General features: G+C 68.2%; 55 protein-coding genes and 2 pseudogenes (1 of these 57 only partly in view). 28 read left to right on the top strand and 29 right to left on the bottom strand.

Annotated features, from left to right (window positions below; translation table 11 throughout):
- The first annotated feature begins 145 nt into the window (after positions 1-145).
- Both J2728_RS14820 and J2728_RS14815 read left to right on the top strand, forming a co-directional pair.
- A complete protein-coding gene (locus J2728_RS14820; protein ID WP_310000312.1) occupies positions 146-1,567 on the top strand; it encodes an OprO/OprP family phosphate-selective porin in 1,422 nt (473 codons plus the stop codon).
- A gap of 53 nt (positions 1,568-1,620) precedes the next feature.
- Complete coding sequence (locus J2728_RS14815) at positions 1,621-3,432, top strand: HAMP domain-containing methyl-accepting chemotaxis protein (protein WP_310000310.1); 1,812 nt, start codon at positions 1,621-1,623, stop codon at positions 3,430-3,432.
- Here the strand turns inward: J2728_RS14815 and J2728_RS14810 are convergent.
- Complete coding sequence (locus J2728_RS14810) at positions 3,429-4,271, bottom strand: helix-turn-helix transcriptional regulator (RefSeq protein ID WP_404979769.1); 843 nt, start codon at positions 4,269-4,271, stop codon at positions 3,429-3,431. The genes J2728_RS14815 and J2728_RS14810 overlap by 4 nt on opposite strands.
- 91 nt (positions 4,272-4,362) lie before the next feature.
- On the opposite strand from J2728_RS14810, the gene J2728_RS14805 reads away from it, so the two are divergent.
- Positions 4,363-5,238, top strand: coding sequence for an SDR family oxidoreductase (locus J2728_RS14805; protein ID WP_310000306.1), 876 nt, complete (start codon positions 4,363-4,365; stop codon positions 5,236-5,238).
- Here the strand turns inward: J2728_RS14805 and xth are convergent.
- The 5 genes from xth to J2728_RS14780 form a co-directional block, all read right to left on the bottom strand.
- The gene (gene xth, locus J2728_RS14800; RefSeq protein WP_310000305.1) at positions 5,235-6,041 is read right to left on the bottom strand and encodes an exodeoxyribonuclease III; all 807 of its coding nucleotides are present in this window, start codon (positions 6,039-6,041) and stop codon (positions 5,235-5,237) included. The genes J2728_RS14805 and xth overlap by 4 nt on opposite strands.
- A gap of 41 nt (positions 6,042-6,082) precedes the next feature.
- Positions 6,083-6,205, bottom strand: coding sequence for a hypothetical protein (locus J2728_RS14795; RefSeq protein ID WP_310000303.1), 123 nt, complete (start codon positions 6,203-6,205; stop codon positions 6,083-6,085).
- 295 nt (positions 6,206-6,500) lie between these two features.
- A complete protein-coding gene (locus J2728_RS14790; protein WP_310000301.1) occupies positions 6,501-7,157 on the bottom strand; it encodes an outer-membrane lipoprotein carrier protein LolA in 657 nt (218 codons plus the stop codon).
- A 134-nt stretch (positions 7,158-7,291) separates the two neighbouring features.
- Entirely contained in the window at positions 7,292-9,751 is a 2,460-nt protein-coding gene (locus J2728_RS14785; RefSeq protein WP_310000300.1) for a DNA translocase FtsK, read from the bottom strand.
- A 90-nt stretch (positions 9,752-9,841) separates the two neighbouring features.
- On the bottom strand, positions 9,842-10,690 hold the full coding sequence (locus J2728_RS14780) for a glutamate racemase (protein ID WP_310000299.1): 849 nt from the start codon (positions 10,688-10,690) through the stop codon (positions 9,842-9,844).
- Between the two features lie 134 nt (positions 10,691-10,824).
- Between J2728_RS14780 and J2728_RS14775 the strand changes: the two genes are divergently transcribed.
- The 4 genes from J2728_RS14775 (at position 10,825) to J2728_RS14760 (ending at position 15,132) form a co-directional block, all read left to right on the top strand.
- Positions 10,825-12,951 (top strand): M3 family metallopeptidase, encoded by a 2,127-nt coding sequence (locus J2728_RS14775; protein WP_310000297.1) that lies wholly within the window; start codon positions 10,825-10,827, stop codon positions 12,949-12,951.
- Positions 12,952-13,149: 198 nt separating this feature from the next.
- Entirely contained in the window at positions 13,150-14,145 is a 996-nt protein-coding gene (locus tag J2728_RS14770; protein ID WP_310000294.1) for a TraB/GumN family protein, read from the top strand.
- A 67-nt stretch (positions 14,146-14,212) separates the two neighbouring features.
- The gene (locus J2728_RS14765; RefSeq protein ID WP_310000293.1) at positions 14,213-14,734 is read left to right on the top strand and encodes an SRPBCC family protein; all 522 of its coding nucleotides are present in this window, start codon (positions 14,213-14,215) and stop codon (positions 14,732-14,734) included.
- 125 nt (positions 14,735-14,859) lie between these two features.
- Positions 14,860-15,132 (top strand): hypothetical protein, encoded by a 273-nt coding sequence (locus tag J2728_RS14760; RefSeq protein WP_310000291.1) that lies wholly within the window; start codon positions 14,860-14,862, stop codon positions 15,130-15,132.
- A gap of 183 nt (positions 15,133-15,315) precedes the next feature.
- On the opposite strand, the gene J2728_RS14755 is transcribed toward J2728_RS14760, so the two are convergent.
- The 3 genes from J2728_RS14755 to ftsY all read right to left on the bottom strand — a co-directional run bounded on the left by J2728_RS14755 (position 15,316) and on the right by ftsY (position 17,529).
- A complete protein-coding gene (locus J2728_RS14755) occupies positions 15,316-15,876 on the bottom strand; it encodes a MarR family winged helix-turn-helix transcriptional regulator (protein ID WP_310000289.1) in 561 nt (186 codons plus the stop codon).
- A 96-nt stretch (positions 15,877-15,972) separates the two neighbouring features.
- Entirely contained in the window at positions 15,973-16,584 is a 612-nt protein-coding gene (locus J2728_RS14750) for an inner membrane-spanning protein YciB (protein WP_310000287.1), read from the bottom strand.
- Between the two features lie 3 nt (positions 16,585-16,587).
- Positions 16,588-17,529 (bottom strand): signal recognition particle-docking protein FtsY, encoded by a 942-nt coding sequence (gene ftsY, locus J2728_RS14745; RefSeq protein WP_310000285.1) that lies wholly within the window; start codon positions 17,527-17,529, stop codon positions 16,588-16,590.
- Positions 17,530-17,620: 91 nt separating this feature from the next.
- Between ftsY and J2728_RS14740 the strand changes: the two genes are divergently transcribed.
- A complete protein-coding gene (locus tag J2728_RS14740; RefSeq protein WP_310000282.1) occupies positions 17,621-18,280 on the top strand; it encodes a trimeric intracellular cation channel family protein in 660 nt (219 codons plus the stop codon).
- Between the two features lie 109 nt (positions 18,281-18,389).
- Here J2728_RS14740 and J2728_RS14735 read toward each other — a convergent pair whose 3' ends face one another.
- From J2728_RS14735 to dapF, 4 genes are read right to left on the bottom strand one after another with little or no spacing between them, the layout of a single operon-like run.
- Entirely contained in the window at positions 18,390-18,821 is a 432-nt protein-coding gene (locus tag J2728_RS14735) for a GFA family protein (RefSeq protein ID WP_310000280.1), read from the bottom strand.
- Positions 18,822-18,826: 5 nt separating this feature from the next.
- Complete coding sequence (locus J2728_RS14730; protein ID WP_310000278.1) at positions 18,827-19,762, bottom strand: endonuclease/exonuclease/phosphatase family protein; 936 nt, start codon at positions 19,760-19,762, stop codon at positions 18,827-18,829.
- Between the two features lie 35 nt (positions 19,763-19,797).
- Complete coding sequence (gene mtaB, locus J2728_RS14725) at positions 19,798-21,141, bottom strand: tRNA (N(6)-L-threonylcarbamoyladenosine(37)-C(2))-methylthiotransferase MtaB (protein ID WP_310000276.1); 1,344 nt, start codon at positions 21,139-21,141, stop codon at positions 19,798-19,800.
- A 4-nt stretch (positions 21,142-21,145) separates the two neighbouring features.
- A complete protein-coding gene (gene dapF / locus J2728_RS14720; RefSeq protein WP_310000275.1) occupies positions 21,146-22,015 on the bottom strand; it encodes a diaminopimelate epimerase in 870 nt (289 codons plus the stop codon).
- Between the two features lie 64 nt (positions 22,016-22,079).
- On the opposite strand from dapF, the gene J2728_RS14715 reads away from it, so the two are divergent.
- The 3 genes from J2728_RS14715 to J2728_RS14705 are packed head-to-tail and all read left to right on the top strand — an operon-like array spanning position 22,080 to position 27,230.
- Positions 22,080-22,868 (top strand): potassium channel family protein, encoded by a 789-nt coding sequence (locus J2728_RS14715; protein WP_310000273.1) that lies wholly within the window; start codon positions 22,080-22,082, stop codon positions 22,866-22,868.
- A gap of 54 nt (positions 22,869-22,922) precedes the next feature.
- The gene (locus J2728_RS14710; RefSeq protein ID WP_310000272.1) at positions 22,923-25,088 is read left to right on the top strand and encodes a prolyl oligopeptidase family serine peptidase; all 2,166 of its coding nucleotides are present in this window, start codon (positions 22,923-22,925) and stop codon (positions 25,086-25,088) included.
- Positions 25,089-27,230 (top strand): prolyl oligopeptidase family serine peptidase, encoded by a 2,142-nt coding sequence (locus tag J2728_RS14705; RefSeq protein WP_310000271.1) that lies wholly within the window; start codon positions 25,089-25,091, stop codon positions 27,228-27,230.
- A 7-nt stretch (positions 27,231-27,237) separates the two neighbouring features.
- Here J2728_RS14705 and J2728_RS14700 read toward each other — a convergent pair whose 3' ends face one another.
- Both J2728_RS14700 and J2728_RS14695 read right to left on the bottom strand, forming a co-directional pair.
- Positions 27,238-27,573: a DUF2218 domain-containing protein gene (locus J2728_RS14700; RefSeq protein ID WP_310000269.1), complete on the bottom strand. Its 336-nt coding sequence runs from the start codon at positions 27,571-27,573 to the stop codon at positions 27,238-27,240.
- Between the two features lie 14 nt (positions 27,574-27,587).
- The gene (locus J2728_RS14695) at positions 27,588-28,166 is read right to left on the bottom strand and encodes a PadR family transcriptional regulator (RefSeq protein WP_310000267.1); all 579 of its coding nucleotides are present in this window, start codon (positions 28,164-28,166) and stop codon (positions 27,588-27,590) included.
- Between the two features lie 289 nt (positions 28,167-28,455).
- On the opposite strand from J2728_RS14695, the gene J2728_RS14690 reads away from it, so the two are divergent.
- Genes J2728_RS14690 through J2728_RS14670 form a run of 5 tightly spaced genes read left to right on the top strand, consistent with a single transcriptional unit; the run spans position 28,456 to position 32,054 of the window.
- Positions 28,456-29,277: an MlaA family lipoprotein gene (locus tag J2728_RS14690; protein ID WP_310000265.1), complete on the top strand. Its 822-nt coding sequence runs from the start codon at positions 28,456-28,458 to the stop codon at positions 29,275-29,277.
- Positions 29,278-29,287: 10 nt separating this feature from the next.
- Positions 29,288-29,929, top strand: a complete 642-nt coding sequence (locus J2728_RS14685; protein ID WP_310000264.1) for an MlaC/ttg2D family ABC transporter substrate-binding protein — start codon at positions 29,288-29,290, stop codon at positions 29,927-29,929.
- Positions 29,930-29,960: 31 nt separating this feature from the next.
- On the top strand, positions 29,961-30,479 hold the full coding sequence (mlaD, locus tag J2728_RS14680; RefSeq protein ID WP_310000263.1) for an outer membrane lipid asymmetry maintenance protein MlaD: 519 nt from the start codon (positions 29,961-29,963) through the stop codon (positions 30,477-30,479).
- Between the two features lies 1 nt (position 30,480).
- Positions 30,481-31,290 carry an MlaE family ABC transporter permease gene (locus tag J2728_RS14675; RefSeq protein WP_310000261.1) on the top strand — a complete coding sequence of 270 codons (810 nt, stop codon included), beginning with the start codon at positions 30,481-30,483 and terminating at the stop codon, positions 31,288-31,290.
- The gene (locus tag J2728_RS14670; RefSeq protein WP_310000258.1) at positions 31,287-32,054 is read left to right on the top strand and encodes an ABC transporter ATP-binding protein; all 768 of its coding nucleotides are present in this window, start codon (positions 31,287-31,289) and stop codon (positions 32,052-32,054) included. The genes J2728_RS14675 and J2728_RS14670 overlap by 4 nt, the downstream gene beginning before the upstream one ends.
- 12 nt (positions 32,055-32,066) lie before the next feature.
- Here the strand turns inward: J2728_RS14670 and J2728_RS14665 are convergent, their stop codons facing one another.
- Positions 32,067-32,990 (bottom strand): hydrogen peroxide-inducible genes activator, encoded by a 924-nt coding sequence (locus J2728_RS14665; protein ID WP_310000256.1) that lies wholly within the window; start codon positions 32,988-32,990, stop codon positions 32,067-32,069.
- A 216-nt stretch (positions 32,991-33,206) separates the two neighbouring features.
- On the opposite strand from J2728_RS14665, the pseudogene ahpD reads away from it, so the two are divergent.
- A pseudogene (gene ahpD / locus J2728_RS14660) lies at positions 33,207-33,765 on the top strand (alkylhydroperoxidase, AhpD family).
- Between the two features lie 143 nt (positions 33,766-33,908).
- Positions 33,909-35,282: a crescentin gene (creS, locus tag J2728_RS14655; protein ID WP_310000253.1), complete on the top strand. Its 1,374-nt coding sequence runs from the start codon at positions 33,909-33,911 to the stop codon at positions 35,280-35,282.
- Positions 35,283-35,513: 231 nt separating this feature from the next.
- Here the strand turns inward: creS and J2728_RS14650 are convergent, their stop codons facing one another.
- From J2728_RS14650 to J2728_RS14635, 4 genes are all read right to left on the bottom strand, one after another.
- Positions 35,514-36,026 carry a DsbE family thiol:disulfide interchange protein gene (locus J2728_RS14650; protein ID WP_310000251.1) on the bottom strand — a complete coding sequence of 171 codons (513 nt, stop codon included), beginning with the start codon at positions 36,024-36,026 and terminating at the stop codon, positions 35,514-35,516.
- Entirely contained in the window at positions 36,023-36,190 is a 168-nt protein-coding gene (gene ccmD, locus J2728_RS14645; protein ID WP_310000249.1) for a heme exporter protein CcmD, read from the bottom strand. Before ccmD ends, J2728_RS14650 begins: the two co-directional genes overlap by 4 nt.
- Positions 36,187-36,930: a heme ABC transporter permease CcmC gene (gene ccmC / locus J2728_RS14640; RefSeq protein WP_310000245.1), complete on the bottom strand. Its 744-nt coding sequence runs from the start codon at positions 36,928-36,930 to the stop codon at positions 36,187-36,189. Before ccmC ends, ccmD begins: the two co-directional genes overlap by 4 nt.
- Positions 36,931-37,049: 119 nt before the next feature.
- The gene (locus J2728_RS14635; protein ID WP_310000243.1) at positions 37,050-37,637 is read right to left on the bottom strand and encodes a Spy/CpxP family protein refolding chaperone; all 588 of its coding nucleotides are present in this window, start codon (positions 37,635-37,637) and stop codon (positions 37,050-37,052) included.
- Positions 37,638-37,866: 229 nt separating this feature from the next.
- Here J2728_RS14635 and J2728_RS14630 point away from each other — a divergent pair, with 229 nt between their 5' ends.
- Entirely contained in the window at positions 37,867-38,760 is an 894-nt protein-coding gene (locus J2728_RS14630) for a DMT family transporter (protein WP_310000242.1), read from the top strand.
- Positions 38,761-38,770: 10 nt separating this feature from the next.
- Here J2728_RS14630 and ccmB read toward each other — a convergent pair whose 3' ends face one another.
- Complete coding sequence (gene ccmB, locus J2728_RS14625) at positions 38,771-39,436, bottom strand: heme exporter protein CcmB (RefSeq protein ID WP_310000240.1); 666 nt, start codon at positions 39,434-39,436, stop codon at positions 38,771-38,773.
- On the bottom strand, positions 39,433-40,062 hold the full coding sequence (gene ccmA, locus J2728_RS14620; protein ID WP_310000239.1) for a heme ABC exporter ATP-binding protein CcmA: 630 nt from the start codon (positions 40,060-40,062) through the stop codon (positions 39,433-39,435). The genes ccmB and ccmA overlap by 4 nt, the downstream gene beginning before the upstream one ends.
- A gap of 183 nt (positions 40,063-40,245) precedes the next feature.
- On the opposite strand from ccmA, the gene acnA reads away from it, so the two are divergent.
- The 3 genes from acnA (at position 40,246) to J2728_RS14605 (ending at position 44,745) form a co-directional block, all read left to right on the top strand.
- The gene (gene acnA, locus J2728_RS14615; RefSeq protein WP_310000238.1) at positions 40,246-42,933 is read left to right on the top strand and encodes an aconitate hydratase AcnA; all 2,688 of its coding nucleotides are present in this window, start codon (positions 40,246-40,248) and stop codon (positions 42,931-42,933) included.
- A 188-nt stretch (positions 42,934-43,121) separates the two neighbouring features.
- Positions 43,122-43,853, top strand: a complete 732-nt coding sequence (locus J2728_RS14610) for a DUF1223 domain-containing protein (protein WP_310000237.1) — start codon at positions 43,122-43,124, stop codon at positions 43,851-43,853.
- A gap of 559 nt (positions 43,854-44,412) precedes the next feature.
- A complete protein-coding gene (locus tag J2728_RS14605) occupies positions 44,413-44,745 on the top strand; it encodes a DUF2794 domain-containing protein (RefSeq protein WP_310000234.1) in 333 nt (110 codons plus the stop codon).
- Here the strand turns inward: J2728_RS14605 and J2728_RS14600 are convergent.
- Together J2728_RS14600 and J2728_RS14595 are read right to left on the bottom strand one after the other, a co-directional pair.
- Complete coding sequence (locus tag J2728_RS14600) at positions 44,742-45,086, bottom strand: hypothetical protein (protein WP_310000232.1); 345 nt, start codon at positions 45,084-45,086, stop codon at positions 44,742-44,744. The two genes, J2728_RS14605 and J2728_RS14600, sit on opposite strands and share 4 nt — an antisense overlap.
- 100 nt (positions 45,087-45,186) lie before the next feature.
- The gene (locus J2728_RS14595; RefSeq protein WP_310000230.1) at positions 45,187-45,939 is read right to left on the bottom strand and encodes a Bax inhibitor-1/YccA family protein; all 753 of its coding nucleotides are present in this window, start codon (positions 45,937-45,939) and stop codon (positions 45,187-45,189) included.
- Positions 45,940-46,124: 185 nt separating this feature from the next.
- Here J2728_RS14595 and J2728_RS14590 point away from each other — a divergent pair, with 185 nt between their 5' ends.
- Both J2728_RS14590 and thpR read left to right on the top strand, forming a co-directional pair.
- Positions 46,125-47,177 carry an aldo/keto reductase gene (locus tag J2728_RS14590; protein WP_310000228.1) on the top strand — a complete coding sequence of 351 codons (1,053 nt, stop codon included), beginning with the start codon at positions 46,125-46,127 and terminating at the stop codon, positions 47,175-47,177.
- Positions 47,178-47,191: 14 nt separating this feature from the next.
- Complete coding sequence (gene thpR, locus J2728_RS14585; RefSeq protein ID WP_310000226.1) at positions 47,192-47,731, top strand: RNA 2',3'-cyclic phosphodiesterase; 540 nt, start codon at positions 47,192-47,194, stop codon at positions 47,729-47,731.
- A gap of 21 nt (positions 47,732-47,752) precedes the next feature.
- On the opposite strand, the pseudogene J2728_RS14580 reads toward thpR, so the two are convergent.
- A pseudogene (locus J2728_RS14580) lies at positions 47,753-47,873 on the bottom strand (hypothetical protein); the annotation flags it as partial.
- Between the two features lie 16 nt (positions 47,874-47,889).
- Complete coding sequence (locus J2728_RS14575) at positions 47,890-48,876, bottom strand: 2-hydroxyacid dehydrogenase (RefSeq protein ID WP_310000224.1); 987 nt, start codon at positions 48,874-48,876, stop codon at positions 47,890-47,892.
- A 72-nt stretch (positions 48,877-48,948) separates the two neighbouring features.
- On the opposite strand from J2728_RS14575, the gene J2728_RS14570 reads away from it, so the two are divergent.
- From J2728_RS14570 to J2728_RS14555, 4 genes are all read left to right on the top strand, one after another.
- Positions 48,949-49,485 (top strand): SH3 domain-containing protein, encoded by a 537-nt coding sequence (locus J2728_RS14570; protein ID WP_310000221.1) that lies wholly within the window; start codon positions 48,949-48,951, stop codon positions 49,483-49,485.
- 68 nt (positions 49,486-49,553) lie between these two features.
- Complete coding sequence (gene fabA, locus J2728_RS14565) at positions 49,554-50,066, top strand: 3-hydroxyacyl-[acyl-carrier-protein] dehydratase FabA (protein WP_099444336.1); 513 nt, start codon at positions 49,554-49,556, stop codon at positions 50,064-50,066.
- 77 nt (positions 50,067-50,143) lie between these two features.
- Positions 50,144-51,355 (top strand): beta-ketoacyl-ACP synthase I, encoded by a 1,212-nt coding sequence (fabB, locus tag J2728_RS14560; RefSeq protein ID WP_310000220.1) that lies wholly within the window; start codon positions 50,144-50,146, stop codon positions 51,353-51,355.
- Between the two features lie 77 nt (positions 51,356-51,432).
- On the top strand, positions 51,433-52,248 hold the full coding sequence (locus J2728_RS14555) for an enoyl-ACP reductase FabI (protein ID WP_310000218.1): 816 nt from the start codon (positions 51,433-51,435) through the stop codon (positions 52,246-52,248).
- A 117-nt stretch (positions 52,249-52,365) separates the two neighbouring features.
- Here the strand turns inward: J2728_RS14555 and J2728_RS14550 are convergent, their stop codons facing one another.
- The 3 genes in view from J2728_RS14550 to J2728_RS14540 are tightly spaced (at most 14 nt apart) and all read right to left on the bottom strand, a layout consistent with a single transcriptional unit that may run on beyond the window.
- A complete protein-coding gene (locus J2728_RS14550) occupies positions 52,366-52,974 on the bottom strand; it encodes a TetR/AcrR family transcriptional regulator (RefSeq protein ID WP_310000217.1) in 609 nt (202 codons plus the stop codon).
- The gene (locus J2728_RS14545; RefSeq protein WP_310000215.1) at positions 52,974-54,560 is read right to left on the bottom strand and encodes a DHA2 family efflux MFS transporter permease subunit; all 1,587 of its coding nucleotides are present in this window, start codon (positions 54,558-54,560) and stop codon (positions 52,974-52,976) included. Before J2728_RS14545 ends, J2728_RS14550 begins: the two co-directional genes overlap by 1 nt.
- A gap of 14 nt (positions 54,561-54,574) precedes the next feature.
- Positions 54,575-54,770: the 3' end of an HlyD family secretion protein gene (locus tag J2728_RS14540; protein WP_310000214.1), read on the bottom strand. Its footprint extends 908 nt past the window's final position; the window shows 196 of its 1,104 coding nt (coding positions 909-1,104); the start codon falls outside the window, past its right edge — the gene reads right to left on this strand; the stop codon is at positions 54,575-54,577.

The following is a 54,770-nucleotide window of genomic DNA, read 5'->3' as shown; positions in this document are numbered from 1 at the left end:
AGGCATAGGAAGCAGTGTGACGTGAACACGGCTCTAGATGGGGCATTTTGTCGCGCCTCATGATGTATTAATCACGAATTCACCGGCCGAGCCGATCAACTTCGCCCAACAATTCTCGTTTTCTCGGAAAACAGGGCGATCTCTCGTGCGCAAACTATTCTCTGTAACTCTGCTAGCCGCGTCGATGCTGGCCAGCGTGACCGCCGCCCAAGAGGCGCCAAAGGCCGATGCGGCCTCGCTCGAAGAGCTGAAGGCGCAGATCAAGGTCATGCAGGAGCAGCTCAAGTCGCTGGAAGCCAAGACGGCCGCGCCGGCCGCCAAGCCCGCGGCCGCCCCGGTTCCCGCCACCCAGATCAAGTGGGAAGGCTCGCCGCGCTTCACCGACGCCAGCGGCGCCACGTTCAAGCTGCGCGGCCGGGTGTTGATCGACGGCGTCAATGTCGACGTCAATCGTGACACCGGCCCGTCCTACAAGTCGCGCCAGTATCGCGCCCGCCAGGTGTTCCTCGGCGCCGAGGGCCAGTTCGGCGCCTTCGCCTATCGGATCGAAGGCGGCGCGGCCAACGGCGGCGCCTGGGGCTGGGATGACGCGGTCATCGAGTACAAGACCAAGAGCGGCTTGCTGCTCACCGTCGGCAACCAGAAGGTCGGCGGTCTCGAGAACCTCACCTCGATCAAGGCGATCACCTTCATGGAGCGTGGTCCGTTCGGCGATCTGACCGACAACGGCTTCGTCCTGGCCGCCCAGGCGACCAAGGTCGGCAAGAACTGGTCGCTGCGCGGCGCGCTGCAGGGCGACTCGATCAACAAGGCCGATGTCTCGTCGGGCGCCTACATCGCCAACAACGCCAAGGAGCGCTCGGGCTTCATGGTCCGCGGCACCTACGCGCCGATCATGACGGCGGACGACGCGGTTCACCTGGGTGTCTCGGCTCGCTACCGTGACACCGGTGGCGAAACCGGCTTCACCTATTCCGCCGCCGCCAACACGGCCTACAAGCCGCAGACCTCGACCGGCGGCGTGCTGCTGTCGACCGGCGCCGTCGGCAAGAGCGACACCTCCATCGCGGCCGAAGCGGCCTGGAAGCACAAGACGGTCTCGGTGCAGGGCGAGCTCGCCCAGATCAAGGTCAACCGCGTCGCCACGACCCAAAGCGCGGCCAATGGCGGCAAGGACTTCAACATCGTCACCGGCTACGCCTTGGCCAGCTGGTTCCCGACCGGCGAGAGCCGCCCGTACAACGCGGCCGGTCAGTTCGGTAAGGTCAAGATCCTGAACCCGATCGACAAGGGCGGCATGGGCGCCTTCGAACTGGCGGGTCGCTACGACTATGCCGACCTGACCAAGATGAGCCCGAACGCCGTGACCGCCCTGGCCAGCCAGCCGGGCCTGGCGACGGCCGGCACCTACAAGGGCCTGACGGCCGGCGTGAACTGGTACCCCTATAGCAACGTCCGCTTCATGGCGAACGTCACTAAGGCAAAGGTCAATAATCGCCGCATCGGTACGATCGAAAACGACGCCGACGTGACGGTCTTCCAAGCTCGTATGCAGATCGAGTTCTAAGAAAACGTCCTGGAAACGCCCTCCGCCCCTCCCCCTCTCGGCCTGGAGCTCCGATGTCTTTCCTCAAGAACATTTCGATCCGTAACAAGATCATGCTTTCGTTTGGCCTGCTCTTGGGGGCGGCCGTGGCGATGATCCTCAGCGTCTTCCTGCAGCTGATGGGCATGCAGCAGGCGATCCGCCTGAACGACCAGAGCAAGTCGATCATCGATCAGACCCACACCGCCGAGAAGGGCATGCTGCGCCTCAACTCTCAGACGCGCGGGCTGCTGCTGACCGGCAACGCCAAGATGATGGACAGCTATACCGACGGGCTGAAGCAGTTCAACGAGGCCGTGGCCAAGCTCGAGGGCTCCGACCTCACGGACGAGGAAAAGGCCAGCCTGGCCAAGGTCAAGAGCGACGCCAAGACCTGGCTCGACACCTATGGCGCGCCGTTGACGGAAGCGGGCCTCGACCCGGCCACCCGCGACGCGGCGCGCGAGACCTTGACCGCCGCCGGCGAAAAAGCCCGCGTCACCCATATCACCAAGGGCGTGGCGGCGATCCGCAAGACCGAACAGGCGCGTATGGCCGTGCGCGAAGCCGCCCAGCACAAGGCGATCTTCTCGTCGGTCGCCATGCTGATCGGTGGCGGCGTCGGCCTGCTGGTCATCGCCTTGGGCATGGGCTGGCAGCTGACGAGCCTGGTCGCCGCGCCAGTCGGCCGCATGACCCAATCGATGCTGCGCCTGGCCGACGGTGATTTCGACGTCGAGACGCCGGATCGCGACCGCGCCGACGAGGTCGGTTCGCTGTCGCGCGCCTTCGAGACCTTCAAGGAAAACAGCCTCCGGGCCGTTCGGCTCGAGCAGGAAACCGGCGCGATGCGCGAGGCCGGCGAGGCCGAGCGCGCCAGGACCGAGGCCCAACGGGCCCGCGAGGCGGCCGAGGATCGCGCCGCGATCGAGGCGCTGGGCAAGGGCCTGCACGCCCTGTCGACCGGCGACCTGACCCACCGCGTCACCGAGCAGCTGTCTCCCAAGACCGTGCAGTTGAAGGAGGACTTCAACGCCTCCATCGCGAAGCTGGAGAGCGTGATGTCGGGCGTCCGCCACGCGGTCATGACCATCAGCGGCGGCGCGCGGGAAATCTCCGCGGCCTCCGACGACCTGTCGCGTCGCACCGAACAGCAGGCGGCCAGCCTGGAAGAGACGGCCGCGGCGCTGGAAGAGATCACCGCCACGGTCAACAGGACCGCCGAGGGCGCCGGCCATGCCCGGTCGGCCGTCAGCGGCGCCAAGGTCGACGCCGAGAGCGGCGGCCAGATCGCCGAGCGCGCGGTGGCCGCCATGAGCGAGATCGAAAGCTCGTCCAGCCAGATCAGCCAGATCATCGGCGTCATCGACGAAATCGCCTTCCAGACCAATCTTCTGGCGCTGAACGCCGGCGTCGAGGCCGCCCGGGCGGGCGAGGCGGGCCGCGGCTTCGCGGTCGTCGCCCAGGAAGTCCGCGCCCTGGCTCAACGCTCGGCCGACGCCGCCAAGGAGATCAAGCAACTGATCACCCTGTCGACCAACCAGGTCACGACGGGCGTCGAGTTGGTCGGTCAGACGGGCAAGGCGCTGGAAAGCATCGTGGCCAAGGTCATCGACGTCAGCGGTATCGTCACCGAGATCGCCGCCTCGGCTCGCGAGCAGGCCACTGGCCTGGGCGAGGTCAATGTCGCGGTCAATCAGATGGACCAGGTCACGCAGCAGAACGCCGCCATGGTCGAGGAAGCCACCGCCGCCAGCCACAGCCTGGCCACCGAGGCCGACGACCTGGCTCGCCTGATGAGCCAGTTCAAGGTCAGCGAAAGCGCCACGCGGGCGCTGGCGGCCTAAAGCGCCGCCGCGCTCGCGAGTTCCCCCAGGCGCTTGACGGTGTCGGCCCGCGTCGGATTGTAGACGATCATTCCGAGGTCGGGCCGCCCGTCGACGGCGAAGGCGGAATATTCGAAGGCGACCTCGCCCAGCAACGGGTGCCGCAGTCGCTTCACCCCTTGATGGTGATCGCCGACATCGTTGGCGGCCCACATCGCGGCGAAGTCCGGACTGCGGTGGCTGAGCTCCTCGACCAAGGCGGCGGCCGCCGCCTCGGCGCCCGATCCGGCGCGCGCCACGTCCACCCGAAACGCGGCCACCACGAAACGGGCCACGGCTTCCCAATCGAAGTTGGCGGCGCGCGATCGAGGATCGCAGAAGACGCGGCGCAGGATGTTGCGATCCTCGAGGGCCGCCGCGCCGTAGTCGCCGAAGACGATGGCGGCGGCGCGGTTCCAGGCCACGACGTCCCAGGTCAGGGTCTTGATCATGGCGGGGCTGGGGTCCAGCGCGTCCAGCACGCGCTGAAGCCGGGGCGAGACATCCAGGGTCCCGCGATAACGGGGCTCGGGCGGGCGGCCGAGGCCCAGCAGGAACAGATGCTCGCGCTCGACATCGGTCAGCATCAGCGCGCGGGCGATGCGGTCCAGAACATCGGCCGAGGGCGCGCCCCCGCGGCCCTGCTCCAGCCAGGTGTACCAGGTGGCGCTGATATGAGCGCGCTGGGCGACCTCCTCGCGACGCAGGCCAGGTGTCCGCCGCCGCGAGCCCGAAAAGCCCAGCGCCATGGCGTCCAGCCGGGCTCGGCGATCGCGCAGATAAGCCCCCAGACGGGTCTCGCTCGGAACGGTCACGCTCATCCTGTTAGACGGTATACCTGTATAAAGTCCCTACTTTAACAGGATAAGCCTACCAGACAGGATCGCCGGGTAAATCTCGGAGATCAGTCTCATGCGTGTTTTCGTCACCGGCGCTACGGGTTTCGTTGGCTCGGCCGTCGTCCAGGAATTGCTTGCCCGGGGTCATGCGGTCGTGGGGCTCGCGCGCTCCGACGGCGGCGCCGCGACGTTGGAGGCGCTGGGCGCGGAGGTCGCGCGGGGCGTTCTCGAGGACGGCGATGTCCTGGCCAAGGCGGCCGCCTCGGCCGATGGCGTGATCCACACCGCTTTCGACCACGACTTCTCGCGCTTCGCCGAGAGCTGCCAGTTGGATCGGCGCGCGATCGAGGCTCTTGGCGAAGGCCTGGCCGGATCGGACAAGCCGCTGCTGGTCACCTCCGGCACGGCGCGGCTGGCGTCCGGGCGCCTGGCGACGGAGAATGACCTGCCGGCCGAAGGCGTCGGCGGTTATCCGCGAGTCTCGGAAACAGCGGCGGCGAGCCTGCTCGCCAAGGGCGTGCGCGCCTCGACCGTGCGGCTGGCGCCCTCCACCCACGGCGCGGGCGACCATGGCTTCGTCCCGATGTTGATCGATATCGCCCGCCGGACGGGGGTCTCGGCCTATATTGGCGACGGCGAAAACCGCTGGTCGGGCGTGCATCGCCTGGACGCGGCCAAGGTCTATCGCCTCGCGCTCGAACGCGGCGCGGGCGGCGAGCGCTATCACGCGGTGGCCGAGCAGGGCGTGCCGTTTCGTGAGATCGCCACCGCCATCGGGCGGGGCCTCGGGCTTCCGGTCGAGAGCCGACCGGCCGAGCACTTCGGATGGTTCGCCATGTTCGCGGGCATGGACGCGGCGACCTCCAGCGCCTGGACCCGAGACACGCTGGACTGGACGCCGACGGGTCCCGGCCTGATCGAGGATATCGCGGCCGCAGGCTATTTCTAGATTTTCAGGTCCGCCGTCACCGGGGCGTGGTCGCTGGGACGCTCCCACTCCCGCACGTCGTCGTGGACGCGCGAGGCGACCTTGCCGTCCACGACCGCCGCCTCGCGCAGGCCCGGGCTGGCCAGGATGTGGTCCAGCCGCAGGCCGCGGTTGGACTTGCGGAAGTCGGCGGCGCGGTAGCTCCACCAGCTGAACAGCTTCTCGGGTTCAGGCGTCGCCAGGCGCGGCAGATCCAGCAGGTCCATCGACTTGACCATCGAGTCGAAGGCCTCCAGCTCGGCCGGCGTGTGACTGACGATCTTCAGCATCTGCCGGTGGCTCCAGACGTCGTTTTCGCCGGGCGCGATGTTCAGATCACCGGTGACGATCAGCGGAGCCTTCGGATCGCGCTTCTTTAGCGCCGCCGTCAGGGTCTCGTAGAAGTCGAGCTTGTGGTCGAACTTGGGGTTGGCCGCCCGGTCGGGCAGGTCGCCGCCGGCCGGGATATAGAAGTTCTGGATCTCGACCCCGGCCACCTTCACCGCCACGCAGCGCGCGTGGCCCTCGCGGCAGTTCATCAGGGTCGGGACGTCCTCGATCGGCAGGCGCGAGGCGATCGCCACGCCGTGCCAACCCTTCTGACCCGCGATCTTCAGGTGCGGCAGGCCCATGGCCTCGAAGGCCTCGCGCGGGAACTCGCCTTCCTGACACTTGATCTCCTGCATGCACAGGACGTCAGGCGCCTGCTCGTCGACGAAGCGGGCGGCCTGTTCGGCGCGAAGGCGGACGGAATTGACGTTCCAGGTGGCGATACGGAGGCGCATGGACCGGCTTTAGGGTGTTCGCGAGCACCTTGAAAGGGTTGTCACACGCCTTCCGGCAAGGCGCCGCGTTCGCGTAGGATTTCGCGGGCCACGGTATTGCCCCCGCCCCGGAATGATCGCATCCGCAGGCCGTCTAGAAGCTCCGGCGTGGATAGCTTCTCCATCCATGCCCGCCGACGCTCTTCTTCCAACGCTTCTATGTCACGACGATTGGCCATGTGACTTGATAGGCGATGTCCCGATGAGGCCTGAAAAGAAAAACGCCCCCGGACACCGTGTGTCCGGGGGACGAAAGTCTAGTCTCTCATGCCGCCGCCGGGAGGGGATAGAGTCCGGCACGGTTCGCGAGGAGCGGGTCGGTCGCTCTTCGCCATGCGTGTTAAATATGCCACGTCAAAACTTTTAGTCAAGCGAATGTCGGGTTGATTCTTGCCTGTTGTGAGAATGTCACAAAACAGGCTAGGGCCGGCCTACCTTGGGGCGAGGGTCGGTCAGGACGAACAGCTTGGGGTCGAGTCTGGAAGCGGGGCCGAAGTCGGTCAGGCGCACGCGGATTTGGCCGCCCTTGATGTCGGTGACCGTCCAACCCATCAGCGCGACGGGACCGTCCGAGAAATCCAGCGCGATCTTGCCCAGCGCCTGACGCTTGGCGTCCTGCGCCACGATCGTGAAGCCGTCGGCGAGACGGCGGACATCGGTGATGACCACGCCGCGATCCAGCCGCACCTCGCGCGCCAGCAACAGGTTCAGCGGCGTCTTGCTGAGCGGGTAGCTCTCATAGGTCTTCAGACGGCTGTCCCAGATGTTGACGTTGTTGCCGTTCGAGACGACCAGCAGGCCGGCCGGCGCGTCATAGGCGAAGCGCGCCTTGCCCGGGCGCTGCAGGTAGAAGGTCCCCTGCGTCCGCGTGCCGCGCGCGTCGGTCTGCACGAAGCGCCCCTGGGCCGAGCCCAGCCCCTGGACATAGGCCGTGGCCTTGTCGACCAGGGATTTCTGCTCGGCGGTCAGGGCGGCCGGGACCGGCGTGGCGTTCTGGGCCAGGGCGGGCGATGCGCCCGCGGCCGAGGAGAAGGCGGCGGCCAGGCCGGCCGCGAGGAGGAAACGGCGAGTGGTCATGCGAACTCCTTAGCCGCAACCTTGGCCCGCGCGAAGGCCGGCGCGAGGCCATTTTCCGGCGCCCCGATGAAGCGCCGTTCAGGTTGGGAGCGGAGGAACGCGGCGGACAACGCGAAGGTTGCCCGCTTCGTCCGCTACAGCGGCGGCGGTGGTGGGGCCAGGATCTCGCGCTTGCCGGCGTGGTTGGCCGCGCCGACGACGCCTTCCTTCTCCATCCGCTCCATCAGCGAGGCGGCGCGGTTGTAGCCGATCTGCAGGCGGCGCTGGATGTAGCTGGTCGAGGCTTTGCGGTCGCGGGTGACCACGGCCACGGCGTGATCATAGAGGTCGTTGGCCCCGCCCTCGCCGCCGAACGCCGCCTCGATGGCCTCTTCCTGCTCCTCGTCGCCGCCGGCGGTGACTTCCTCCAGGTACTGGGGCGTGCCCTGGTCGCGCAGGAACTTAGCCACGGCCTCGACCTCGCCGTCGCTGACGAACGGGCCGTGCAGGCGGGTGATGCGGCCGCCGCCGGCCATGTAGAGCATGTCGCCCTGGCCCAGCAGCTGCTCGGCGCCCTGTTCGCCCAGGATGGTGCGGGCGTCGATCTTCGACGTGACCTGGAAGCTGATCCGGGTCGGGAAGTTGGCCTTGATCGTGCCGGTGATGACGTCGACCGAGGGGCGCTGGGTGGCCATGATCAGGTGGATGCCGGCGGCGCGGGCCATCTGCGCCAGACGCTGCACGGCGCCTTCGATGTCCTTGCCGGCCACCATCATCAGGTCGGCGACCTCGTCGATGACCACGACCAGATAGGGCATGGCCTCGGGACGGATCTGCTCGGTCTCGTAGATCGGGCGCCCCGCCTCGTCGAAGCCGGTCTGGACGGTGCGCTCGAAGTGCTCGCCCTTGGCCAGGGCCTCGTTGGCCTTCTCGTTGTAGCCCGCGATGTTGCGCACGCCGATCTTGGACATGCGGCGATAGCGGTCCTCCATCTCGCGGACCGTCCACTTCAGCGCCACGACGGCCTTCTTCGGGTCGGTCACGACCGGCGCCAGCAAGTGCGGGATGCCGTCATAGACCGACAGTTCCAGCATCTTGGGATCGACCATGATGAAGCGGCACTTCTCGGGCGGCAGCTTGTACAGGATCGACAGGATCATGGCGTTGACGCCGACCGACTTGCCCGAGCCGGTGGTGCCGGCGATCAGCAGGTGGGGCATCTTGGCGAGGTCGGCGACATAGGGCTCGCCGCCGATCGTCTCGCCCAGCGCCATCGGCAGGATCTGGCTGGCCTTCTCGTAGTCGGCGCTGGACAGCAGGTCGCGCAGATAGACGGTCTCGCGACGGGAGTTGGGCATTTCGATGCCGATGGCGTTGCGGCCCTGGGCCACGGCCACGCGGCAAGAGATCACGCTCATCGAGCGGGCGATGTCGTCGGCCAGGGCCACGACGCGAGCGGTCTTCACGCCCGGCGCCGGCACCAGTTCGTACATGGTCACGACCGGACCCGGGCGGATCTGGTCGATCTGGCCCTTCACGCCGAACTCGGCCAGCACGCTTTCCAGCAGGCGGGCGTTCTGGCGCAGGGCGGCGGCGTCGACTTCCGACGAGCGCGGCTTGGACTTGGCCAGCATGGCCAGTTCGGGCAGCTGGAAGCCGCCGTCGCCCTCGAAGTCGAAGGCCTTTTGCTGCTCGCGCTGCTCGCGGCCGGATTCCTTCGGCACGGACTTGGGCTTGGCGATCGCCATCGGACGGGCGTCCAGCGAGTCCTCGAATTCGTCCTCGTCGTCCTGGACGGCGGGCGGCGGGGTGTAGGCGCGTTCGGGGGCGGCCGGCGCGATGGCGGTGGCGTCGTCCTCCTCGTCCAGCGGTGGCAAGCGGCCAGGCCGTTCGCGCTTGGGCGCCTCGGCCTTCTCCTTCTTGACGCGCGGGGCCTTGGCCGGGGCGGCCTGGGCGGGGGCCGGCTCCTGGCGCGGACGGGGGCGCAGCGCGGCCTGGATCACCTCGGGATCGATGTCGCGGACACCGATCGCGAAGCCCAGGGCGAAGACGGCGGCGATGGCGAACAACACGGCGGCGATCACGGTCGCGCCGGGGATGTGGGCGAAGCGCAGGGTCCCGGCCACCAGATGCAGCAGGGCCTCGCCCCAGAAGCCGCCCAGGCCCTTCTCCAGTTGCCAGATCGCCGGCGGGGGCGGCGCGGCCAGCACGGCGGCGAGCGCCAGCAGGCCCAGAGCCCCGACGATCGCGCGCAGACGCATCGACCGGCGCTCGGCGTCCGGATCGGCTTGCGAGACGCGGGTGACGCCGAACACCAGCATCAGCAGGGCGACGCCCCACGCCGCGAGGCCCAGGGACTGCATGAGCATGTCGGAAATCGCCGCGCCCACGCTTCCCAGCGCGTTGCGCGCCGGCTCGCCGCTGGCGGCGTTCAGGCTGGGGTCGGTGGCGTTATAGGTGGCGATGGCCAGCAACAGGACGGCGCCAATGACGGTGACCACGCCGCCGCGGAACCGCGCGGTCCAGGGCTGGACCCAGCCAAAACGGATCGCGTCCCAAAGGAGCTCCGTCGGGGATCGCCGCGCCGCTCGCGCCATGAAAGTCTCCGAACTCAACACGTCTCGCGACCCGCCAGAATGGGTCGAACCACCATGTTTTGGCCGAAGAGGGTTAAGAGGCGTTTACGACGTTCGTCAGGATTTGATTCAGGCCGCCTCGAACGCCAGCGGACCGCCCCAGAAGCTCTGGACGAGACCGTTCTGCGGCCCGGGCGTTCCGGTCGTCAGGAAGACGCGGCTTCCCCCTTGCCCCGGATCGTATTCCGGGTGGCGCTCCAGATAGAGCTCCAGCGCGTCGGCGGTCGCCTCGGGCTGCTGGATCAGCGGCGTCCCGGCCGGCAGGGCCGCGCGGAAGATGTCGGCGATGATCTCATAGTGGGTGCAGCCCAGCACCACGCGGTCGGGATAGCGGCCGATGCGCGTCTTCAGCGCCTGGACATGGGCCTCGACCGCCTTGGCGAGATCGACGGCCGAGGCGTCGCCCTCGATCAGCGGGACCAGCTCGGGGCAGGCCTCGGAGAACACCGCGAGATCCTGCTTGCGCTTGTCGATCTCGATCTCATAGACGCGCGAGCGCACCGTGGCCTGGGTGGCGAAGACGCCCAGGACGTCCAGCTGTTCGACCTTTTCGCCGCGTCGCTCGGCCTCGTGCTCCCAAGGCAGGCCGGTGGCCTTCTCGATGGTCGGCACGATGATGCCCAGGATGTTGACCGGCCGACCCAGCGTCTTGCGGTAGCCGGGCAGCCAGGTCTGCTGCAGGCGGCGCAGGGCGATGGCCGAGGCGGTGTTGCAGGCCAGGACGACCAGGCTGGCGCCGCGCTCGAACAGGCGCTCGCAGCCGGCCTTGGTCAGCGCGACGATGTCCTCGCCGGTCCGCACGCCATAGGGCGCGTTGGCCTGGTCGGCCAGATAGGTGAAGTCCGCCTGGGGCAGACGCTGCACGAGGGCGCGGTGGACCGTCAGGCCGCCCACGCCGGAGTCGAAGACGCCGATCATGCGCCAGCTTTAGCGCCCGAAGCGGCCATCTGTCACGCGGGGCGAGCTCGATGACAAAAGGTTACAGTCCTGTCATGTGACGGGTCGAAGGCCTTGCCCTACGGTCGCCGACAAACTTCCATCGGAGACCCTCCGTGCAACGTCGTACCTTCCTCGCCTCAGCGGCCGCCACCGGGGTCGCCGCCGCCCTCAGCCCCAGCGTGTCCATGGCTCAAGCCACCAATCCCCTGCTCCAGAAGTGGACCGGTCCCTATGGCGGCGTGCCGGCCTTCGACAAAGTCAAGGTCGAGCAGTTCAAGCCCGCGCTCGAGGCGGCCATGGCCAAGAACCTGGCCGAGATCGACGCGATCACCGCCAACAAGGCCGCGCCGACCTTCGAGAACACCATCGCGGCGCTGGAAGACGCGGGGCGCGGCCTGAACGACGTCCAGACATACTATTACATCTGGGGCTCGAACATGAGCACGCCGGAGTTCCAGAAGGTCGAGGAGGAGATGGATCCCAAGCTCTCGGCCCACTTTGACAAGATCAACCAGAACGCCCCGCTCTTCGCCCGTATCGAGGCCGTCTACAATTCTCCCGACAAGGCCAAGCTGACGCCCGAGCAGCAGCGCGTTCTCTGGATCTACTACACCAACTTCGTTCGGTCGGGGGCCAAGCTGGACCCGGCCGCCAAGGCTCGGGTCGGGGCGATCAACACCGAGCTGGCCGGCCTCTACACCAAGTTCAGCCAGAACCTGCTGGCGGACGAGAACACCTGGATCGAGCTCTCGCAAGCCGACCTCGCCGGCCTGCCGGAGGGGCTCAAGGCCGCCGCCGCCTCGAACGCGGAGTCGCGCAAGCTGCCGGGCAAGTTCATCGTCGTGAACACCCGCTCCAGCGTCGACCCCTTCCTGACCGAGTCCCCGGTTCGGGCGGCGCGCGAGAAGGTCTGGCGCGCTTTCGTCAATCGCGGCGACAATGGCGGCGCGACCGACAACAACGCGATCATCTCGAAGATCCTGAAGCTACGGGCCGAGCGGGCCAAGCTGCTGGGCTACAAGACCCACGCCCACTGGCGTCTCGAGAACGCCATGGCCAAGAACCCCGAGAACGCCATGGCGCTGATGGAGGCGGTCTGGACGCCGGCCATCGCCCAGGTCGCGATCGATGTCGCCGACATGCAGGCGATCATCGACAAGGAAGGTGGCGGCTTCAAGCTGGAGCCCTGGGACTACCGGTACTACGCCGAGAAGGTCCGTAAGGCCAAGTACGACCTCGATATGAACGAGGTGAAGCCCTACCTGCAGCTGGACAAGCTGCTCGAGGGCATGTTCTGGGCCTCGGGCCAGCTGTACGGATTTGAATTCAAAAAGCTTTCGGGCATCCCCGTCTATCACGAGGACATCACCGTCTACGAGGTGACGCGCGGCGGCAAGCACGTCGGCCTCTGGTACTTCGACCCCTACGCCCGCGAAGGTAAGCGCTCGGGCGCCTGGATGAACGCCTACCGCACGCAGGAGCGGTTCAAGGGCGAGGTGACGACGATCGTCTCGAACAACTCCAACTTCATCAAGGGCAAGCCCGGCGAACCGCTGCTGATCTCGTGGGACGACGCCGTCACCCTGTTCCACGAATTCGGCCACGCCATCCACGGCCTGAACGCCAACGCCACCTATCCGACCGTGTCGGGCACCAACGTGGCGCGCGACTATGTCGAGTTCCCCAGCCAGCTGAACGAGCATTGGTTGCCCACGCCGCAGGTGCTGAACCAGTTCGCCCTGCACTACCAGACCGGCAAGCCGATCCCCCAGGCCCTGGTCGACAAGATCGAGGCGGCCGGCAAGTTCGGCGAGGGCTTCGGCACGACCGAATACCTGGCCTCGGCCCTGATCGACATGAAGCTGCATCTGGCCGGCGACGCCGATATCGATCCGGACAAGTTCGAGCGCGAGGAACTGGCCAAGCTGAACATGCCCAAGGAGATCGTCATGCGGCACCGCACGCCGCAGTTCGGCCACGTCTTCTCCGGCGACGGCTATTCGGCCGGCTACTACAGCTATCTGTGGGCCGACACCCTGACGGCCGACGCGGCCGAAGCCTTCGAGCAAGCCCCCGGCGGCTTCTACGACAAGGCGGTCGCCAAGCGGCTCTACGAGGACATCATGTCCAAGGGCAACACGACCGATCCGGTCGAGCAGTTCCGCGCCTTCCGCGGCCGCGACGTCAAGATCGGCGCCCTGATGCGCAAGCGCGGCTTCCCGGTCCCGCCGGGGGCTTAGACCGGTTCCCCCTCTCCCCTCGCGGGAGAGGGTAGCCCAACGGGCCGGGTGAGGGGTTGAAGAACAGGACCGCCGTGACAGTCTGACCGCTGTCGCGGCGTTTCTCGTCTGTGCGACCCCTCATCCGTCAGCTCCGCTGACACCTTCTCCCTCAAGGGGAGAAGGGCTAAACCAGCGAAGGGGGCTGAAGGAGTTTCGATGGCCGCGTCCAAGTCCGTCCCCACCGCCCTCGCCCTTTCCCTGATCCTGTCGAGCTCGGCCTGGGCGCAAACGGCTCCGCCGCCGCCCACCGTCGATCTCGGTCCGGCGCCGGCCCAGGACGAGAGCGCCGTGGTCGCCGAGCTGACGATCATGGCCAAGCCGCCCGGTCCGGCCGTCTGGCTGGTCGAGAAGGACGGCGCGCGACTCTATATCCTGGGCTCGGCCCCGCCCCTGCCCCACCGGCTGAAATGGTCCAGCCCGCGCCTTGAGAAGGCGCTCGACAAGGCCAGCCTGGTGCTCGTGCCGCCGCAGGCCTCGGTGGGCGTGACCCAGCTCGCCGGCTTCGTGCTGCGGTTCGGCGCCGGCCTGCGCCAGCCGCTGGGCAAGTCGCTGGAAGACCAGCTTCCGCCCGACCTGAAGGCCCGCTTCGTGGAGTCTCGGACCCAGGCCCGCAAGGGCGCGGGCGAATACAAGAACTGGAAGCCCGCGGTGGCCGGGTTCCTGTTGCTGTCGGACTTCCGCCAGGCGGCGGGGCTCTCCGAAGCCAAGCCGATCAGCACGGTCGAGCGCATGGCCAAGGCCCGCAAGCTGAAGGTCAAGGCGGTCGGCCAGTACCGGATGAGCGCGGTGACGACGATCGCTTCCAAGCTCTCGGCCGAGGACCAGCTCTACTGCCTGCGCGTCGCCTTGGACGAGATCGCCTATGACGGGGCGCATTCCACGACGATCGGCCAGGACTGGGCCGAGGGCGATCTCGCGTCCGTCCGCGCCCGCTATCGCGCCAGCGCCGCCCAGCGCTGCCTGACACACGCGCCCGGCGGCGCGGCCCTGCTGGAGAAGGGTCTGGCCCTGACCACGGACGCCATGACCGAGGCGCTGAAGCGTCCCGGCGTCACCGTGGCGGTCGTGGATCTGGGCTTCCTGCTGCCCGCCAACGGCGTGCTCGACCGCCTGAAGGCGGGCGGCGCCACCATAACCTCCCCGGTCGAGTAGCGACGCCTTGACGGCCTCGCGCCGAAGCCGTCAGCCTGCGCTCGCTTTCCGGGGAGGGAGACCCGACATGAGAACGATGATCGCGGCTTGGGCTTTGGCTCTGCTGGCGGCCGGCGCGGCGCGCGCCGAGGTGGTCGACGCCCAGCCCAACGGCTTCGAGGTCAAGCACGAGGTGGTGGTGAACGCGCCGGCCGCCGCCGTCTGGGGCGTGCTGGTCCAGCCTTCGAAATGGTGGTCATCGGCCCATACCTGGTCTGGCTCGGCCGCCAACCTGTCGCTGGCCGCGGCGTCCGGCGGCTGCTTTTGCGAGCGTCTACCGAACGGTGGCTCGGTTCTGCACATGACCACGGTGAATGCCGCGCCGGGCCAGAAGCTGGTGCTGTTCGGCGCTCTGGGGCCACTCCAAACCTCGGGCGCGAGCGGCGCGCTGGCTTTCGCGCTGGCGGAAAAGGACGGCAAGACGACGGTGACCGTCACCTATGACGTCGGCGGCTATCTCAAGGGCGGCCTCGACAAGTGGGCCGGGCCCGTCGACGGCGTCATCGCCCAGCAGGTCGCGGGGCTCAAGGCGGCGGTCGAAGGGAAATAGGCCCCGCTCTCCCTCCGAAAGGGGCGAGGACGAACAGGGTGCGCCGACAGGTCGCGGCCGGAGCGCGTTAACCTCGCGTTGACCATACTCGCGCAGCTTTCGTTAACCATGCTAGACTTCGAGTCATGAGCAACGTCCGTCCCGCCGGCTGGCCCGTCGTTCCGTCGCAAACCCCGTCGGTCCCCGCCAAGACCGGCGCCTCGACGCGCGCGGCCTTCTTCCAGGCGGCCCTGACCGACGCCGCGCCGACCCGTCCGGCGGTCGCGCCCTCGACGGTGCAGCTGCAGACCCAGGCTCAGTCCCAGCAACGCGCGGCGCCGCAAAAGCCGTTCGTCCAGCCCGACGCCGAGCCGCGGAAGATCCTACGGCCCGGTTCGCTGTTGAATATCTTGGTCTAGAGCTAGAACGCCAACTCAGTGAGCCGCCCTCCTAGGCCTTGTGCCTAGGACCCATGGTCCCGCATGTCAGGCGATAGGGGCGACGCGATCGCGGGCGCCTTCCCATGGTCGGAGCTCAGCCAAACCATGGGTCCTCGCCACGAGGGCGAGGAAGGCGACGAGATGGAACGGGGGAGAAGGAGCCTAAGCCGCCTTCTTCGCGGCCTTGTCCTTCTTCACCTTCTTGTCCTTCTTCGGCTTGTCGGCCTTTTCGGCCTTGGCCTTCTTGGACTTGGGGGCGACCTCTTCCGGGTGCAGCTCGGCGCCGGCGACGTCGGCCAGCAGGTCGAGGAAGCCCTCGCGCTTGCTGGGCTTGAGCAAGGCCAGGATGCGGGCGTCGGCCATGGCCACCATCGGGCGGACGGCCTCCAGGGTCTCGCGGCCAGCTTCCGTCAAGCGCACGCTGTTGGCGCGAGCGTCCTCGCTCGACCTTTGACGCTCAAGATGGCCCTTGGTGATCATCCGGGCGACCATGTCGGCCAGGGTCGAGCGGTCGATGCCGGTGGCGCGGACCAGGGCCGTCTGGGTGACGCCCTCGTTCTCGGCCACGGCGGCCAGCACGGCGAACTGGCGCTGGGTCACTCCGGCCTGTCCGCACTCCTCGGCGTAGATGTCGAGGGCCAGTTGCAGGACCCGGTGCAGCAGATGGCTGGGCGAACGCTCCAGCAGGCCACCGACCGCTTTGTCGCCCTTGCTCTTCGCCATCTCGCGCCCCCACATCGCACGGCCTGATCGGCCGACGGACGAAGGCTAGCACCTTAACACGTCGATTTGACGACAACGGTCCGTGGACGGTTGAAACTAGAACCCGGCGTCCGGCGGCTCGGCGGCCGTGGGCTCGTCGCCCTTGGCCATGTGCTTCATCATAAAGGGGATCTGGGTCGCCACGAACACCAGGGCCAGCGGCAGCAACCCCAGGCGGAACTTCACCCAGGTGTCGGTGTCCTGGGTGTTGCGGACGATCTCGTTCAGCGCAGCGACCAGGGCGAAATAGCCGCCATAGCGCAGGGTCAAGGTCCGCCAGGCGGCGTCGGGCAGGTGCAGGGCCTCGCCCATCAGCAGCTTCAGCGGCTGGCGGCCGGTCAGCGTCCCGCCCAGCAGGAAGGCGGCCAGGGCCAGGTTGATCACCGTGACCTTGATCTTCACGAAGACGTCGGAGTGGAAGACGAGGCCCAGGGCCCCGAACACCAGGGCCATGCCGCCGAAGAACAGCGGCAGCAGGGCCAGGCGCCGCTCGACCGCGTAGCCAATCGCCAGGGCGGCGGCCGAGGCGGCCACCAGCACCCACGTCGCTTTCTGGAAGTCCTTGGTGACGAAATAGGCCACGCCAAAGGCAATGGCCGCGCCGTAGTCGACGACCGTCCGAACCCAGCCGGCGTTCTTCTTGGGGGCCTCGGGCGCCGCTTCGCTCACGGATCAGTCCTTCAGGCCAACGAGGGAGCGCGAGAAGGCGCGCGCGTTGAACGGTTGCAGGTCCTCGACCCCCTCGCCCACCCCGATCAGCTTGATCGGGCTGTCGGAGGCGCGAGCCACCGGCACCAGCACCCCGCCACGCGCGGTGCCGTCCAGCTTGGTCATGACAATTCCGGACACACCGACCTGGTTGCCGAAGATCTTCTCCTGGGCCAGGGCGTTGCGGCCCACGGTGGCGTCCAGGACCAGCAGGGTCTCGTGCGGATAGTCCGGATCGACCTTCTTCACGACACGGATGACCTTGAGCAGCTCGTCCATCAGGCCTTGCTTGTTCTGCAGGCGGCCGGCGGTGTCGATCAGCACGACGTCGTAGTGCTCGGCCTTGGCGCGCTCGACGGCCTCATAGGCCAGGCCCGCGGCGTCCGAGCCGGTGGGCTTGGACATGAAGTCAGCCCCGGCCCGGTCGGCCCAGACCTTCAGCTGCTCGACGGCGGCGGCGCGGAAGGTGTCGCCGGCGGCGATCAGCACGCGCGCGCCCTTCTCGGTCAGGTCGGCGGCGATCTTGCCCAGCGTGGTGGTCTTGCCCGAGCCATTGACGCCGATGAACAGCACCACATAGGGGCGAGGGCCGCTCAAGGGGTCGAAGTCGCCCTGACGGTCAGCCAGTTCGGCGGCGATCAACTCGGCCAGGGCTTCCTTGACCTCGTCGTCGGTCGACGACTTGCCGAAACGCGCCTTGCCGAAGGCGTCGGTGATACGGGCGGCGATCTCGGGGCCGAGATCGGCCTCGATCAGCATCTCTTCCAGGGCGTCCAGCTGTTCCTGGTCCAGAGGCTTCTTGGTGAAGACCCCGGTGACCTGCTCGGTCATCGCCTGGGACGACCGGGTCAGGCCGGACGTCAGGCGCTGGAACCAGCCTTTTTTCTGCTCGGGCTTGTCGCTCATCGCGCCCCTTTAGACGACCCGGCGAAAGTGTAAATCGGGATTTAACCGCGCACGGTTAGCGCGGGCGGTCCAGCCGTGCGATGGAAAGGGCATGGACGTGCAACTTGACCCTTTGGGAACAGCGCTTTTCTGGCTCGACTACGCCGCCGCGGCGGTTTTTGGGGCAACCGGCGCCCTCGCGGCGGCCCGGCGCAAGCACGACATCATCACCTTCGGATTTTTCGCCGCGATCACCGGGGTTGGCGGCGGGACGCTGCGCGACCTGCTGATCGGGGCGCCGGTGTTCTGGGTGCAGCGGCCGGGCTACATCGTCGCGTGCCTGGCCGCGGCCACCGTCGTCTGGCTGCTGGGCAAGCGCGGCTGGCGGTTCCGGGCTCTGCTGTGGCTGGACGCCCTGGGCATGGCCGCCTACGCCGTGGTTGGCACGGCCAAGGCCCTGGGGCTGGGCGTGCATCCGTTCAGCGCCGTGGTCATGGGGGTGCTGACCACCGCCTTTGGCGGCGTGATCCGCGACGTGCTGGCCGAGGAGCCGAACCTGCTGCTCCGCCGCGAGATCTACATCACCGCCGCCCTGCTGGGCGCCAGCGTCTTCGCGGCGCTGAAGCTGGCGGGCGTTGCTTTCTGGCCGGCGGGGATCGCCGGATTCGCCGCGGCGTTCGGCCTGCGGGCCTGCGCCATCAAGTTCGGCTGGAGCCTGCCGGGTTTCATGGGGGAAGACCGAGCGGACGGGCAGGACCAATCCTCCCCCTAGCGGGGGAGGTGGCGCGAAGCGCCGGTGGGGGAAGTTCTGCTAACCCTGCCTCTTCCCCCTCCGTTGTCTCTTCGAGCCGACACCTCCCCGCTAGGGGGAGGATTGGGGGTCACGTATCGAAATCCGGATGCTGGCGGCTCGCCACCGCCCCCGTCGGACCCATCGGCGGCCGGACTGGCATGTCCGCGAGATGCTCCATCCAGGCCGGCCGGTTCTCGACCGCGAGCTGAACCACCGGCGCCACGGCCGACGGATCATCGAAAGCGAAGACGGCCAGGTCGATCTTATCGGCGCTCCATTCGAAGGTCAGGGGCGTGCCGCAGGCCGCGCAGAAGCCGCGCCGGATCGTGTCCGAGCTCTGAAACGTGGCGCGCTGGCCCCGCGTCCAGGTCAGCTGGTCGACGGGAACCGTCACCAGCGCCCCGAACGGCCCGCCGAACGCCTTCTGGCACATGCGGCAGTGGCAGATGGAGGCTCGACCGGGCTCGCCTTCCACCCGGAACCGCACCGCGCCGCACTGGCAGCCGCCGCTCAAGCCCATGGTCCCTACCCCTTCGGCGTCAGCCGGAATGTCACCTTGTAGCCGTCGTGGTCCGACAGCACCGGCTCGGACGCGCCGTCGAACGTGGCCTCGACCGCGACGGGCGTCACCGTGACACGCTCGCCGTCCAGGAACCCGATCAGGTCCTGGGTGTCCAGCCACGGCGCGTCGCCGTCATAGGAGATCTGGGTGGCGCAGGCGCCTGGGCGGTGGTGGCACCAGCGGCTGACCACCTCGAACGGGTAGTCGGCCATCACGTGATTGAAGCGCTCGGGCGAGTGCATGACGTTGAAGTCCCCGCCAACCAGCAGCGGCGCGCCGGGCGTGCGGTCCTCCCGCATGAAACCCTTCAGCTCGTCGGCCTGCAGGCGATGGGCCTGGGTGGCCCGCCGGCGCGGCACCCCGGAGGCGCCCTTGGAATTCAGATGAGTGTCGGCGACCTCGACCGGCGTCGGCAAACCGGCGACGTCCAGGCTGACCAGCATGACGCCCTTGTTGGCCAGGCAGTCCAGGCCCGCGCAGTAATGGTAGGCGTGCGACTTGACCCAGTTGATCGGGTGGTCGCTCAGCACCCACAGGCCGCTGGAGCCCCACTTGCCCAAGCCCTCGCCCTTGCGGCGGTATTTCACGCGCCGGAAGTCGGGCTCTCGCCCCCGCAACATGTTCGGATCGCGCTGGCCCTTGTTGGGTCCCCGAGCGACATAGGGGTAGCCGCTCTCATCGATCAGGTCCCAGACCTCGGAGCGAAAGCCTTCCTGGATCAGGACGACATCGGGTTGGCGGCCGGCCGCGCGCATGGCCGCCAGCTCGCGACCGATCGCCTTCAACGCCTTGCCGCGCCCTGTTCGAACCGGCCAGGGCAGGCCCTCGACGTTGTAGGTCATGACGCTGAACGTGACCGGGGGCGGCGTTTCGGCGCGCGCCGGGGCCAGCGTCGTCAAGGCGAGCGCCAAGGCCGCGGCGAGGGTCCGCCGGATCAGTTGGCCAGCTCCGCGATCACGCGCGCGCCGTCATGGCCGGTGACCTTGAAGGCGACGATCCGGCCGGCCGGGGCCTCGCCCTCGAAGCGGATTTCGGTGAAGTCCTCGGCCCGCGCCAAACCCTCGCGCTCGACGAGACCCGACAGGACGCGGCCGACCTGACGCTCAAGATGGCGCTCCAGGCCCCGCTGACCGGCTTCGCGCAGGCGGCGGGCGCGGTCCTTGACCAGCGGGCCCTTCACCGGCGGCATCCGCGCGGCCGGCGTGCCGGGGCGCGGGCTGTAGGGGAAGACGTGCAGGAAGGCCAGATCCGCTTCCTCGACCAGGCGCAGGGTGTTCTCGAACGCCGCGTCGCTCTCGGTCGGGAAGCCGGCGATCAGGTCGGCGCCGAAGGCGGTGTCGGGGCGCACGCGGCGCACCTCCGCCACCAGCTTCAGGGCGTCCTCACGGCTATGACGGCGCTTCATGCGCTTGAGGATCATGTTGTCGCCGGCCTGTAGCGACAGGTGCAGGTAGGGCATCAGGCGCGGTTCGGCCTCGAGCAGGGCGAAGAGGTCGGGGTCGATCTCGGCCGCGTCGATCGACGAAAGTCGAAGCCTGGGCAGGTCCGGGACCATGCGCAGGATGCGGCCGACCAGTTGGCCCAGGGTCGGCTGCTCGGGCAGGTCCGCGCCCCACGACGTGACGTCGACGCCGGTCAGCACCACTTCCTGATAGCCCTCGGCGGCCAGCTTGCGGACTTGCTCGACCACTTCGGCGGCGGGGGCCGAACGCGAGTTCCCGCGGCCATAGGGGATGATGCAGAAGGTGCAGCGGTGGTCGCAGCCGTTCTGGACCTCGACATAGGCTCGGGCGCGGTCCTTGAGGCCGTCGATCAGGTGACCGGCGGTCTCCTTGACCGACATGATGTCGTTGACCCGCACGCGGCCGGTCTCCAGCAGCGCGCCGGGCGCGGCCTTCTCGGCGTTGCCGAGCACGAGGTCGACCTCGGGCATGGCGGCGAAGGCGGCCGGATCGACCTGGGCGGCGCAGCCGGTGACGATGACCCTGGCACCAGGCCGCTCGCGGCGGGCCTTGCGGATCGCCTGGCGGGCCTGGCGCACGGCCTCGTTCGTGACCGCGCAGGTGTTGAACACCACCGCGTCGGTGACGCCGTCGGCGGCGGCGCGGGCGCGGATGGCCTCGCTCTCATAGGCGTTCAGCCGGCAGCCGAAGGTGACGACCTGGACGCCATCCGGGCCGGAGGAAACGACGGCGGGACCGCCCTCCTCCCCGACTTCCGGCCTGTCTTGGGGAAGAGGGGGCTTGGGCGTCGCCTTGATGACGGTGTAGGTCGCCATGGCTTTAAGCGGCGACCGCCTCGGGCAGCTTGCCGGCGAAGTCCATGCTGACCGGGCCGGTCATGATCACGTGGCCGTCGCTCTCGCGCCATTCGATGGTGAGCGCCCCGCTCTCGAACTCGACCTTGGCCTTGCGGTCGGTCAGGCCCCGGCGGACGGCGGCGACCTGGGCGGCGCAGGCGCCGGTGCCGCAGGCGGCGGTCAGGCCCGCGCCCCGCTCCCAGACCTTCAGGCGGATGTGGTCGCGGCTCTCGACGTGGGCGAAGCCGACATTGACGCCCTCCGGGAACAGCGGGTGGTGCTCGACCAGGCTGCCGGTCTTCGCGGCGAACTCATCGGTGACGGGCGCGTCGACGAAGAAGACGACGTGCGGATTGCCCATCGAGACGCAAACCGGCGTGTGGACCCACGGGGCGTCGATCGGGCCGACCTGCAGCTCGACGCGGGCGGTGTCCATTTGCTCGGCCAGCGGGATCTGGCTCCACTCGAGGCGCGGCGGCCCCATGTCGACCGTGACCAGCTTTTCGCCGGCGGCGACGCCCGACAGGCGCCCGGCGACGGTGTCGAAGGCCACCTCGGTCTTGCCGGCCGACTGCATCAGCAGCCACGCCACGCAGCGCGTGCCGTTGCCGCAGGCGCCGGTCTCCTCGCCGTCGGAATTCCAGAACCGCACATAGGCCGACGCGCCCTCGGCCTTGGGCGGGTCGATGGCGATGACCTGGTCGCAGCCGATCCCACCATTCTTCCCTTCGGAATCTGGCCGTTTGGCGATCGCGCGGATCTCCTCGGGGGTCGGCTCGAAGCTCTGGGTCAGGGTCTGGACCACGACGAAGTCATTGCCCAGGCCGTTCATCTTCAGGAACGTGCGGCTCATGGCGGGGCTATATAGTGGAAAGTCACGTGAAATGCACCGCGACGATCGGCGCGTCGGAGAGATAATGGGCCAGACCGAACAGACCGATCTTCGCCTCCGCGCCCGCCTAAGAGCGCTTTATCATGGCTCCTCCCCCACGGCGGTGCGATTCCGCTACGCGATCATTCTGATCGACCTGTCGATCATCGCCTTCTTCATCGCCGCGCCGCTGATGCAGCGCCAAGGCCTGACCTTCTATCTCGTCGACTACGGGGTCGCCGCCTTTCTGAGCTTGGACCTCGCCGCCCGCGCGCTCGCCCACGGGGATCTCAAATCGTGGGTGAGGAAGCCGATCGTCTGGGTGGATCTGTTCGTGCTCGCGACGCTGCTGTTCCCCGCCTGGCTGTTCAATCTGGGCTTCCTGCGCGTCGTTCGCCTGTGGACGCTGATTCACAGCGAGTTCTTCTGGCGCACGATCGGGCGACGCTACGACGACACGAGGGTGGAGAGCGTCACGCGCGCGGCCGCCTCGCTGCTGACCTTCGTGTTCGTGGTCACCGGGTTCGTCTACAGCAGTTTCGTCGGCCGCCATGACGGCATCGATGGCTATGTCGACGCGCTGTATTTCACCGTCACCAGCCTGACGACCACGGGCTACGGCGACGTGACGCTGCCCGGCGTCTGGGGGAAGTTGCTGTCCATGGCGGTGATGTTGGGCGGGGTGTCACTGTTCATCGGCCTGATCCAATCCATCCTGCGCCCGCACAAGGTGGTCCATCCCTGTCCCGACTGCGGCCTTCGCCGGCACGAGCCCGACGCGGTTCACTGCAAGGCCTGCGGCAGGATGTTGAACATTCCCGACGACGGGGTGTGATCGTTCGGAGCAGGGCGCTGGCGCGGCGAGATATTTGCGCTACCGTCCCGCGCCATGATCCTGCTCCGCGCCTGCTCCGCGATCGCCTTGGCCGCGATCGTGTCCTCCGTCCCGGCTACCGCGGCCTTCGCGCAAGACATCGACCCTCACCTGGCCCTGGAAGGCGTCGAAACGCCCTCGTCGCTGGCCTGGGTGAAGGCCCAGAACGACAAGACCCTGCCGACCCTGTCGGCCGATCCCCGCTTCGCCGGACTTCAGGCGGACGCCCTGACGATCCTGTCCAGCAAGGACCGGATCGCCATGCCGAACTTCATCGGCAAGACGGTCTTCAACTTCTGGCAGGACCAGACCCACGTGCGCGGCGTCTGGCGGCGGACGAGCCTCGACTCCTACAAGTCGGCCAATCCCCAATGGGAGACGGTGATCGATCTGGACGCCCTGGCCGCCGCCGAGGGCAAGAACTGGATCTGGAAGGGCGCCGACTGCCGCCCCAAGACCCATGACCGGTGCCTGGTCAACCTGTCCAACGGCGGCAAGGACGCCGTCACGGTCCGCGAGTTCGACCTGACCACCAAGACCTTCGTCGATCCGTCGGCCGGCGGCTTCGTCCTGCCCGAGAGCAAGCAGACGATCGAGTGGCTGGACGCCGACACCCTGATCCTGACCCGCGACTGGGGTCCGGGCACGACCACCGACAGCGGGTACGGCTTCGTGATCAAGACGCTGAAGCGCGGCCAGGCGCTGGATCAGGCGGTCGAGGTCTATCGCGGCCAGAAAACGGATGTGTCGGCGCGTCCGAACGTGCTGCGCGACGCCGCCGGGAACCGCGTGGTCCTGCTGACCCGCGCCACCGACTTCTTCCATGACGAGACCTATCTGTGGGATGGCCAGGCCGCTCACCTTCTTCCGATCCCGCGAAAGGTCGGCGTGCGGGGCCTGATCGGCGGCAAGCTCGTTTTGAAGATCGAGGAGCCCTGGACGCCGAAGGGCCTGGCGACCCCGCTCACCTATCCGGCTGGCGCGCTGGTCGCCGTATCGCCCGACAAGCTTTTGCCAGCCCAGAAGCGCAAACCCGGCGAAGAGATCGTCATCAGCAACGACTGCGACCCCTGCCAGCTCTTGGCGCCCGGCCCGCGCCAGTCGATCGACCAGGTGGCCGTGACCGACCACCGCGTGCTGGCCGTTGTCTATGACAATGTGCGCGGCAGCCTCGTCAGCCTGCGGCTGCGCGGCGAGTTCGGGGTCACGTCGCAACCGCTGCCGGTCATCGACAACGCCGCCGTCTCGCTGGGCTCGCATTCCGACGAGGGCGACGACGTCTTTTATACGGTCGAGGGCTTCCTGACGCCGACGGAGCTGAAGCTGGCCGACGCCACCGGGACCACCGCCGAGACGGTCAAGGCCCTGCCCGCTCAGTTCGACGCCAAGGACCTGGTCGTCGAACAAAAGTCGGCGACGTCGAAGGATGGCGTGGCCATCCCCTATTTCCTGGTTCACCGGAAGGACTGGAAGCTCGACGGCCAGAACCCAACCCTTCTGCACGCCTATGGCGGCTTCAACCTGTCCAAGCTGCCGGTCTACGACCCGCTGGTCGGCAAGCTGTGGCTCGAACGCGGCGGCGCCTACGCCGTGGCCAACATCCGGGGAGGCGGCGAGTTCGGCCCGGCCTGGCATGAGGCGGCGCTCAAGGCCAACCGCCAGCGCGCCTATGACGACTATTTCGCGGTCGCCGAGAGCCTGATCGCCAGCAAGGCGACCTCTCCCCGCCATCTGGGCGCCTATGGCCGCTCGAACGGCGGTCTCCTGATGGGCGTGGCGATGACCCAGCGCCCGGACCTGTGGAACGCGGTGGTGGTCGAAAGCCCCCTACTCGACATGATCCGCTACACGGTGCTGCCCGCCGGCGCCTCGTGGATCGGCGAATATGGCGACCCCGCCATCCCGGCCGAGCGCGCCTGGATCGAGACGTACAGCCCGTATCAGAACCTGAAGGCGGGCGTGAAATACCCGCTGGCCTACATCACGACCTCGACCAAGGACGACCGCGTCCATCCGGGCCACGCCCGCAAGTTCGCCGCGCGCCTGGACGACCTGAAGGTCGACCACCTCTATTTCGAGAACACCGACGGCGGCCACGCCAACGGCGCCGACCCCAAGGCCAACGCCCGCCGCTGGGCCCTTCACTACACCTACCTGTCCCGTCAGTTGATGGATCACTAGATGAAGCGTCTTGTTCTCGCCCTCCTTGCTTCCACGAGCTTTATGACCCTCACTCCCGCGACCGCCGCTGACAGCGCCAAGCCCCCCGAGGCCCGCACGCCGCTTTCCGAACTCGGCAAGGACGATCCCTATCTGTGGATGGAGGAGATCGAGGGGACGCGCGCCCTCGACTGGGCCAAGGCTCAGAACACGCGCAGCCTCGCCGTGCTTCAGGGCGATCCCCGCTACGCCGATCTCGAGGCCAAGGCCCTGGCGATCCAGAACGCCAAGGACCGCGTGCCGGGCGTCTCGTTCGCCGGCGACGGGTCGTTGCGCAACTTCTGGCAGGACGCCGACCACGTGCGCGGCCTGTGGCGCAAGACCACGCTGGACAGCTACCGCGCCGCGGAGCCGGCTTGGGAGACGATCCTCGACATCGACGCCCTCGCCAAGGCCGAGAACGCCAATTGGGTTTTCAAGGGCGCCAGCTGCATCCCGCCGGAGGAAACCCGCTGCCTGGTCGCCCTGTCGAACGGCGGCAAGGACGCCGTGACCGTGCGTGAGTTCGACACCACGACCAAGAGCTTCGTTCCGGGCGGCTTCGTCCTGCCCGAGGGCAAGCAGAACTACACCTGGTTGGACAAGGACACGCTGCTGGTCGCCCGCGAGTGGGCCCCGGGCGAGCTGACCGACTCCGGCTACGCCTATGTCCTGAAGACCCTGAAGCGCGGCCAAACCCTGGACCGGGCGGTCGAGCTGTTCCGCGGCCAGAAGACCGACGTCTCGGTCAGCCCGTTCGTGCTGCGCGACGCCGACGGGAAGGTCGTGGCGGTCATGGCCAACCGGGGGGTCAGCTTCTTCGAGAGCGAGACCTACCTTCTGGACGGCGCCAAGTCCGTGAAGCTGGACCTGCCGCTGAAGAGCTCGATCCAGGGCTATGTCGACGGCCAGATGGTCGTGCTGATGGAGCAAGACTGGCCGGCCAAGGGCTTCAAGACCGGCGACCTGATCAGCTTCGACCTGGCCAAGCTGAAGGCCGCGCCCGACAAGGCGACCGCCGTGCTGGTGATGCGCCCCACCGCGCGTCAGTCGGTGGAGTCGGTCAACGCCACGCGGAACAAGCTGGTCGTCGGCCTGCTGGACAACGTCAAGGGCGCGGCCCTTGTCTTCACCCACGGCGCCCAGGGCTGGACCTCCAGGAAGCTGGACCTGCCGGCCAACTCCAGTATTGGCCTGGGTTCGGCGTCGGACAAGGACGACCGGATCTTCATCACCGTCACCGGCTTTCTGACCCCGACGACCTACTGGCTCGCCGACGCCGCCACCGGCGCGCTGGAGCGGGTCAAGGCCTCGCCCGCGCGGTTCGACGCCGCCGCCCACGTGGTCGAGCAGTTCGAGGCGACCTCGTCCGACGGCGTGAAGATTCCCTACTTCGTCGTCCGTCCGAAGGGCGCGACGTATGATGGCCAAGCCCCCACCCTGCTCTACGCCTATGGCGGCTTCCAGGTGCCGCTGGTCCCCGGCTATTCGGGCGTGATGGGCAAGCTTTGGCTGGAGCGCGGCGGGACCTATGTGATCGCCAACATTCGCGGCGGCGGCGAGTTCGGCCCGGCCTGGCACGAGGCGGGCCTGAAGGCCAACCGCCAGAAGGTCTATGACGACTTCTTCGCCGTCTCCCAGGACTTGATCGCCCGCAAGATCACCTCGCCGCGGCGTTTGGGCATCATGGGCGGCAGCAACGGCGGCCTCCTGATGGGCGTCGCCCTCACCCAGCGGCCCGAGCTCTACAACGCCGTCGTGGTGGCGGTGCCGCTGTTCGACATGATCCGCTACAGCCAGATCGGGGCCGGCGCCTCGTGGGTCGGCGAATATGGCGACCCGGCCATCCCGTCCGAGCGGGCGGTGATCGCCAAGTACGACCCGTACTCCAACCTGAAGGCCGGGCGGAAATATCCCGAGGTCTTCATCGAGACCTCGACCAAGGACGACCGCGTCCATCCCGCCCACGCCCGCAAGGCGGCCGCGCGGCTGATGGAGCTGGGCTATCCGGTGCTCTACTACGAGAACATGGACGGCGGCCACGCCGCCAGCGCCAACCTGGCCGAGACGGCTCGGCGACAGGCGCTGGAGTACGTGTATCTGACCCGCCGGCTGATGGATTGATCAGGCTCTAGTGGATGGCGTTGATCCGGATCGCCGCCGGATCAACGCGACCGGCGAACCAGGCCCGGGTCCAGCCATATTTCAGCTCGCCCTCGCGGAAGGCGAATCGGTCGAGGTGCCTGGCCACCACGTCTTCAAGGCGGGTCAGGCCTTCCAGGTCGGCGGCCTCGAGCGTGATGTCGAGCCCGTCGACGTGGGCGGTCATGCGGCAGGTCCCAAGCGGCAGCGGGAACAGGGCCGAGGTCTCGTCGTAACGGACCTCGAACTTGTGGCTCCAGTGCTTGGCCAGTTGGGTCATGTAGCGGGCCGCCTTGTCGGTGGCGACGCGGGCGTGGCTTTCCATGCGCGCGCCTCCCCTCAGATCGACTCGATGGCGGTCGCGGCGTCGTCCAGGGCCTTGGCGACGGCGGTGATCTGCTCGGCCGTCAGCTGGCCGCCGTGCAGCTTGAGGCGCAGCGCCGTCTTCAGGTTCTCGCGAGCCCGCAGGATCTGCGGTGAGAAGGCCGCGCTGGCGGACGCCGCCTCGGCCATGCGCTCGAACAGCGAGCGGACCGGCGCGTCGTTGCTGGCCAGGAAGGCCTCGCCCTCGGGCGTGATCGTATAGAGCTTCTTGCCGCCGCCGGCGTCGCTGGCGGTGACGTAGCCTAGCTCTTCCAAGAGGGTCAGGGTCGGATAGACCACGCCCGGGCTGGGGCTGTAGGCGCCGCCGGCCGCGGCCTCGATGGCCTTGATCAGCTCATAGCCATGGCTGGGCTTCTCGGCGATCAGCTTCAGGACCACGAAGCGCAGGTCGCCGTGATCGAAGAAGCGGCCCATGCGCCCGCCTCGGCCCCGGCCGGGGTGACCGCCGTGGAACCCGAAGGGGTGACGGCCGTGGTGCTCGTCGCCATGACCGTCCCAGCGGCCGCGGTGGTGATGATGATGTCTTCCAAACATGTCGATTTCGACTCCATTTCGTTATATCGAAAATCTAGATATATCGAAACTATCGCACGTCAAGAGGCATTTTAGATATATCTGATTATGTCGGGATAACGGTAACCGAGCCGTCACTCCCTGGAAAAGCCACCCTCGCCCACCGAGATAAGGTCCGACTGCGACCTCAGAGCCGCACTTTCCGCGCAATCTGCGCAAAAGAAGACCCGAGTATACGGAAATGAACGCTCTAATCTTGATACGGACGAGAGCGTCAATAGATGGGGGCTTCGGAACTAGGAGTACACGCGTGAGCGACCACGACCACAGCGCGCGCCGCCAGGCGTCTGGGCGGCGCTTTCCCGTCGCCGGAATCGCCGTGGCCGCTGGCCTGCTGGCCGTCGCCTCCAGCGCGCGCGCCGAGGAACAGCCGACCGGCGTGGCGCCGGCCAACGATCCGATCGAGGGCTTCAACCGCGGCGCCTTCAAGCTGGGCATGGGCCTGGACAAGGTGCTTCTGGCGCCGATCGCTCACGGCTACATCGCCATCACGCCCAAGCCGGTCCGCGACCGGGTCAGCTCGGCCGTCTACAATCTGGGCGAGCCCAACACCGTCATCAACCAGGTGCTGCAAGGCAAGCCCAAGCGCGCCATGCGGGCCACCACGCGGTTCGTCGTCAACTCGACCGTCGGCGTGCTGGGCCTGTTCGACGTGGCCGCCAAGATGAACCTGCCGCGCCGCGACTCCGACTTTGGCCAGACCTTCGGCTACTACGGCGCGGGCCCCGGGGCCTATATCTACGTGCCGCTGATGGGCCCGCTGAATGTTCGCGACGGCATTGGTCGGGCGCTCGACATCGCCACCGATCCGGTCGGAGCCGTGGCGGGCGGCGTCGGCACCGACTTTGGCAAGGCGCGCCTGGGCGTCACCATCCTGGATGTCCGCGCCTCGGCCGATCCGGCGTTCCACGCGTTGAAGGACTCGTCGGACCCCTATGTCACGGTCCGTTCGGCCTACGGCCAGTACCGCGAAGCCTTCATCCGGCAGGCCACTGGCGAGGCCGAGGATCTGCCCGATTTCGACGCGCCGCCTCCGGACGCTTCCGCGCCGGCGGCGACGTCCAATCCCTAAGCGACTTGGTATGAACATGAACCTTTTCACCAACCGGCGCGGCGCCAACGCCGCGCTTTTGGCTTTCCTCGGCGCCGCCGCGATCGGCGCGCCCGCCATGGCCCAGCAAGCCCGCGACCCGGGCGCCGAGGCCTTCGTGCAGTCCAAGGCCCAGCGCGTCATCTCGGTGCTGGCCAACAAGGGCATGAGCGACGCCCAGAAGAAGCAGGTCTTCCATCAGGCGGTGGACGAGCTGGCCGACGTGCCGCGCATCACCAACTTCGTGCTGGGCAAGTACGCCCGCACGATCACGCCCGATCAACGCGCCCGCTTCACGCCGGCGTTCCGGACCTATGCCGAGAACGTCTACCAGGACCGCATCGACGACTATAAGGGCGAGGTCCTGAAGGTCACCGGCTCGGTCGTGCGCAAGCCCGGCGACGTGATCGTCAACACCACCATCTCGGGCGGCCAGATCAGCCAGCCGCTGCCGGTCGCCTGGCGCGTGCTGGGCGGCGGCCAGACCTGGAAGGTCGTCGACGTGCAGTTCAAGGGCGTCTGGCTGGCGATCACCCAGCAGCAGGACTTCGTCTCGACGATCGATAACGCCGGCGGCAACATCGACGTGCTGATCAACCAACTTCAAAAGGGGCAGGCCGCCAAGGGTCGCTAGGCGACACGGGGCGTCCGAGGACGGATAAGACATGGCGTTGCGCGAACAGTGGGCCGAGACGGCCATGGGCGTGGTGGTCCTGGCTCTGGCCGGCGGCTTCCTGACCTATTCCCTGAGCGTGGGAGGCGTTTCGACCAAGCGCGGGAACTACGAGATCAGCGCCAAGTTCGGCGAGGCCGGCTCGCTGGCGGCCGGCGCGGCGGTCAGCGTGGCGGGCGTCAAGGTCGGCACGGTCTCGCAGGTCACGCTCGAGCCCAAGACCTATCTGGCGGTCGCCAAGCTCAGCATCGATCCGACCGTCAAGCTGCCGGCCGACTCGACCGCCAAGATCACCAGCGACGGCCTACTGGGCGGCGCCCACATCGCCATCGCCCCGGGGGCCTCGCTGGAGGACCTCAAGCCCGGCGGCGAGATCGAGAACACGCAAGGCGCCGTCGATATCTTCGGCCTGATCGGCTCGGTGATCCGGCCGCAGGGCGGCGGCTCCTCCGGCGCGGCCGGCGAAGCCGCGCCCGCGCCGTCGGCCTCGCAACCGGCCGAGAGCTACTGAGATGACCGCCGGCGAGGCGGCCCGGAAGGTCGCCGTCAATCCCATCCAAGCGCTGGGTCGCTCGACCCTGGCCGCCGTCCGCATGGTCGGGTCGGTCGGCGTATTCGCCGCGCGCGGAACGGCGGCGGCGCTAAGCCCGCCGTGGTTTCCGGGCCAGCTGCTCCGCCAGTTCATGGCGATCGGCTTCTTCTCGCTGCCCGTCGTCGGCCTGACCGCCGTCTTCACCGGCGCGGCGCTGGCCCTGAACATCTTCACCGGCGGCGGCCGCTTCAACGCCGAGCAGGTGATGCCGCAGATCGTCGCCCTGGGGATCACGCGCGAGCTCGGGCCGGTCCTGGCCGCCCTGATGCTGGCCGGCCGTGTCTCGGCCGCGATCGCCGCCGAGATCGGCGCCATGCGCGCGACCGAGCAGATCGACGCCATGCGCACCCTGTCGACGGACCCCTTCCGCTACCTGGTCGGGCCCCGCCTGCTGGCCGGCGTGCTGATGCTGCCCCTGTTGACCGCCGTGGCCGACACCATCGGCGTCGCGGGCGGCTGGCTGGTGGCCACGCGCGTGCTGGACTTCAGCCCGACCGTCTACATCCGCAACACCATCGACTTCCTCGAGAGCTGGGACATCGTCTCGGGCCTGATCAAGGCCGCCGTGTTCGGGTTCATCGTGGCGCTGATGGGCTGCTACCACGGCTACAACGCCTCGGGCGGGGCGCGCGGCGTCGGCCGCGCCACGACCCACGCGGTCGTGTCGTCGGCGATCCTGATCTTCGCGTCCGACTACCTCCTGACCACCTTCTTCACCCATATGTCATGACGCAGATCCCGAAACTGGCCTGGAAGGGCGTCACCAAGCGCTTCGGCGACCGGGCGGTCCTGGATGGCCTCGACCTGTCGGTCGCGCCCGGCCGCTCGCTGGTGATCATCGGCGGCTCGGGACAGGGCAAGTCGGTGACGATCAAGACCGCGCTCGGCCTGATGCGGCCCGAGGCCGGCCAGATCGAACTGGACGGCGAGAACATCGTCGGCCTGTCGGAAAGCCAGCGCCGCAAGCTCTTCTCGCGGATCGGCGTGCTGTTCCAGGGCGCGGCGCTGTTCGACAGCCTGAGCGTCTGGGAGAACGTCGCCTTCCGCCTGCTCAACGCCGACGGCGTGCCGCGCAAGCAGGCGCGGGAGCGGGCGATCGACGCGCTGGAGCAGGTGCGCCTGGATCCCGCCGTGGCCGATCGCTTCCCGTCGGAGCTGTCGGGCGGCATGCAGAAGCGGGCGGGCCTGGCCCGCGCCGTGGTCGCCCAGCCCGAGATCCTGTTCTTCGACGAGCCGACCACGGGCCTTGATCCGATCACGGCGGCGGCGATCAACCAGCTGATCTCCGACCAGGTGCGTCGCCTGGGCTCCACCGCCGTGTCGATCACCCACGACCTGGCCTCGGCCCAGACCATCGGCGACGAGATCGCCATGCTGCACGGCGGCAAGATCGTCTGGCGCGGCCCGGCGGCGGACCTGCACGTGACCGACAACCCCTATGTCCGCCAGTTCGTCGAAGGGCGGCCAGACGGCCCCATCGCCCACGCGGTCTGATCGCGCGAGCGCTCAGGCGGCCTCGCGCAGGGTGTCGGCCAGCAGGCGGCCCTCCACCGAGCGGCTGGAGCCCGCGCGCCAGGCCACCACGATCTCCCGGCTGGGATGCTCGGTGGCCAGGGGCCGGACGGTGACGGCCGCCTTGTCGGTCAGGCCCGCCTGCACCGCCATGGCCGGCAGGAACGAGACGCCCAGGCCCGAGCCGATCATCTGCACCAGGGTGGGCAGGGAGGTCGCCGCGAAGCTCTCTTCGTCGCCGGCGCCCCCATTTCCGTACCGGGAGGGAGGCTCGAGGCCGCAGGCGGCCAGGGCGTGGTCGCGCAGGCAGTGACCATCCTCCAGTAGGATCAGGTCGTCGCCCCGCAGGCTGTCCGGATCGACCCGGATCGAGGCGGCCATGGGATGGTTGGCGGGCGCGGCCGCCAGAAGCTCGTCGTCCTCGACGTGAGCCCAGTCCAGGCCGCTCATGTCGTAGGGTAGGGCGATCAGGGCCGCGTCGAGCGAACCGGCTTTCAGGGCCGCGATCAGTCGCTGGGTCAGGTCCTCGCGCAGGAACAGCTTCAGCTTCGGGAAGCGGTCGCGCAGGACGGGCAGGGCGCGGGGCAGCAGATAGGGGGCGACGGTCGGGATCACGCCTAGGCGGAACCGCCCCGCTAGCGGCTGTCCCGCGCCGCGCGCCGCCTGCACCAGATCCTCGGCTCTCGCGAGAATGTCCTCGGCCCGGCGCACGGCCTCCTGGCCGGCGGCGGTCAGGATCACGCCCGAGCGCGCCCGGTCGACGACCGGCGCGCCCAGGATCTTCTCCAGCTCCTGGATGCCGGCCGACAGGGTCGGTTGCGTGACGTGAGCGTTTTCAGCGGCGCGACTGAACGAGCCGTGCTCGGACAGCAGTTTCAGATATTGCAGTTGGCGCAGGGTCGGCAGCATGACCGACATATAGGCTCTATCTATCAAGAATCCAAAAACTATCGATTGGATAACTTTGGTGCGCGAGCGTACCAAGACGTCATGGCGAAAGCCCTCGGGTGTCTCCCCCCCCCCCCCAGCCCGAAGCGCCCGCCTTGGTCCCGGTCCGCCAACCACCCCCTCGGGCGGACCGGGACGCCGGCCTCCCGACAATGCTATGCGGCGGACCTCGCATCAGGAGGCCCCATGTCGATCGAAGCCTTGCGCGCCGCGCTGCCGGCCTACGCGCGGGACCTCGCCACGAACCTGAAGGTTCTCTCCGAGGAGGCGGTGCTGACGGATCAGGCCAAGTGGGGCTGCTTTGTCGCCAGCGCTCACGCGGTCGGAGAGTCCTCCACCTCGCGGGCGATCGAGGCGGCGGCGGTGGCGGCGGGCGTTTCGCCGGATGCGATCGAGGCGGCGAGGACGGCCTCGGCCGTCATGGCGATGAATAATGTCTACTTCCGGGCCCTGCACCTGATGGCCGCCCCGGAATACCGGGATCTGCCGTCGCGTTTGCGCATGAACCGCCTGTCGCGCCCGGGGCGTGGCGGCGGTCGATTACGAGCTCTGGTGCGTGGCGGTGTCGGCGATCAACGGCTGCGGCGCTTGCCTCGACAGCCATGAGGCCGAGCTGCGCGGCCGCGGGGTCTCGGCGGTCCAGGTCCAGGCGGCTCTGCGGATCGCCGCGGTGGTTAACGCCGTTGGCCGAGTGTTGGTCGCCGAATTCTCCGCGGTCCCCGGAAATGGGGCGTTTGAGCCCTAGCCGCGACGCCCGGTCGCGGCTACGCCCACTCGACATTCATCTTGTCCGTGAACTAAGTTGTTAACCTCTGGGTAAGAGATTCGCGGCGTCGGGCGGCGTTCCTGAGGAACGCGCCGGGCTCGCATGGGGCGAAGGTGGGCGAGATGAGGCTGCTGTCGAAGAACTCTCGGGATAAGAACCCCAAGCCGGCCGTTCTGGGCGACGACGCCCGCAGCGAGGCGATGCTTCACCAGATTGAGTCCACCCAAGCCATCGGTCAGCGCTACGAGACCATCCATGGCGGCCTCGACAGCATCGGCCGGGTCATGGAGCACCTCAAGGCCATCGAGCCGCTGATCGCCGAGATCCGCGGGCCCGTCGGCCAAGAGTTCGAAGCCCGCCGCGCCGAGCACGCCGAGCTGATCGCCCTGCGCGCCAATTTCGACCAGGCCCAGCGCCAGATCGCCCAAATCCAAGCCGAGGAACGCGAGGTCAGCGCCCGTCTCGCCGCCTCGGAAACCGCCCTCGGCGAGTCCGAGGCCCGTCGCCAGAGCCAGGACGTCACGCTCGAGGACAACGCGCTCGAGATCGACCGCCTGCGCAACGCCCTGCTGCAGTCGGACCTGAAGGTGTCCAGCCTCGACGCGTCCCTGCGCGACGCCAACGCCCGCATCGAGCACCTGGTGCAGGACGTCGAGGGTCTGCGCGCCCAGGCCCAAGACATCGACACCCGTCGCGGTGACGCCGAGGCCGCCCTGGCCCGCGCCAATCAGGACAACGCCCTGCTGGGCGAGGAAGCCGCCACGCTCAAGAAGCGCGTCGACCAGGCCGGCCTCGATCTGGCCCGCCTGTCGCGCATCGAGACCGACCTCGAAGCTCAGGTCGCCGCGGAACGCGCGCGCGTCCAGGCGCTTGAGAACGCCCTGGCGGCCCACCAGACCGACAGCGGCCGCATCGTTCGCGGCCTGGAAAGCCAGGTCGAGGCCAGCCGCGCCGAGATCTCGGCCCTGCAGACCCGCCTTGAGACCGCCTCGGGCCGCGCCGACAAGCTGGAAGAGATGAACAACCAGCTCTCGGCTCGCCTGGCCGAGTCCAGCGCCCACCAGAAGGCCGTCGAGCGCCGCGCCGGCGACCTCAACGTCGCCCTGGAGCGCGCCCTGGAACGCATCCGCGCCCTGGAGGAAGAGGCCGAGAGCCTGCGTCAGCGCCACGCCGGCGTCGACACCGCCCGCGCCACGGCCATCGAGCGCGCCGACCAGCTCGCCAAGAGCGGCGTCGCGCAGGAAAAGGCCATGAAGCGCGCCGAGGAACGCGCCCAGCAACTGCGCGCGCGCCTGGAGGCCATGCAGGAAGCCCAGGACCAGATCCGTCGCGAACACGAGGACAAGGTCTCCGAGCTGCAGGCCACGATCGAGCGTCTCACCTCCGAGAACGCCCTGGCCGAAGGCGCCTTGGAAGCGGCCCGCCGCGACCGCTCGCGCCTACAGATGGCCCTGCTGGGCGCCAGCGGCGACAGCGACCTGGCCGAGGTGGGCTAAGGTCGGAATCCCGCCCTCTTCTCCTGGCGGGAGAAGAGCCCGCCCCGGATCCGATCCAGGGCGGTATGAGGGGCGGGATGAGGTATCGATGGATGTCAAACGCCGCGACCCGCTGAAAGGCTGTCGCGGCGTTTTCGTAGGTCCGGTGAGCTGGCCGATCGGCCTTGAGGACCGCGACCGTCCGCCAAGGGGACGCCGACCAAGTCGGCCCAGCCCGCGTGAAGTCGACGACTAGCGCGCCTTCTTCAGCATGTCCTCGGCCGCGTCGGGCGTCAGGGGGCCCGTATGCTTGGCGAGGATCACCCCGTCCGAGCCGACCAGATAGGTCTCCGGCACGCCGGTGACGCCGAATTCCAGCCCGGCCCGGCCGTCGCGGTCGACCAGATGCAGGGCGAAGGGGTCGCCGAGGCGGGTCAGGAACGCCTGGGTGTTGGCCGGGGCGTCCTTGTAGGCGACGCCGACCACCTTCACGCCTTGCGCCTTCAAGGCCATCAGCTGCGGGTGCTCGACCTCGCAAGGGGCGCACCAGGAGGCGAAGAAGTTGACGAGGATCGGACCCTCGCCGGGCGCGCGGATCGCCGTCGGCGTCCCGCTGGTCAGCTCGGGCAAGGAGAGGGTCGGGGCCGGCTTGCCGACCAGGGCCTGGGGCTGGACGCGGGGGTCGCGCTTCAGCGCGTAGCCGGCGAACAGGCCGGCCAAGGCCAGAAGGACCAGCAGCGGAACGAAGGCCAGCCAGCGCTTCACGACGGGGTCGACTCCAGCTCGGCCCGCAGGCGCTCGGCCTCGCGTCGCCAGCGGCGGGCCATCAGAAGGCTGCTCGTGATCATCCAGGCGAAGGCGACTACCGAAATGGCGAAGGCCGGCCATAGATACAGCGCGTACTTGCCCGCGTCGAAGTCGAAGCTCATCGCGCGCCCTCCGCCAGCTTCATGGCCAGGCTTCGCGCCTTGCGCCGCCAGACCAGGGCGCGGATCCGCGTCAGCCACAGCGCGCCGAACGCGCCGAGATAGGCCAGGCCCATCAGGATGGCGGGCCAGGCATAGACCGCCGGCAAGCCGTCGCCCTTGGCGGCCATGAAGGTCGAGGAGCCTTGGTGCAGGGTGTTCCACCACTCGACCGAGAACTTGACGATCGGCAGGTTGATCAAGCCCACCAGGGCCAGGATCGCCGCGGCGCGCGCGGCCTTCTGCTCGTCCTCCAGGGCCCCGCGCAGGGCCATGTAGCCGAGATAGAACAGCAAGAGGACCAGCACCGAGGTCAGGCGCGCGTCCCACACCCACCAGGCGCCCCACATCGGCCTGCCCCACAGCGAGCCGGTGATCAGGGCCAGGGCCGTGTAGACCGCGCCGATCGGCGCGCAGGCCTGGGCGGCGAGGTCCGCCAGCGCCTGCCGGAACACCAGCGCCAGGAAGCTGGCCACGCCCAGGCACATATAGATGAAGATGCAGATCGAGGCGGCCGGGATGTGGATGAACATCATCCGCACCGTGTCGCCCTGCTGATAGTCCTCGGGGACCAGGAAGGTCAGGACCAGGCCAAGGGCGGCGGCGAGCGCGGACAGCACGCCCAGCAGCGGGGCGGCCCACCGCGAGAAGGCCATGAACCGCTCGGGGTTGGTCAGGAAATCGAACGTGTGGCGCGCGTCCATGGATCACGCTCTAGAGCGGCCGGGCGGCGCGGGCAATGGCCGTATCGCTACGGAGCTGGAGAAGGGCCCCAAGAAGGGCGACGCGTGCAGGCGCGCCGCCCTTCGGACACAAGGCGGGGTCAGCCGACCTTGCGCGGGATCACCGGGGTCCGCGAACCCTTGAATGGGGCCGGTCCGCGGGTCTCGAACCGACGCACGAAGACATGGTCGCCGCCGGCTTCCATGTCGAGGGCGTCGAACGCCTTCCGCTGGCTGGGCGAAAGGGCGGTGTAGAAGGCGCGCGTGGCGGCGGCGCGCTTTTGGATGGCCTCGGCGGCCTTGGTCATCTGGTCGAGGCGCTCCAGCGTGGTCGGCGGCTCACGATCGACCAGGCGGTCCATCTTCTCGCCCGACTTGTCGTCGTCCTTGTCCTCGCGGACCACGATCTTGGGCGAGGTGGCGTCCACATAGACCTTCAGCGCGCCCTCTTGGTCGGGGCGAAGCTGCAGGATGTCGCGCAGATGATCGGCGCGCTTCTCGGGATTGGCCGCGCGGCCGTGGTGCATGAACATCATGCCCGGACCCATGGCCATCATGGCGTCCATCGGCGGCGGCGCGGGCGGCGTCGGAGGCGTGGGCGGGGCCGGGACCTGGGCCGAGGCGGCGCCCGCGGCCAGGACGGTGACCACGCCGCCCGCGAGCGCCAGTTGGATAAGGGTTTTACGCATGGTGTGAGCTCCCTGTCGTTTAACCGACGAAAGCTTGGCCACCCGGATATGGCGCGAAAGTGTCCGAGAACGTGAACAATTCTACAGACTTGGCGGCCGCGCAGGGCGGCCGATTGCAAGCGGCCCGGACCTCGGGCTATCACCCCTGACATTTCCAGGACTCGTCGACGCTAGATGTCGCCCGGGAGCGCGCCTCCCTGGTCCTTCCTCTTTTCCGCGTGGAGTCCGCATGAAGTCGATCGCGTTTCTGGCCCTGGCCTTGGCCGGCGTCTGCTGGGGTCTTGGCTTTCCCACGGGCAAGCTGATCCTGACCGAGACGGAGGCCGCCCACATGGTGCTGCTGCGCTTCGCCGTCGCCGCCCTGGCGGCCGCGCCGTTCGCCCTGCGCCGGCCAGAGACGCGGGCGCTGTTCCGCTCGCCGGTCGTGCTGGCCTCGGGCGTTCTCTATGGGGTGGCGTTCCTGGTCCAGTTCGAGGGGCTGGCCCATGTCAGCGTGACGGTGGCCGCGCTGCTGGTCGGCGCCATGCCGGCCCTGATCGCGGTCAGCGCCCGGGTGCTGGGCGAGAAGGTCTCTCGGCTGTCGTGGGCGGGCGTGGCGGCGGCGACCCTGGGCGCGGCGCTGATCGCCGGCAAGCCGGACGGCGCCAGCTCGCCCTGGGGCGTGGCCCTGTCGATCGCGGCGCTGTTCCTGTTCCTGGCCTGGCTGTTGGTGCTGCGCCGCGCCCCGGCCACGTCCAACCCGATGGCCATTCCGGCGGTGTCGATCATCGTGGCCACGGTGACCATCCTGCCGATCGCCTTCGTCATGCACGGCGCGCCAAGGCTGGACCTCAGCCCGCCGGTGTGGGCGGCCGTGGTCGCCCAGGGCGTCTTGGCCACCTTGCTGGCGACCGCCGCCTGGCAGTTCGGCGCGGCTCGGGTCGGCGCGGCCAGCGCCGGGGTGTTCATCAACATCGAGCCGCTGATCGGCGCGGCCTGCGGGGTGCTGCTGTTCGGCGACCACCTGACCCTGCCGTTGTTGGCGGGGGGGCTGATGATCATCGGCGGCAGCTTCGCGGTGGTGCTGGGCGAACGCAACGCCACGCCGGGCGAGCTGCAGGCGACCGTGGCGCCCACTCCTTGATCTTGGCGCCCTAGTCCAGCGCGTTCCGGCAGGCCGCGCCCATGGCCAGCGGCGACAGCGCCACCGCGCCGACGCAGTAGGCCAGCATCAGCAGCAGGCCGCTGGTCCAGGGCAAGCCGGCCGAATAGCCGTCCAGCGCTCCCGCGCCGAAGATCACCGGCGGCGCGAACAGCGGCAGCACGATCACCGCCACCAGCAGGCCGCCGCGCTTGCTGCCCAGGGCCAAGGCCGCGCCGAGGCCGCCGAGGAAGGCGAAGGCCAGGCCCCCGACCAGGGCGCACAGCACCAGGAGCGGCATGACCTTGATGTCGGCGCCCAGCATCAGGGCCGCCACGGGGGCCGCCAGGGCGAGCGGCGCGCCGGTCGCCAGCCATTGGGCCAGGCACTTGGCCACCGCCACGGCCTCCAGCGGCGCCGGGCCCAGGGCCAGCAGGTCTAGCGTCCCGTCCTCGTAGTCGCGCTCGAACAGGCGCTCGAGGGAGAGCAGGGCGGCCAGGGCGAGGGCCAGCCAGGCGATGCCTGGCGCGATGGTCGCCAGGCGCTCGGGCGCGCGGCCGGAGGCCATGGGCAACAGCACCACGACGCAGGCGTAGAAGGTCAGGGCCAGCAGCGGACCGCCGCCCCGGCCCCAGGCCAGGGACAGCTCGCGCCGAAGGAGGACGCCGAACGCCTTCATGGGCGGGCTCCTTCCATTCCAATGGGCACGGACCGGGTCGGGATCGGCAGAGGGTCGTGCACCGAGGCCAGGATCATGCCGCCGCCGGCAAGATGCTCGGCCATCACCTCGCCGAACGCGGCGCGCTGAGCGGCGTCCAACGGCGCCATCGGCTCGTCCAGCAGCCACAGGGAACGCGGGCTGGCGGCCAGGCGGGCCAGGGCCAGGCGGCGGCGCTGCCCGGCCGACAGGCGCCGGACCTCCAGATCGAGCAGGCGCAACAGGTCGAAGCGCTTGGCCGCCGCCCGGGCCGCCGCCTCGGTTCCGCCGGTCCACAGGGTCTGGAAGCGCAGCTCCTCCCAAGCGGTTCGGCTGGACTTCAGCCCGTCCTGGTGGCCCAGCAGGTGCAGCTGCTCGGCCCGCGCCGCGTCGGCCTCGATCGGTCCGGCGTCGCCTTCGAAGGCGATGGCCCCCTCGGCCGGGCGCAGCAGACCGGCGACCGCGCGCAGCAGGCTGGTCTTTCCCGCGCCATTTCGTCCCACCAGCACCGCCGCCTCGCCGGCGGACAGGGTCAGGTCGAGGTTCGAGAACAGGCGACGCTCGCCGCGTGTAATCGCCAAATCCTTTATGAGAACAACTCTCAACACGCCAAGACCCCGCGCGCGACATGGACGTTGAGCCAACGCGGCGCTAAGAAGCGCGCGGTCGTCCCCCTCCAGTCGGTTTGGGTGGTACGCGGCGCGGAGGCGGAACCTGTGTGTCCCTTCCGATCAGCGCGTGATCCCGGGAGCGGTTTTCGGGCGGCCGTGGACAGAGAAGGATCCTTGAATATGGCGTCTGTGGACAGCCTGAAAGCCCGTCGCGAGCTTACCGTCGGCGGCAAGACCTATGTCTATTACAGCCTTCGCGCCGCGGAGGAAGCCGGTCTGACCGGAACTTCTTCGCTGCCGGTCTCGATGAAGGTGCTTCTCGAGAACCTGCTGCGCAACGAAGACGGCGTCTCGGTCGCCGAGGAAGACCTGAAGGCCGTCGCCGCCTGGCTGCAGAACAAGGGCTCGGTCGAGCACGAGATCAGCTTCCGCCCCGCGCGCGTGCTGATGCAGGACTTCACCGGCGTTCCCGCCGTCGTCGACCTGGCCGCCATGCGCGACGCCATGGTCGCCCTGGGCGCCGACCCGGCCAAGATCAACCCGCTGAACCCGGTCGACCTCGTGATCGACCACTCGGTGATGGTCGACAACTTCGGCAACCCGAAGGCCTATGACGACAACGTCAAGCGCGAGTACGAGCGCAACATCGAGCGCTACCGCTTCCTGCGCTGGGGTTCGTCGGCGTTCAACAACTTCCGCGTCGTGCCGCCCGGCACCGGTATCTGCCACCAGGTGAACCTGGAATACCTGGCTCAGACCGTGTGGACGAACACGGTCGACGGCGCCGAAGTCGCCTATCCCGACACCGTCGTCGGCACCGACAGCCACACGACCATGGTCAACGGCCTGGCGGTCCTGGGCTGGGGCGTGGGCGGCATCGAGGCCGAGGCCGCGATGCTGGGCCAGCCGATCCCGATGCTGATCCCGGAAGTCATCGGCTTCAAGCTGACCGGCGCCATGCCGGAAGGCGCGACCGCGACCGACCTGGTGCTGACCGTCACCCAGATGCTGCGCAAGAAGGGCGTGGTCGGCAAGTTCGTCGAATTCTTCGGCGACGCCCTGGCCAACCTGACCCTGGAAGACCAGGCGACGATCGCCAACATGGCTCCGGAATACGGCGCCACCTGCGGCTTCTTCCCGATCTCGGCCTCGACCGTGGCCTATCTGAAGGGCACCGGCCGCGCGCCGGAACGCGTCGCCCTGGTTGAAGCCTACGCCAAGGAACAGGGCCTGTGGTGGGAGCCGGGCGTGCCCGAGCCGACCTTCACCGACACCCTGGAACTCGACCTCTCGACCGTCCAGCCCTCGCTGGCCGGCCCGAAGCGTCCTCAGGACCGCGTCCTGCTGGCCGACGCCGCCGCGAAGTTCGCCGAGTCGCTGGTGGGTGAGTTCGGCAAGGCCGAAACCCCCGATCTGCGCGCTCCGGTCGAAGGCGAGAACTTCGACGTCGGTCACGGCGACGTGGTCATCGCGGCCATCACCTCGTGCACCAACACCTCCAACCCCTCGGTGCTGATCGCCGCCGGCCTGCTGGCCAAGAACGCGGTCGCCAAGGGCCTGAAGGTCAAGCCGTGGGTGAAGACCTCGCTGGCCCCCGGCTCGCAGGTGGTCACCGACTACCTGGCCAAGGCCGGCCTGACCAAGTCGCTGGACGCCCTGGGCTTCAACCTCGTGGGCTACGGCTGCACCACCTGCATCGGCAACTCCGGCCCGCTGCCGGAAGCCATCAGCAAGACGATCAACGACAACGACCTGGTCGCCTGCAGCGTGCTGTCGGGCAACCGTAACTTCGAAGGCCGCGTGAACCCGGACGTGCGCGCCAACTACCTGGCCTCGCCGCCGCTGGTGGTGGCCTACGCCCTGGCCGGCAGCTTGAAGATCGACCTGGCCACCCAGCCGATCGGCCAGGACAAGAAGGGCAACGACGTCTACCTGAAGGACATCTGGCCCTCGAACGAGGACATCGCCGCCCTGCAGCGCAAGGCGATCAACGAGAAGATGTTCGCCACCCGCTACGGCGACGTCTTCAAGGGCGACAAGAACTGGCAGGGCATCAAGGTGACCGGCGGCCAGACCTACGCCTGGGAAGCCGACTCGACCTACGTCCAGAACCCGCCGTACTTCCCCAACATGTCGATGACGCCGACCCCGGTGACCGACATCGTGGAAGCCCGCATCCTGGCCGTCTTCGGCGACTCGATCACCACCGACCACATCAGCCCGGCCGGTTCGATCAAGGCGTCCAGCCCGGCCGGTAAGTTCCTGATCGACCACGGCGTCGAGCCGGTGGACTTCAACGGCTACGGCGCCCGCCGCGGCAACCACCAGGTGATGATGCGCGGCACGTTCGCCAACATCCGCATCCGCAACCGCATCACGCCGGACATCGAAGGCGGCGTGACCAAGCACTTCCCGACCGGCGACGTGATGTCGATCTACGACGCGGCGATGAAGTACCAGGAAGAAGGCCGCCCGGCGGTCGTCTTCGGCGGCAAGGAATACGGCACCGGCTCCTCGCGTGACTGGGCCGCCAAGGGCACCAAGCTGCTGGGCGTCCGCGCGGTGATCTGCGAGAGCTTCGAGCGCATCCACCGCTCGAACCTGGTCGGCATGGGCGTTCTGCCGCTGCAGTTCGTCCAGGACGGCTGGCAGAAGCTGGAGCTGACCGGCGAGGAAATCGTCTCGATCCGTGGTCTGACGGATCTGGCGCCGCGCAAGCAGCTGATCGTCGAGCTCTATCGCCCGACCGATGGCCGCATCGCCCGCTTCCCGGTGCGTTGCCGCATCGACACCCCGACCGAGCTTGAATACTTCAAGAACGGCGGCGTGCTGAACTACGTGCTGCGCAACCTGGCGCGCGCGGACTAAGCAGAGCCCCAGGCTTTGACACGAGACGGCCGGCTCCTCGCGGGGCCGGCCGTTTTCGTTTCCACTTCCCCCCATCGTCGCTTCGGGGCCCGTGAAAACGATGTTTCCACCCTTTCTCCCCACGGACTGGCTCTATTCACGGCCTCGTGAACGGATATCCTGGGCGTTCTTGGCTTAAGTGACCCGCAATGCGTAAGGCCGCCCTCTCCCTGTTCTGCCTGGCCCTGTCCGGCGTCGTGTCGTCCCTGGCTTGGGGGTCGGCCGCGTGGGCCGGAAAGCCGCCCGTGGTGGTCGAGCTGTTCACCGCCCAGGGCTGCTCGTCCTGCGGCAAGGCCAACCAGCTGGCCGCCGAGCTGTCCCAGCGCGAGGGCGTCCTGGCCCTGACCTATTCGGTCGACTACTGGGACTACCTGGGCTGGAAAGACACCTTCGCCAAGCCCGACTTCGCCGAGCGCCAGCGCGCCTACGCCAAGAAGTTCGCCCTGCGCGACGTGCCCACGCCCCAGATGGTGGTTGCCGGCCGCGTCCAGGCCTCGGGCGCCAAGGCCGAGGCGATCGAGGACCTGATCAAGGCGGCCGCCAAGGCGCCGGCCAATCCGCCCGACATGGAGTTCGTCGGCAAGGCGCGGGTCGCCGTCGGCTCGGGCCCGGCCCCGCGCGGCGGCGGCGAGGTCTGGCTGGTGCGTTACGATCCGCGAGAGCAGGACATCGCCGTCAAGCGCGGCGACAACAAGGGTCAGACCCTGATCCACCGCAATGTCGTGCGTGAGCTGGTTCGCCTAGGTCCCTGGACCGGCAAGCCCAAGCTCTACCGCCTGCCGCCAGCGGCCGACGCGGATCTGGCGAGCGTGGTGTTGGTGCAGGGCGCCAAGGGCGGCCGCGTCCTGGGCGTGCTGCAGTCCCCCGCCGCCGAGCGTTGATCTCCGCTCCGCGAGTGTTCGGCGCTTTCCAGGCAAGGAAAAACCCGCGCGGCGGGAGGGGAATGGCCGCGCGGGTTCCTTTAAGCGTCGCCGAAGGCCTCTGACCGGAGGGGCTGGGGGGGCTGGACAGGACCCCGGTCCGTCTTCGTCGACACTGCTGTTATCGACCGCCAAGCCGGCGAGGGAGGGGCCAAACCAAGGTCGTTTGGAGGCCGCTCGTGGCCGTGGCGCGGCGAGTGTCTCGGCTTTGTTACAGGGGCGGCCAAACGCAAAAAGCCCGCGCGGGAGGGGAAATCCGCGCGGGCTCATTGGGGAGGGGGATACTTCAAGTTTGTCGGCTGACCGGCCCGCGATCTGGGGGCTGGGGGGGCTGTTCAGGATCCGGACCACAGGGTCTCCGATCAGCCGACAATGACCTTATCGCCCCGCAAACAGGCGGGCGAAGGACCGAAATAAGGTCCTTTCAGGGCGCGGCGTGTCCATCACATGTCATTTCGGCCTGGCGTGTCTCATCTGACACGACTGTTCCAATCGGCCGGTTTCGGACTAGATTCGTCCCATGGCCCTGGAGTCCCAGCCCAACCCCGTCGGCGGCGTCGTCTTCTTCGAGCGGCGCGAGCTCGACCAGCTGATGCGCCTGTACGGCCGCATGGTCGCGGCGGGCGAATGGCGCGACTACGGGATCGCCGGTCTCGCCGACCGCGCCGTGTTCTCGATCTTCCGCCACGCGGCCGAGGCGCCGCTCTATCGCGTCGAGAAGAACCCGGCGTTGGCCCGCAAGCAGGGCGCCTGGGCGGTGTTCGGCCAGGGCGGCCAGATCCTCAAGCGCGGCCACGAGCTGTCCCAGGTGTTGCGCTTGTTCGAGAAGGGCAAGTTCTCGGTCGTCGACTAAAAGGAAAAGCCCAGCTTGGCCCCGACGAAGCGGCCGTCGTTGTCGTAGCCTCGCGCCGTGCCGACGCCGCTGGTGTCGGCGCTCGGCTGGATGCCGCACAAGACGCCAATGCCGCCCGAGACGCCGCCTTCGCGGCGCTCTATCGCCGTGCGGGCGACGCCCCTGGGCAGCGGGGCCGGCGCAAGGGCGTAGCGCAGCTCGATCGGGCCGACAGGCTTCAGATTCAGAGGTTGGGCGCGGTTGGGCGCCTTGGCCGCTGGCTGATAGGCCGGAAGCGTGGTCTCGGCGTGGGCGAAGCCGGCGACCGCCAAGGCGGCGGCGAGGGCGAGGGTTCGGATCATCGTCGTCTCCATCCCCACCAATGTGGGCCCACCATGGGCAAAGAAAAAGCCCCGGCGGTTTCCCGCCGGGGCTCGTCTGGTCCGGTTCCGGACGCCGGTGTTAGCGGCGGTTGCCCATGATGCTGAGCAGGAATTGGAACAGGTTGATGAAGTTCAGATACAGGCTCAGCGCGCCGTAGTTAGTGGCCACGGCCATCGACTGCTGGTCGCCGCCCAGTTCGTAGTAGGTCATCTTCAGGCGCTGGGTGTCGTAGGCGATCAGGCCCGCGAAGATGAACACGCCCAGGATGCTGATGATGAAGCCCAGGCCCGGCATCGGGAAGAACATCTGCACCAGCGAAGCCAGCACCAGGCCGATCAGGCCCATGATCAGGAAGCTGCCGAAGCCGGTCAGGTCCTTCTTGGTCGTGTAGCCGAACAGGCTGAGGCCGCCGAACGCGATGGCGGTGATCAGGAAGGTGGCGGCGACCGAGGCGCCCGTATAGGCCAGCAGCCAGACGCCCAGGCCCGCGCCCATCGAGGCGACCAGCGCCCAGTAGAGGATGCCGGACGAGCGGGCGGTCGGGTTGCGCATGGCGAACATGGCCACCAGCATCATCGCCAGCGGCGCGAAGCGGATGATCGTGCCCAGCATCGTGAAGCCGGCCAGGCGGCCGTCGGGGGTCAGCACGTACAGCAGGCTGGCCACCGGCTGATAGGCGCTGGTCAGGAAGGCCAGGCCAGCCGACAGCAGGAGACCCAGCGCCACCTTGTTGTAGACGCCGAGCATGAAACTACGCAGGCCGGCGTCAACCGACATGTCGGCGCGATCCGCCGGGATCGAGCGCGCGTAGCCGCGGTTGAAGTCGTTCATCGAATTAAGCCCTTGAGCTAGGCGTCCACGGTGGACGCGCTCCAAATATCGGGTGTCCTTTCGTTCGGCGCAATCCCCGTCTGAAAAGTGTTCATGGTATGCGCCCCCGCGCCGCCGCGACGCTTCCCAAGTCGCGGCTCGACCCCTTAAGAACGACGGCGAAAACAAGAACGAGGAACGCGCCGATGGAGTACGCCAAGCTGGGTCGGACCGACGTGACGGTCTCGCGCTGCTGCCTGGGCACCATGACCTGGGGCTCGCAGAACAGCGAAAGCCAGGCCCACGAGCAGATGGACTACGCCCTCGGTCGCGGCGTGACCTTCTGGGACACGGCCGAGATGTACGCCAGCCCGCCCAATCCCGAGACCCAAGGCCGCACCGAGGAATATATCGGCTCGTGGTTCCAGAAGACCGGCAAGCGCCAAGAGGTCGTGCTGGCCTCGAAGGTGGCCGGCCAGGGCGCGGCGTTCGGCGGTCTTTCGTGGATGCGCGAGGACGGGGCGACCACCCGTCAGACCCGCGCTCAGATCGACGAGGCCGTCGAAGGCTCGCTGCGCCGCCTCAAGACCGACTATCTCGATCTCTATCAGCTGCACTGGCCCGACCGCCGGGTGCGGGTGTTCGGCGGCCAGACCTTCAAGGACTACGACCAGGACTTCGAGAGCTTCGGCGACATCCTCGAGGCCCTCGACGCCCACGTGAAGAAGGGCTCGATCCGCCATGTCGGCGTCTCGAACGAGTTCCCCTGGGGCGTGATGCGCTTCCTGGCCGAGAGCGAAACCCGGGGGCTGCCCCGCGTCGCCTCGATCCAGAACGCCTATCACCTGGCCAACCGCGTCTTCGAATACGGCCTGGCCGAGATCGCCATGCGCGAGCAGGTGGGCCTCCTGGCCTATTCGCCGCTGGCGCAGGGTCAGCTGACCGGCAAGTACCTGGACGGCGCGACGCCCGCCGGTTCGCGCAAGGCGCTCTACAACCGCATGCAGCGCTACGAGGGGCCAGGCTCTCAGGAGGCGTTCCACGCCTATGTGGCCCTGGCCCAGGCCAATGGCCTGGATCCGGCCCAGCTGGCGCTCAAGTTCTGCGACGCGCGGCCGTTCGTGACCGCCACGATCATCGGCGCGACCTCGATGGAGCAGCTGAAGACCAATATCGACGCCTTCGACCTGGCCTGGACCGACGACCTGGAAGACGCGGTCAACGCCATCCACGCCCGCCATCCCAATCCGTGCCCGTAAGCGTTAGGTCGGAAATGATCCGTCTCTTCACCGCCATCGCGATTCCGCCGGACATCGGCGAGGGCCTGCTGTCCCGCCAGCACGGGATCGAGGGCGCGCGCTGGCGTCCGCTGGAGGCCTTTCACATCACGTTGAGGTTCATCGGCGACGTGGCCGAGACCGTGGCCGATGATCTCGACGAGGCGCTGATGCAGATCGACGCCCCGGCCTTCGACCTGACCCTGGCCGGCGCGGGGCATTTCGGCGAGGGCGCGGACATTCACGCGGTTTGGGCGGGGGTCCAGGACAGCGCGCCCCTGCGCCGCCTGCAAAAGGCCAACGAAAGCGCCGCTCGCGCGGCCGACCTCAAGCCCGAGACGCGAATCTACACGCCGCACGTCACCCTGGCGTATCTGAAGCGCGCCGCCGTTCCGGAAGTCGGCGCCTGGATCCAGGCGCACAACCTGCTGAAGTCACCGAGCTTCCCCGTCGACCGGTTCGGTCTCTATTCCAGCTGGCAAACCAGCGCGGGCTCGGTCTATCGGCTGGAGCGGGAGTATCCGCTGGCGGGGTAGTTGCGATGAGCGCCCCCTCCGTCACGCGGCTGCGCCGCGCGCCACCTCCCCCGTTGAACGGGTGAGGAGGAAGCCGCCCACCTTCCTGCCCCGCTTGCGGGGGAGGTGGCTCGGCGCGAAGCGACGAGACGGAGGGGGCGTCTATCCCCGCCAGCCCCCTACAGCATCGCCGGAATGACGCGGTCCGGCGGCCGGTGGCCGTCCATGAAGGTCTTCACGTTGACGATGACCTTCTCGCCCATGTCGATGCGGCCCTCGACCGTGGCCGAGCCCATGTGGGGCAGCAGCACGACATTGGGCAGCTTCAGCAGCTTGGGATTGATGGCCGGCTCGTGCTCGTAGACGTCGAGGCCCGCGCCGGCGATCTCGCCCTTGGCCAGCATGTTGGCCAGGGCGCCCTCGTCGATCACCTCGCCGCGCGCGGTGTTGACGACCACGGCGTGGGGCCGCAGCAGCTTCAGCCGGCGCGCCGACAGCAGGTGATAGGTCGCCGGCGTGTGCGGGCAGTTGACCGAGATGAAGTCCATCCGGGCCAGCATCTGGTCCAGGCTTTCCCAGTAGGTGCAGCCCAGCTCCTCGGCGATGCGCGGGCTGACGGGCTTGCGGTTGTGATAGTGCACCTGCATGCCGAAGGCCTTGGCGCGGCGGGCGACGGCCTGGCCGATGCGGCCCATGCCGATGATGCCCAGGCGCTTGCCCCACAGGCGCCGGCCCAGCATCCATGTCGGCGACCAGCCGTGGAAGCCGCCGGCCTTGACCACCTCGGCGCCTTCGACGATCCGGCGCGAGGCGGCCATGATCAGGGTCATGGCGAGGTCGGCGGTGTCCTCGGTCAGGACGCCCGGGGTGTTGGTGACGATGATGCCGCGCGCGTTGGCCGTGGCGACGTCGATATTGTCGACCCCGGCGCCGAAATTGGCGATCAGCTTGAGCCGATCGCCGGATCGCGACAGAAGGCGGGAGTCGATGCGATCGGTGATCGTCGGCACCAGCACGTCGGCGCGGCTCATGGCGTCCACGAGCTCGTCCGCCGTCATCGGCGTGTCGGTGACGTTGAGTTCGGTGTCGAACAATTCGCGCATCCGCGTCTCCACCGGATCGGGGAGTTTGCGGGTGACGACGACTTTGAGCTTGCGGGCGGCCATGGTCGGACTGAAAAGCTCTCACTGACGGGCGTTTGAAAGCTGTAGCAAAGGGGCCCGTAGGGGCCAAGCAACATGCCGTCGAAAACAGAACAAGGTTCGCCCCGGAAGCGTTTTACGGGACTTTTTCTGGGATTCGCGGTCTTCGCGGCCGGGTCGGCGGCGGCCGAGGGACCCAGGATCACGCCGTCGGGCCTCGAGGTGCCGCGCTACGTCTCGCTGAAATATGCCGAGGTCAACGCGCGCAAGGGCCCGGACGAGGCTCATCAGCTGCTGTGGATCTACCACGCCAAGGGCCTGCCGGTGCAGGTCGTGGCCGAAACGCGCGAATGGCGGCGCATCTGTGATCCGGAGGGCGGGCTGGCGTGGGTGCACAAACGCACGGTCGACGGGCGCCGCTCGGCCATGCGCGTCCAGCCGACCAATCTGCCGCTGCTGAAATCGCCCAAGGACGGCGCGAAGGTCTCCGCCTATCTGAGGGCGCGGGCCGTCGCGAGCCTCGACAAGTGCGAGAAGGGCTGGTGCCGCCTGCGCGCCGAGGGCGCCTCGGGATGGGCCCGGGAGACCGAGATCTGGGGCGCCGATCCGGCCGCCCAATGCCAAAAGGACTGATCGCTTCACGGCCTGTTTCGACAGGGAAACATTGAGGCGCGGCCCGCCGCCGTGCTAGGGCGTGGCCCATGCAGAAGAACGCCTACACCTTCGAGGAACTCCTGGCTTGCGGCCGGGGCGAGCTTTTCGGCCCGGGCAACGCCCAGCTGCCGGCCCCGCCGATGCTGATGTTCGATCGGATCGTCCGGATCGAGTCGGACGGCGGCAAGTACGGCAAGGGCTATGTCGAAGCCGAGTTCGACATCAACCCGGATCTCTGGTTCTTCGGCTGCCACTTCATCGGCGATCCGGTCATGCCGGGATGCCTGGGCCTGGACGCCATGTGGCAGCTGGTCGGCTTCTTCCTGGGCTGGTCGGGCGCGCCGGGCCGCGGCCGCGCCCTGGGCGTGGGCGAGGTCAAGTTCACCGGTCAAGTGACCCCGGACGTCAAGAAAGTCGTCTATAAGATCGACCTGAAGCGGGTCATCATGCGCAAGCTGGTCATGGGAATCGGCGAAGGCGTGCTGGAGGCCGACGGCAAGGTCATCTACGAGACCAAGGACCTGAAGGTCGGCCTGTTCACGCCTGAACAGATGGCTTGATCCGTTAGTTTAAGACCGGTCGCTTAGCGAAAGAACCGGCCCCTGACGGATCGGAGGGGGAGAAGAGGATTTAAAGAATGCGTCGCGTCGTCGTCACCGGACTGGGGATCGTCTCGTCCATCGGCAACAACGCCAATGAGGTGCTGGCCTCCCTGCGCGAGGCCAAATCCGGCGTGGTCGCCGCGCCGGAATACGCCGAGCTGGGTTTCCGTTGCCAGGTCCACGCCGCGCCCCAGATCGAATGGGAGTCGCTGGTCGATCGCCGCGCGGCGCGCTTCCTCGCGCCCGGCACCGCCTACGCTCACATCGCCATGGAGCAGGCGATCGCCGACTCGGGTCTTTCCGAAGCCGAGATCAGCCATGAGCGCACCGGCCTGATCGTCGGCTCGGGCGGGCCCTCGACCCGCGTCATCGTCGAAGCCGCCGCCACCACCCGGGAGAAGGGTCCCAAGCGGATCGGTCCGTTCGCCGTGCCCAAGGCCATGAGCTCGGGTCCGTCGGCGGTGCTGTCGACCTGGTTCAAGATCCGCGGGATCAACTATTCGATCAGCTCGGCCTGCGCGACCAGCGCCCACTGCATCGGCGCCGGCGCCGAGCAGATCCAGATGGGCAAGCAGGACGTCGTCTTCGCCGGCGGCTGCGAGGAGCTGGACTGGACCCTGTCGAACCTGTTCGACGCCATGGGCGCCATGAGCAGCAACTTCAACGACCGTCCGGCCGTGGCCAGCCGCGCTTATGACAAGAACCGCGACGGCTTCGTGATCGCCGGCGGCGCCGGGATCGTGGTGCTGGAAGAGTACGAACGCGCCAAGGCGCGCGGCGCCAAGATCTATGGCGAGTTGGTCGGCTACGCCGCCAATTCCGACGGCTACGACATGGTGGCCCCGTCGGGCGAGGGCGCGGCGCGCTGCATGAAGCTGGCCATGGCCGACGCCGGGAACCGCGCGATCGACTATCTGAACCCGCACGGCACCTCGACGCCGGTCGGCGACAGCAAGGAGATGGGCGCGGTGCGCGAGGTGTTCGGCGACAAGCCGCCGATGATCTCTTCGACCAAGTCCCTCACGGGCCACAGCCTGGGCGCGGCCGGGGCTCAGGAGGCCATCTACTCGATCCTGATGCTCGACAACGGCTTCGCCGCCGAGAGCGCCCACATCGAGGAGCTGGATCCCGAGTTCGCCGACCTGCCGATCCTGCGTCAGCGCGTCGACAAGCCGCTGGAAACCGTGATGTCCAACAGCTTCGGCTTCGGCGGCACCAACGGAACGCTGATCTTCGGGAAGGTCTAGGATCGAGCGGCAGGGTTCCGCGCGGCCCCCGGGCCTGCTAACCAGCGCTCAACGATTTGCCAAAGAGGGCCCGACACATGGCCGACGAATACGCGTTCCCCAAGGGCGAGCTGATGCGGGGCAAGAAGGGTCTCGTCATGGGCGTGGCCAACCACAACTCGATCGCCTGGGGCATCGCCAGCCAGCTGGCCGCCCAAGGCGCCGAGATGGCCTTCACCTATCAGGGCGAAGAGCTGGAGCGCCGCGTGCGCCCGCTGGCCGAGAGCATCGGCGTCAAGACGATGATCCCGGCCGACGTCACCGACGACGCCTCGATGGACGCGGCCTTCGCCACGATCGAGAAGGAATTCGGCACGCTGGACTTCGTGGTCCACTCGGTGGCCTTCGCCAACAAGAACGAGCTGAAGGGCTCCTTCGTGGACAACACGACCCGCGAGGGCTTCCTGATGGCCATGAACATCTCGGCCTTCAGCTTCGTGGACGTCGCCAAGCGCGCGTCCAAGCTGATGCCGAACGGCGGCTCGCTGATCACCATGACCTATCTGGGGTCGGAGCGGACCATCCCGAACTACAACACCATGGGCGTGGCCAAGGCGGCGCTTGAAGCCTCGACCCGCTACATCGCGCGCGACCTCGGCCCTAAGGGCATCCGCGCCAACGCCATCTCGGCCGGCGCCATGCGCACCCTGGCCCTGGCGGGCATCTCGGGCGGCCGCGGCATGATCGCCCAGGGCCGCGCGTTCTCGGCGATGAAGGAAGACACGTCGATGGAAGGCGTCGCCGGCTGCGCCCTGTGGCTGGCCTCGGACCTCGGTAAGTCGACCACCGGCGAAGTGGTCCACGTCGACGCCGGCTTCCACATGATGGGCATGCCCGATCAGGACGAGGCGTAGTCGCTAGGACAAATCGTCAGCCAAACACGGTTCTTGCGGCCAAGAGCTTGCCTTCCTGGGCACAGGACCCAGGAAGGCCGGAATAGATGCCTGCTTCAATGTCGATCCGCCCAAGTTCTACGGCGCGTAGGCCCGCATGAACCGTTCGGCCGCTTCCCGCGCGAAGCGGCCGAACTGTTCCGGCGTCTTGTCGGACGGCAGCCGCAGCAGCGAGCGCATCTGGCTCTGGCCCATGATCATGCCGGAGAAGAACTCCGCGGCCTGGTCGCAATCCTCGACATTCATGCGGCCCAGCTCTGTCTCGGTCTTCAGGAACGCCGCCAACTGGCGGCGGGCGCTCAGCGGGCCGGCTTCATAGACTTCCTGGGCGACGTCGGGCATTTCGCCCGCCCCCATCATCACCACCCGCATCATCGAATAGCTCTTGTTGGTGATCACCGTCTCCAGCAGCGAGCGGGCATAGGCCTCCAACGCCGCGGTCGGGTTGTCGACGGCGTCCTGGCCGCGCAGCGGCGCGGTGACCCGCTCCACCCGGCGCTGCATCAGGGCCCGCATCAGCTCGGCCTTGGAGCCATAGTGGTTATAAACCGTCTGCTTGGAGACCCCGGCCCGCTTGGCGATGGCCTCCATCGGCGCGGCCAGGCCCCGCTCGCCGATCACCTCGACGGCCGCGTCGAGGATGGCTTCGGTCTTGGCGAGGTCGATCTGTCCGGGAACGCGCGGCATCAGTGAGCGTCCGAGGGAGGCGGCGGCGCGCCCTTGGCGGGGCTGGCCAGCAGAGAGACGACGGCGGCCAGGAAGCAGCCGATCGCCAGCAGGGTGAAGCTATCGCCGAACGCCATCACGGTCGCCTGCTGCTCGATCATGCCGCCGATCGCCTTGCGGGCCGCGCCAGCGGGATCGGCGACGCCCAACTGCATCATGCGCTCGGTCAGACCGGCCATCATGTTGGCTGTCGGCCCGCCTTGGGTCACCTTCGAGGTCATGTCGTCGTAATAGAGCGCCGTCTGCTGGCTGATCGAGGTGGCCAGCAAGGCCAAGCCCACCGCGCCGCCGGTGTTGCGCGCCAGATTGACCAGGCCCGAGGCGTTCTTGACCATATGCGGCGGCAGGGTGCTCATCGTGACCTGTTGGGTGGCGATCATGGCGATCATCACGCCCACGCCCCGGCACGCCTGGACGCCGGCGAACTCCCAGAAGCCCCAGTCCTTGGTCACGCCGTGGGCCATGTACATGCCCCAGCCGGCCAGGATGAAGCCCAGGCACATGGGCAAGCGCGGGTCGGTCTTGCGCACCAGCCGCCCGGCGATCGGTCCGGTCAGGAACATCGACAGGCCCGAGATGATCATGGTCGTGCCGACCTCCGACGCCGAATAGTGGCGCACCCGACCCAGGAATTGCGGCAGCAGGAATGTGCCGCCGAACAGGCTGGCGCCCGAGACGGCGGTCATCAAGACGCCAACCGTGAAGTTGCGGTTCGTGAAGGCTCGAAGCTCGACGATCGGGTTCTTGTAGGTCAGCTGCCGCCAGATGAAGAGCGCCCCGCCGATGACGGCGGTGACGGTCAGCCACAGGATGGCGGTGTCGTCGAACCAGTCGTCCTTGGCGCCTTCCTCCAGCACGTACTGCATGCTCATCAGGAAGACCGCCATGACGGCCAGGCCAAACCAGTCGAAGCCCTTGGCAAGGCTGGGGTCGCCCTTGTCGAAGTCCCCCCAGCGCGCCACGCCGAACAGCACGATCAGGCCGGTCGGAACGTTGATGAAGAACAGCCAGCGCCAGGACAGGGCCTCGGTCAGATGGCCGCCGAGGGTGGGGCCGACGGTCGGAGCCAGGGTGACGATCAGGCCCATGATCACGCTGGCGGTGATCCGGCGCTCGGGCGGAAAGGCGGTGAAGGCCACGGCGAACACCGTCGGGATCATCGCTCCGCCGATGAAGCCCTGCAGCGCCCGCGTCAGGATCATCATGTCGATCGACGAGCTGAGACCCGTCAGCACGCTCATGACGATGAAGCCGGTGCACGAGGCCAGGTACAGGCGCTGGGTGCCCCACAGGCGCGACAGATATCCCGACAGCGGGATCATCACGACCTCGGGGATCAGATAGGCGGTCTGGATCCAGCTGATCTGGTCGGTGCTGGCGCCGACGCCGGCCTGGATCTGCGGCAGCGAGGCCGCGACGATCTGGATGTCCAGGATGGCCATGAACTGGCCGATGACCATCGCCCCGAAGCCGAGGAACAGCTTTCCCCAATCCACTTCGGGTTTGGGTTGAGCGGCTTGCGAAGCGGGAAGGGCGGCGTCGGTCATGACGCGTCCGCCGTCTAGCGGTCCGCGCCCTGGCGGGCGACCCGCGGCGTGGCCTGGCCCGCCTCGGCGAACGAGGCGCCCGAGCGGTCGCGCACGTCGACCTTGACCTCGACCGACAGACCCGGACGCAAGGCCGCGCCCAGCTGGTCGCGCTCGACGGCGATCTTCACCGGCAGCCGCTGGGTGATCTTGGTGAAGTTGCCCACCGCG

This window comes from Caulobacter segnis, from assembly GCF_031454995.1.
Classification (GTDB): Bacteria; Pseudomonadota; Alphaproteobacteria; order Caulobacterales; family Caulobacteraceae; genus Caulobacter; species Caulobacter segnis_E.
The sequence above is the reverse complement of the archived record's forward strand: the minus strand, read 5'-3'. Positions and strand labels throughout refer to the sequence as shown.

Excerpts from the sequence above, each read along its gene's own strand:
- J2728_RS14815 (WP_310000310.1), top strand. The coding sequence starts at position 1,621 with ATGTCTTTCCTCAAGAACATTTCGATCCGTAACAAGATCATGCTTTCG.
- J2728_RS14810 (WP_404979769.1), bottom strand. The coding sequence starts at position 4,271 with ATGAGCGTGACCGTTCCGAGCGAGACCCGTCTGGGGGCTTATCTGCGC.
- J2728_RS14805 (WP_310000306.1), top strand. The coding sequence starts at position 4,363 with ATGCGTGTTTTCGTCACCGGCGCTACGGGTTTCGTTGGCTCGGCCGTC.
- xth (WP_310000305.1), bottom strand. The coding sequence starts at position 6,041 with ATGCGCCTCCGTATCGCCACCTGGAACGTCAATTCCGTCCGCCTTCGC.
- J2728_RS14795 (WP_310000303.1), bottom strand. The coding sequence starts at position 6,205 with ATGGAGAAGCTATCCACGCCGGAGCTTCTAGACGGCCTGCGGATGCGA.
- J2728_RS14790 (WP_310000301.1), bottom strand. The coding sequence starts at position 7,157 with ATGACCACTCGCCGTTTCCTCCTCGCGGCCGGCCTGGCCGCCGCCTTC.
- J2728_RS14780 (WP_310000299.1), bottom strand. The coding sequence starts at position 10,690 with ATGATCGGCGTCTTCGACTCCGGCGTGGGCGGCCTGACGGTCCACCGC.
- J2728_RS14770 (WP_310000294.1), top strand. The coding sequence starts at position 13,150 with ATGGCCGCGTCCAAGTCCGTCCCCACCGCCCTCGCCCTTTCCCTGATC.
- J2728_RS14765 (WP_310000293.1), top strand. The coding sequence starts at position 14,213 with ATGAGAACGATGATCGCGGCTTGGGCTTTGGCTCTGCTGGCGGCCGGC.
- J2728_RS14760 (WP_310000291.1), top strand. The coding sequence starts at position 14,860 with ATGAGCAACGTCCGTCCCGCCGGCTGGCCCGTCGTTCCGTCGCAAACC.
- J2728_RS14755 (WP_310000289.1), bottom strand. The coding sequence starts at position 15,876 with ATGGCGAAGAGCAAGGGCGACAAAGCGGTCGGTGGCCTGCTGGAGCGT.
- ftsY (WP_310000285.1), bottom strand. The coding sequence starts at position 17,529 with ATGAGCGACAAGCCCGAGCAGAAAAAAGGCTGGTTCCAGCGCCTGACG.
- J2728_RS14740 (WP_310000282.1), top strand. The coding sequence starts at position 17,621 with ATGGACGTGCAACTTGACCCTTTGGGAACAGCGCTTTTCTGGCTCGAC.
- J2728_RS14735 (WP_310000280.1), bottom strand. The coding sequence starts at position 18,821 with ATGGGCTTGAGCGGCGGCTGCCAGTGCGGCGCGGTGCGGTTCCGGGTG.
- mtaB (WP_310000276.1), bottom strand. The coding sequence starts at position 21,141 with ATGGCGACCTACACCGTCATCAAGGCGACGCCCAAGCCCCCTCTTCCC.
- dapF (WP_310000275.1), bottom strand. The coding sequence starts at position 22,015 with ATGAGCCGCACGTTCCTGAAGATGAACGGCCTGGGCAATGACTTCGTC.
- J2728_RS14715 (WP_310000273.1), top strand. The coding sequence starts at position 22,080 with ATGGGCCAGACCGAACAGACCGATCTTCGCCTCCGCGCCCGCCTAAGA.
- J2728_RS14710 (WP_310000272.1), top strand. The coding sequence starts at position 22,923 with ATGATCCTGCTCCGCGCCTGCTCCGCGATCGCCTTGGCCGCGATCGTG.
- J2728_RS14705 (WP_310000271.1), top strand. The coding sequence starts at position 25,089 with ATGAAGCGTCTTGTTCTCGCCCTCCTTGCTTCCACGAGCTTTATGACC.
- J2728_RS14700 (WP_310000269.1), bottom strand. The coding sequence starts at position 27,573 with ATGGAAAGCCACGCCCGCGTCGCCACCGACAAGGCGGCCCGCTACATG.
- J2728_RS14695 (WP_310000267.1), bottom strand. The coding sequence starts at position 28,166 with ATGTTTGGAAGACATCATCATCACCACCGCGGCCGCTGGGACGGTCAT.
- J2728_RS14685 (WP_310000264.1), top strand. The coding sequence starts at position 29,288 with ATGAACATGAACCTTTTCACCAACCGGCGCGGCGCCAACGCCGCGCTT.
- mlaD (WP_310000263.1), top strand. The coding sequence starts at position 29,961 with ATGGCGTTGCGCGAACAGTGGGCCGAGACGGCCATGGGCGTGGTGGTC.
- J2728_RS14675 (WP_310000261.1), top strand. The coding sequence starts at position 30,481 with ATGACCGCCGGCGAGGCGGCCCGGAAGGTCGCCGTCAATCCCATCCAA.
- J2728_RS14670 (WP_310000258.1), top strand. The coding sequence starts at position 31,287 with ATGACGCAGATCCCGAAACTGGCCTGGAAGGGCGTCACCAAGCGCTTC.
- J2728_RS14665 (WP_310000256.1), bottom strand. The coding sequence starts at position 32,990 with ATGTCGGTCATGCTGCCGACCCTGCGCCAACTGCAATATCTGAAACTG.
- creS (WP_310000253.1), top strand. The coding sequence starts at position 33,909 with ATGAGGCTGCTGTCGAAGAACTCTCGGGATAAGAACCCCAAGCCGGCC.
- ccmD (WP_310000249.1), bottom strand. The coding sequence starts at position 36,190 with ATGAGCTTCGACTTCGACGCGGGCAAGTACGCGCTGTATCTATGGCCG.
- ccmC (WP_310000245.1), bottom strand. The coding sequence starts at position 36,930 with ATGGACGCGCGCCACACGTTCGATTTCCTGACCAACCCCGAGCGGTTC.
- J2728_RS14635 (WP_310000243.1), bottom strand. The coding sequence starts at position 37,637 with ATGCGTAAAACCCTTATCCAACTGGCGCTCGCGGGCGGCGTGGTCACC.
- J2728_RS14630 (WP_310000242.1), top strand. The coding sequence starts at position 37,867 with ATGAAGTCGATCGCGTTTCTGGCCCTGGCCTTGGCCGGCGTCTGCTGG.
- ccmB (WP_310000240.1), bottom strand. The coding sequence starts at position 39,436 with ATGAAGGCGTTCGGCGTCCTCCTTCGGCGCGAGCTGTCCCTGGCCTGG.
- acnA (WP_310000238.1), top strand. The coding sequence starts at position 40,246 with ATGGCGTCTGTGGACAGCCTGAAAGCCCGTCGCGAGCTTACCGTCGGC.
- J2728_RS14610 (WP_310000237.1), top strand. The coding sequence starts at position 43,122 with ATGCGTAAGGCCGCCCTCTCCCTGTTCTGCCTGGCCCTGTCCGGCGTC.
- J2728_RS14605 (WP_310000234.1), top strand. The coding sequence starts at position 44,413 with ATGGCCCTGGAGTCCCAGCCCAACCCCGTCGGCGGCGTCGTCTTCTTC.
- J2728_RS14600 (WP_310000232.1), bottom strand. The coding sequence starts at position 45,086 with ATGATCCGAACCCTCGCCCTCGCCGCCGCCTTGGCGGTCGCCGGCTTC.
- J2728_RS14595 (WP_310000230.1), bottom strand. The coding sequence starts at position 45,939 with ATGAACGACTTCAACCGCGGCTACGCGCGCTCGATCCCGGCGGATCGC.
- J2728_RS14590 (WP_310000228.1), top strand. The coding sequence starts at position 46,125 with ATGGAGTACGCCAAGCTGGGTCGGACCGACGTGACGGTCTCGCGCTGC.
- thpR (WP_310000226.1), top strand. The coding sequence starts at position 47,192 with ATGATCCGTCTCTTCACCGCCATCGCGATTCCGCCGGACATCGGCGAG.
- J2728_RS14575 (WP_310000224.1), bottom strand. The coding sequence starts at position 48,876 with ATGGCCGCCCGCAAGCTCAAAGTCGTCGTCACCCGCAAACTCCCCGAT.
- J2728_RS14570 (WP_310000221.1), top strand. The coding sequence starts at position 48,949 with ATGCCGTCGAAAACAGAACAAGGTTCGCCCCGGAAGCGTTTTACGGGA.
- fabA (WP_099444336.1), top strand. The coding sequence starts at position 49,554 with ATGCAGAAGAACGCCTACACCTTCGAGGAACTCCTGGCTTGCGGCCGG.
- fabB (WP_310000220.1), top strand. The coding sequence starts at position 50,144 with ATGCGTCGCGTCGTCGTCACCGGACTGGGGATCGTCTCGTCCATCGGC.
- J2728_RS14555 (WP_310000218.1), top strand. The coding sequence starts at position 51,433 with ATGGCCGACGAATACGCGTTCCCCAAGGGCGAGCTGATGCGGGGCAAG.
- J2728_RS14550 (WP_310000217.1), bottom strand. The coding sequence starts at position 52,974 with ATGCCGCGCGTTCCCGGACAGATCGACCTCGCCAAGACCGAAGCCATC.
- J2728_RS14545 (WP_310000215.1), bottom strand. The coding sequence starts at position 54,560 with ATGACCGACGCCGCCCTTCCCGCTTCGCAAGCCGCTCAACCCAAACCC.